The sequence below is a fragment of the Glycomyces sp. L485 genome (genome assembly GCF_022548875.1).
GTDB lineage: Bacteria > Actinomycetota > Actinomycetes > Mycobacteriales > Micromonosporaceae > Glycomyces.
This window is the reverse complement of record NZ_JAKZEW010000001.1, coordinates 112,994-169,598: the sequence shown is the minus strand read 5'-3', so window position 1 is coordinate 169,598 and position 56,605 is coordinate 112,994. Positions and strand designations below refer to the sequence as shown.

Sequence of the window (56,605 nt, the reverse complement as noted above, 5' to 3'; positions counted from 1 at the left end):
GAGGCGGTCGGCGCCTCGGCGCATCGCGGCGATCTCGGCGGCCGTGAAGCCGCGCAGCCGGTAGGAGTCGATCTGCACCTTCTTGGCGCGCACCGTGGCCTTCCAATGGCCGATGATCTGGCCGTCGAGGAGGATCGCGGAATTGAAGCGCGGGCGCTCGGGGAAGGCCGAGCGCGGGATCGAGGAGTGGATCACCCAGTCCCTGGTGTCGGTGTAGGAGCACATCATCTCGTCGAAGCCCTGCACGAAGTCGACGACGGGGAGGCCGTCCTCGCGCGGAGCGGGCGCCTCTCCTTCGAGGTAGCAGATGCGGCCGTCGATCTCGATCGACTCGAGGTCGAGGTCGCCGATCGCGGCTTTCGCGTCGGCGACCGTCAGGCTCGCCCAGCGCGTGAAGTCCTTCAGCGTCGCCGGCCCGCGCGAGGCGTAGAACCGGCGGGCGAGTTCCCGGATCGCGTCCTCCCTGCCGATCCTCCCGGCCGGGACGCGCTCGTCGAAGTTCGCGTAGGTCTGCTGCTTGCCCTTCGGCGCGCCCGAGCAGATCGCCGCGGTGAACTCGGCGTGCATGAGGATGTGGCCGAGCCGCTGCCCGGTGGCGCCTTCGATCCCGGCCGCGGCGAGCTCGGCGGCGGCCTCGTCCCGGGTCAGGTGCCTCCCGCGTGCGGTGCCTTCGGCGAGGATCTCGTCGCACCGCGCCAAGGTGGGCTCGTCTAGGCCGAGGCCGCGGGTCATCGAGCCGAGTACCCGGAGGGTTCGGTCGGCGGTGGCGGACAGCATCATGCGCAGGTCGGTGGCCGGGACGGTGTGCCAGGTGGTGCGCAGGACGTGGGTGCGGACCACCGTGCCGTCCTCGATGAGCGCGTCGACGGCACTGGCCGGGGCGAACGCGCCGTCGGCCGGGGCCGTCCGCATCGCGGGCGTGAGCTTCGACGGGTGGTACTCCTGCGACTGGACCGCGCCCAGATGCGCGAAGGCCTCCAGCGGGGAGCGCCATTTCTCGCCCCACAGCCGTTGGGAACGGGCGCGCCAGGCGGCGATCTCACCTGGTGTGAACTCCCGAGTCCGTCGGCTGGTTTTCTCCATCCGCACATGCTATAGGCGGCAACCGACATGAACCATCTGCAGATTCATTCGAGTCCGGTGGACACGGATTGCGAAATGCAGTCACACTGGATATATGTCACTGCCTCAAGCGGTTCTCAGACTGTCGACCGACGTCCTCGCCGAAATGAACGACGACGATCGACTCGCATTCGCGTACGCGCACGGCCCGGCGCTGTCGGGCTTCGGCGACGACGCCGAACTCGTGTGCGTGTGGGAGACCGATACGGTCCCGGACGAGGCCGACGACGAGGCGGTGCATTTGACCGTCGAACGGTTCGAGACGCTGCTCGCCGCCCTCATGCGCGGCGAGGGCTGGGAGCAGCCGGGCGACGAGGCGCTGCACGTGATCGCGCGCTTCGCCGAGGGCTCGCTGCTGGCCGACGACTCCGAGCTGGGGTCGCGGGCGCGCGCCGACGTGACCGAGTTCCCGCAGGCGCTCGCGGACGCGGCGAGGACCGTCGTCGAGCGCGAGGCCGAGGAGATCGCGAAACGGCTCGGCGACGCCGAGGACCCATGGGAACTGGCCGAGATCCTGACCGGCGGGCTGCACCGGGCGTATGTGGCGCTGTTCGCCGCAGGCGGGTATTTCTTCCCCGGCCGGGAGCACCGCAAGGAGTTCATCGAGCGCTACATGCTGGGCGTCGAGGTGCTGGAGGCCGAGGCGGCCTTGTGGGCTGCGGCGGAGGCGGCCCCGCGGGAGCGGCCGCAGGTGCTGCCCCAGGCGTGGCGTGCGTTTGCCGGCGAGGTGCTGGCCAACTGCTAACGAGCGGCCGGAGCGCTGCCTGGCGGCCTCGTAGAGCGCGATGGAGCCGGCCGCGGCGGCGTTCAGCGATGAGGCGGCGCCGCCGATCGGGATCCGGACCATGGTGTCCACAGTCTCCTTCCAGGCGCGTGACATGCCGTCGGCTTCGCGGCCGATGACGAGCAGTGTCGGGAGCGTCAGGTCGCATTCGGCGAGGTCGCCGCCGCCGTGTTCGTCGGTGCCGACCATGCGGACCGGCTCGCCGGCCTGCCTCGCGAGCCAGGCGGCGACGTCCTGAGGGCGGTCGACGTGGGCGACGCGGGTGGAGAACAGTGAGCCGGTGGAGGCGCGCACGGAGCGGGGATCGAACGGGTCTGCGCCGTGTCCGGTGGTGATGACGAGGTCGGACCCGAAGGCGTCGGCGGACCGGATCAAGGACCCGAGATTCCCGGGGCTGCCGGGCCGGTCGAACGCCACACCCAGGAAGTTCGGTCCGAACTCGAGGCTGCCGAGACTGAGATCGGGCAGGGAGACGACGGCCAGCAGTTCGGGCACCTCGTCGTCCTTCTCCCCGAGCTCGGCCATGAGTTCCCGCGAGACGGCGTACCGGTCGGCTCGGCACGCCTCCAGCACTCCCTGGGCCCAGGCCGACGGCTTCCGATCGGCGTCGAACAGGATCTCCAGGAACTCCCAGCCGTGCTCGAGTGCCATATCGATCGGCCGCACGCCCTGCACCAGGAATCCGCCGAGCTGGTTCCGCTTCTTCCTGTTGGCGAGCAGTGCCTCCCACTGCTGGAACCGCGCGTTCCTGGTGCTCACCCGCAACTGCTTGCCCATATGCCCCGTCTCCTTCTCCTCGTCCCGAACGCCCATTCTACGAAGCGGCCGTCGTCGCACCCGTGAAGTGACCTCCAATGACCTAGCGCACAACCGGATACCCGCTTGCAGCTTGCTTTCACGCCCGGGTAAGCTGGTGCGCGGCCTGGTCGAACGGGCCAGACAGGCGCCCCTAGCTCAACGGATAGAGCATCTGACTACGGATCAGAAGGTTGGGGGTTCGAATCCCTCGGGGCGCGCCATCATCACAGGTAGAGCCGGGTTTTTAACCCGGCTTTTCTGTTCCTCGAAACCCACCATCCCGGATATATCCCGGACGGCTAGGCTGCGAGCGCCAGCGCCTCGGCCCGCTTCGCGCTCATTGCGTCGGCGACCTCATCGAAGCGGTCGGGGAATAGGTGCCCGTAGACATCGAGGGTCACGGTGGCGCTCGCGTGCCCAAGCATCCGTGTCGGACTACAGACGTAGCCCGCATGCGACTCAAACTATTCGGGCCGGACAGCCGCCAACAGCAGCATGTCTCGGCGGACTCCGGCAATCACCTGATGGCTTCGCAGTAGTCCTTCACGGGCATATCCGGCACGCTCAGCGGTCCGTATCGAGCCGATGTTCCAAGGCTCGATGTACAGCGCGATCCGGAACAGGTCCGGCACCGTCCATCCGAAGGCGGTGAGCGCGGTAAGCGCATCGGCGGCGAACCCGCGCCCTCGGGCGGACGGCACAATCGAGTACCCGGCCGTAGCCCTGCCGTCTGCGAGTTCGCTGAGCCAAAGTCCGCATTGGCCGACCGCCACATCGGTTCCCGCCGCTGCGATTACGAAGGAGAAACCGGTGCCTTCGTCATAGCGCCGGTGTTGCCGACCTATCCACGCCAGGGCCTCCGCATCGCTGGCGTGCGAAGGAAGCGTGCCGATCGTCGGCACGTAAGCGTCGGTTGAAAGTTCCCGAGCCATCGCGGCATCGCTCTCACACGCCCGACGCAGCACAACACCGCCGTGCGCAGGCGGCGTAAGCGGCCAAGGCGGAAGCGACGGTGTCAGCATGGCTTCATTATCCACATTGCCGCACACCTCATCGACGACCCGAAGCTTCCCGCGAACTTGGAACTCACTGGCACCACCAGAGCCGCATGCAAACCGCGTCGCGGTAGAACCCCGTAGCGCGCAGCAGTCCAGCTCTGCGGCTTGAGGCATCGCGTTTCTCGGCTGGGTTTAGGCGCGTGGAATGCCGAATGGACCCAGAACGGCTCGGCGGTGACCATGACCAACACGGAATGGAACGGGAGCATCCCGGCGGCTTCACCGGGAGCGGCGAGCCGCTGTCCGCCATCCGCGTCTTCGTTGACGGCCGCGAGTGCATCACGGCTTGATCGACCCGGTGAGGGGCGGGCGCCCCGCCCCTCACCGGACTCGTCAGGCAGGCGCACCCAGGCGTCTGCGCCGGTTGTGATCGACGGTCAGGACGGCGCAGTCGTCGAGTCGCCATCCCTCGCGGACGAGCCGGAACGTCAACGTCATCGCCCGGCGGGTACGCCCGTCGCCGATGAGCGCGACGAGCTCGGCCGTGTGCTCGGTCGGACAGGACATGCGACGGATGCGCGTCTCGCTGAGACGGTTGGGGATCTGCCGTCGGACGCGACAGAACGCGGCCCAGCCCCGCGGCGTGGCGTACCGCTCCAGGTCTAGCGCCGGGCGCCTGCCCGCCAGGACGTTCAGGAACTGGCAGGAGAAGCCCGCCGCCTGTCGCGGCGAGACGCGGGGAGCTGGGACTCGTTGCTGCTCATTACAAGTCATGGCTGACTCCTAAGGATCGCGGCCGCCAGATCGCGGCCTACGACTCAGTAACTTAGACATGACCCTGGGTAATTTCAATCACGGTGCCGCCCCGGTCACCTCCGTGGGAGCGCCGAATCTGTAGACATTGGAATCCACCTGCCCGACGCCTTTTCGACCGTAGGAGACAAGTGCCGGGACGTAGAAATCCACGATTGCAGCATTCCTACAAAAATCAGAAGAATCAGCTGTCGCGTGTCGTCCCCAGTGTCGGGACCGATTTGTGGCCGTTGTGGGTGGTGACAAAGTGGTGGCCCGTCGTTAACTTGTGATTATGGATTCCCCCTCCTCATCCGGCCCGATCGCTCTCGGCGTCGATTTCGGGACCTCCCACACGGTCGCGGTACACGGCAGGGGCGGCCGCACCCGACCACTGCTGTTCGACGGATCGCCACTACTCCCGTCGGCAGTGTTCGCCGAGGAAGACGGCCGACTCGTCACCGGGCGAGACGCCCTGCGGGCGGGTGTGCTCCGCCCGGAGTGTCTCGAACCGAACCCCAAGCGCCGCATCGCCGATGAGTACACGCTGCTCGGGCGGCGGGAATATACGGTGGTCGATCTGTTCTCGGCGGTGCTGGCGCGCGTCCGCGAGGAGGCGCTGCAGGTGGTGGGCCGACTCGACCAGGTGGCGTTGACCGTCCCCGCAACCTGGGGCCCGGCGAGGCGACAGCTGCTGATCGACGCCGCCGGCGCTGCCGGTCTTCGGGTCACCGCCGTGGAAACCGAACCGGTGGCGGCGGCCGCGTACTTCACGACCGCGCTCGAACACGCGGTGCCGACCGGTTCGGCCGTCGTGATCCACGACTTCGGGGCGGGCACGTTCGACGCGAGCGTCGTGCAGCGAAGCCCGCGGGGCTTCGATGTCCTCGCGGTGGACGGTCTGGACGATCTGGGCGGGCTCGACCTCGACGCGGCGCTGGTCGAATACCTGGGCCGGCAGATGTCGGAAAAGGAGGACTGGCCTCGCCTGGTCGACCCGACCACGTCGTCGGACCGCCGCCACCGCAGGACGCTCTACGAGGAGGTGCGGGTGGCCAAGGAGCAGCTGTCGCGCCAGCAGCGGGCCGACCTGCTCGTGCCGCTGCTCGACACGAACGCGCATCTGACACGAGGCGAACTCGAGCAGGTCGTGGGACCGCTGCTGGCGCGGGCGGTCAAGGTGACCGGCGGTGCGATCAGGGAGGCGCGTCTGACTCCGGAACGGACGGCGGGGGTGTTCCTCGTCGGCGGGGCCTCGCGGATGCCGCTGGTGGCGACGATGCTGCATCGGGAGCTCGGCACACCGCCCACGGTGTTGGAACAACCAGAGCTCGTAGTCGCGGAAGGCTGCCTGCTCATAGCCGGGGAACCGCCACCGCCCGCGGTTTCGCCTGTGTCGCCTCCGACGGCGGTGACGCAGCGGCTTCCACCGGCGCCGACTCCGACGCCACCATCCGGTCCGGCTCCCCGACATCGCCGAGCCCTCACGGCACTCGCCACGGTCGCGCTGGTGCTGGGCATGGTGGCGGCAGCGTACGTCTGGTGGCCGGACGGTGAACGTCCGGGCGAGGAGCCTCCCGGACAAGCGAACACTATGGATGAATGGGCCTCAAGGTTCGTCTCGACCGGCACCGACGGCACTTTGCGGACGTGGAACCTTGAAGGGGAGGCGGTCGGCGATCCGATCCCGGCGCACGACGGCTACGTCTTCGCCGCCGCCTTCGCGGAACTCGACGGTAGTGGCGTACTCGTCTCCAGCGGCCAGGACCACACGATCCGAATCTGGGACCTCGACGAGCCGGCCGAGCCCAGAACCATCGAGGAGGCGCACACGGACTCGATCGGGTCTATCGCCGTGTTCGACCTCGACGGCAGGCCCGTGATCGTGTCGGCCGGCAACGACGATCTGGCGAGGGTGTGGGACCTGGCCAGCGGCGAACCCGTCTCGAAGTTCGAGGGCCACACCGCCGACGTGCGGTCCATCGCCGTCTCAGAGCTCGACGGTCGCCCCGTGGTGGTCACCGGTGGCAATGACGGGTTCATGCGGGTGTGGGACCCGAACACGGGAGACGAGGCCGCCCGAGCCGTCGACACCGACTCGACCATCCGCGGCATGACCACCGGCGTCCTCGAGGGGAATCAGGTGGTGATCAGCGCCGATGACGACGCCGCGCTGTTGGTCCGGGACCTGGCGAGCGGCGAGGTCGTCGGCGATCCGCTCACCGGCCACACCGCAAGAGTGCGGGTAATCGAGCTGGTCGAGACCGATGAGGGTCTGCTGGCCGTCTCGTCCGGAGACGACGGCTCGGTCCGCGTGTGGGACTTGGAGGACGGCATCGAACGCAAGGTCTTCAACGACCATTCGGACCCCGTCTATGCTTTGGAGATCGACACCAGAGGCGACGCTCCGCTGATCCTCACCGGCGACCGGAACGGACGGATCGTCGTGCGCGACTTGAACGGCGACGACAAGCTCATCGACATCGACGCTGGGCAAGGGTGGGTCCAGGCAATCGCGTTGCCGCGACCGCATCCCTTGTGACAAGGTGAGGCCGTGTCCGATGCGATCCGCCTCCCCCGCAACGTAGACGAGGCGGTGGCCGCCGAGCGGACCGGCCGTCGCCTGCGCTTCGTCCACTTGGCTCCCGGACAGCGCACTCGACGACCGCTGAGACCATCGGGTCGAACCAGGCCGAGGCGCTCTCGGCACTGTCCCAAGGGTTCAGTGTCCGCCCGAAGAGGATCGTGACCTCAGATGAACGACGGCACGTTCGACAGAAGGTGTCATGGCGTTGCGGAGAAGTAGAACAGGTTCGGTGAGTTCTCGATCTCGGGTGGGAGGCTCGTCTTCCATTTGGATTCGCCCTGGTAGTCGATGAGCTCGACTTCCGTGTCGCCTCTGGAGAGGTAGCCCCCGGCCGCCAGGGATTCGCAGGTCGCGCCCTGCTTTCCGGCGGTTTCGCCGGAGGCCAGGTCGATCACCTTGGTTCCAGTCTGCGGGCGGATCGTGAAGCCTCCTCCATAGGTCCCAAATTCGTCGTAGCCGTCGGCCAGGCACACGTACCGGCCCGACGGGTCGACCGCGACCAGGCCGGTGACCTCGGGCTCGACACCGCCGAGCTCGTCAAGCGAAATCGTCTCGAACCGCTCGCCGGTCTCGTCCACTCGGTACAGTTCGCTCACCCCGAGATCGTGGTAGATCCCTTCGACGGCACCATCGGCCTCGTACCAGCGCAGCCTGCAGCCGTCTTCGAGATCGTTCTCGGACGGCAGCCGGTCTCCCTCGGGCGAGAGCCACTCCGTCGACCCCCAGACTTCGCCCGGCATCCCGTCGCCTTGCGACGCCGCGCCCCAGACTTCCGTTCGGTGGACCAGTAGGGACTTCCCTTCCGGGGCCCATACCGGGTCCAGGCAGGCGTGGTCGACCGGGTACGGCACGGTTCCACTGATCTCGCCGGATTCCAAATCGCCGATCTGGAGCTCGGCGTTCGGGCCTCCGCCCGCGATCCACGACGCGTGCCTCTGGTCGGGAGCCACGCTCAGCGAGGCCCGGAGGACCGCGCCCACGTCGCCCTCCCGCTCCCAGACGCCGCCCAGGTCGAACACCGCCTCCACCTCGTCGGAGCCGACCTCCCAGCGCCACAGCGTATGGTCGTCGCCCACGCCGTACAGCACGCCGTGGTCGTCCTCGCCCCCGTCCTCGCCCCCGTCGTCGCCCGCCGAGCCGGCATCGCAGGCCGTGAGGCCGGCGGCCAGCAGCAGCCCGCCCGCCATGAGTCGGATTTCGCGTCGTCGCTCGGCCATGTCGTCCCCTCACTTCACCGTGAACGTTCCGGCGTTCTCGTCGGCCATGGCGTGCCTGGCGATCAGATCGAGCCAGACGCGTCCTTCCACGGCCGTGACAGTCGGTCGGACCTCTTCGGCCTGGAACCGGGTGCGCAGAAGCCGGAGCCCCTCCAGCGCCTGCGGACCCCAGTGGCCGTCGATCCTCATATCGGTCATCCCGGCTAGATCCCTCGCGGCCCACTGGATGATAGTGCAGTCTGTGCCGTAGTCGAAGTCGAGCGCGACGGCCTGTCGACCGCGATCCACGTGGATGTGGTTCCAGTGCGTCCCGTCTGGATCGTTGTGGGTGTGCAGGACCGTGCCGAAGTATTTGCGGCAGATCGCGATGACCGCGAGGTACCGGCGGCGCAGGCGGCGGCGCCGGTCCTTCCCGTGGACGGCCAGGTCGACGTACCGTCCCGGGCCCCAGGCGAACTTGGTGAAATCGATGGCCGCGCCGTAGCGGTGGTAGCCCGGCTTGCAGACTTTGGCTCCGGCCACCCCCGCCCAGCGGAACGACCAAGGGTCGTTGTCCGGAGGGAAGTACAGGCCGAGGATGTGGAGGTTCTGGACGAGTCTGCTCGCCCGGTCATGCGTTTCCCGGTGCATCGTCAAAGACGAGGTCGACGGGTGAACCCCGTACCCGTTGCCGTTGAGACCGGCTCGCTGCCTCATCTTCCACGACGTCTTGTGCAGCCAGTTGCGAGTGATGTCCGGCAGGGCGCATTTCGACGACGCGAATGCCTTGCTGCTGCTCGGAAAGCCCATCGTTGCTCCTCACTCCATTCCTTGGGCGCGGGTCTCGTCGCCGTCGGCTTCGAGCCAGGCGTCTGCGAGTCCCTGGACCGCGAGGACCTCCCCGGCGCAGCCGCACGCGGCGCCGGCCGATTCGAGGGCGCGTCCCTCGGCGGTGAAACGGGCTTCGCTCACCTTGCCGTCGCGGTCGCTGTAGACGCTGACGCTGCCTTCGGCAGTGGGTATCGCTGCCATGGGGCGTCCTGCGCCGGTCTGGGCCGCCGCCCGCTCGAAGCCGATGCCTGGACGGCCGACGTGGAGCGTCTGGGTGCCGTCGCCGTCGGCGGTGACGGCGAGAATGCGGTCGCCGACGGAGGCGAGGACGGTGCCGTAGCCCTCGCCGAGACCCACGGCAGCCGACTGGTACCGCCAAGTACGTCCGTCATCGACGCTGACGGCGAGGTGACTGCGCGAAATCACGGCGAGGTCGGGGTCCGAGCAGCCTTCGATCGCGATGGCGATGTCGTCGTTTCCTAGCAGTGCTATGGCCATGGCCGCCCCGGAACCCATCTGTTCGGGCGTCGGGAGTTCGACGAAAGCAGGCCGGGAATCCTGGACGCGGAGCAGGGCCGGGCGCGCCCGGTAGACGTCGATGTCGACGATGCCGTCAGGCAGGTAGGGGTCGGCGTCGTCCGGGTCGGCGAGGTCGCGGAGCCGCTCAGGGAGGGCGTCGAATCGGTTGTCGACGGTGACGGTCTTGACGAACTCGTCGACTGCTCCGGTGATCCAGAGCGTCTCGCCGCGGGCCGCCATCGAGTGCGGATGGAACCCTGCGGGGAGATCGATCGCGAGCCGCTCGCCGAGTGCGACCCTTCGGTCTGCGTCGACGGTGAAGTGCCGGATCTCGTAGGCATCAGAGGGATCGCCGTCGGCGGTCAACGCCAGACGTTCGGCCCCGCGGGCCGCGGCCGAGCGGATCACCGAGGCCGGTCCGGCCGCGCCCGCCCGCGGCGGAGCGGCGGTGATCCCCGCGGCGAGCACCGCCGCCGCGCCGGTCAGCGCGGTCCGTCGCGAGAAACGCGAATACTCGATAGTGGCCATGAATGCACTATGGCCAATATCGTAGAGTTAGTCCGCTGAACGGCGAACTTCATCCACTCTGGGGCACGTGCCGCGCGCTTTCCGGCTTTAAGGGGGTCCCGGCGCGGAGCCGGTGAAGACGGCCGGGCCACGACGGAACCCGCCGAGGACTCGGGCCCGGTCCCGCTTCTACCCCCTGGAGACGATGAGCTTGTCGCCCAGGTCGGCGGTGCCGACCTTGACGGTGTCGCCGTCGATGATCTTGCCTTCCAGGAGCTCCCGGGAGAGAGGGTCGCCGACGGAGGACTGGATCAGGCGGCGGAGCGGACGGGCCCCGTACACCGGGTCGAAGCCGCGGTCGGCGAGCCAGGACTTGGCCGAGTCGTTGACCGCGAGCTTGAGTCTGCGGGAGTCCATGCGCTTCTGGAGCTGGCGCAACTGCACGTCCACGATCGACTTGAGGTCGTCGTGTTCGAGGGCGTGGAAGATGACGATGTCGTCGAGCCGGTTGAGGAACTCCGGCTTGAAGTGGCCCCGGATCGCCCCCAGCACCGATTCGCGCTTCGCCTCGTCCTCCAGGGTCGGGTCCGTCAGCGACTGGGACCCGAGGTTGGAGGTCATGATGAGGATGACGTTGCGGAAGTCGACCGTGCGGCCCTGGCCGTCGGTGAGTCGCCCGTCGTCCAGCACCTGGAGCAGCGTGTCGAAGACCCTGGTGTGGGCCTTCTCGACCTCGTCGAGGAGCACGACGGAGTACGGGCGGCGGCGGACCGGTTCGGTGAGCTGGCCGCCCTCCTCGTAGCCGACGTAGCCGGGCGGGGCGCCGATGAGTCGCGCCACCGAGTGCTGCTCGGTGTACTCGCCCATGTCGATGCGGATCATCGCCCGGTCGTCGTCGAACATGAACCCCGCGAGGGCCTTCGCCAGCTCGGTCTTGCCGACGCCGGTCGGACCGGCGAAGACGAACGAGCCGGTGGGCCGGTTCGGGTCCGACAAGCCCGCGCGGGCGCGGCGAAGCGCGTCGGCGACGACGGTGACGGCCTCGGTCTGGCCGACGACACGTTCGGCGAGGGCGCTCTCGGCGTTGAGCAGCTTGTGGCTCTCCGACTCCTGGAGTCGCCCGGCGGGGATGCCGGTCCAGGCCGAGATGACCTCGGCGATCTCCTCGGCGTCGATCTCCTCCTTGAGCATCGGGGCCTGGGCCGCAGGCTGGTCGGTGTGCTCCAGTTCGGCCTCGGCGGCCGTCAGCGCCTGTTCGAGCTCGGGGATCTTGCCGTAGCGCAGTTGCGCGGCCTTCTCCAGGTCGTATTCGCGTTCGGCGCGTTCGGCCTGGGTGCGAAGGTCGTCGAGCTGCTCCTTGAGGTCGGAGACCTTCGAGATGCGCCCCTTCTCGGACTCCCATTGGCGCGACAGTGCCGAGAGGCGCTCGCGCGCGTCGGCGAGTTCGCGCTGGAGCGCCGAGAGCCGCTCGGCCGAGGCCGGGTCGTCGGTCTCGTTCTGGAGCGCGGTCTCCTCGATCTCCAGACGGCGGACGGCCCGCTCGACCTCGTCGATCGCCTCGGGCCGCGAGTCGATCTCGATGCGCAGGCGGCTGGCGGCCTCGTCGACCAGGTCGATGGCCTTGTCGGGCAGGAACCGGTCGGGGATGTACCGCGCCGAGAGCTGCGAGGCGGCCACCAGCGCGGAGTCGGTGATGCGCACGCCGTGGTGGACCTCGTAGCGCTCCTTGAGGCCGCGCAGGATCGCGACGGTGTCCTCGATAGACGGCTCGCCGACGTACACCTGCTGGAAGCGGCGTTCCAGGGCCGCGTCCTTCTCGATGTGCTCGCGGTATTCGTTGAGCGTGGTCGCGCCGATCATGTGAAGCTCGCCGCGGGCGAGCGCCGGCTTGAGCATGTTCCCGGCGTCCATCGAGCCCTCGGACTTACCGGCGCCGACCATGGTGTGGAGCTCGTCCATGAACGGGATGATCTGGCCGTCGGAGGACTTGATCTCTTCGAGGACGGACTTGAACCGCTCCTCGAACTGGCCGCGGTACTGGGCGCCGGCGATCATGCTGGCGAGATCGAGGAGGATGACCCTCCGGTCGCGCAGCGACTCGGGGACGTCCCCGGCGACGATGCGCTGGGCGAGTCCCTCGACGATGGCGGTCTTTCCGACGCCGGGCTCGCCGATGAGGACCGGGTTGTTCTTGGTGCGGCGGGACAGTACCTGGATGACGCGCCGGATCTCGGTGTCGCGCCCGATGACCGGGTCCACTTTGCCAGATCGGGCGTTCTCGGTGAGGTCGACGCCGTACTTCTGGAGGGCCTTGTAGCCCTGCTCGGGGTCGGCGCTGGAGATCTTGCGGTCGCCGCCCCGCAGAGTCGGGAAGGCGCCGATCAGCTTCTTCTCGGTGGCGCCCTGGTCGGACAGGTAGGTGCCGACCTCGCCGCCGGCCTGGACGAGGCCGGTGAGGATGTGCTCGGTGGAGACGTACTCGTCTCCGTAGTCGGTGGCGATCTTGTCGGCGGCGTTGATCGCGCGCAGCGACTCGCGGCCCATCGACGGCTCGGACACGGAGGGACCGGAGGCGGAGGGCATGTCGTCGAGGCGGCGCTCTGTCTCGGCCGAGACGGTGCCGGGCGTGACGCCGACGAGCTGAAGCAGGCCCGGGGCCGTGGAGCCGTCGACGGTGATCAGCGCGTCCAGCAGGTGCCACGGGTCGACGGTCGCGTTGCCGTGGGCGGCGGCGGAGCGGGCGGCTTGGGAGATGACTTCGCGGCTCTTGGTGGTCAAACGATTGACGTCCACGGGTCTGTCTGCCTTCCTGACGCGATACGGAGCACGGCGGCTGGAACCACCGCAGAGTTGAGTCTAACCGACTCAGGTTTCACGATCCAATCGACGGTTCCGCCCACAGCGTAAAGCCCCGGGCCGCAAGGGCTCGGGGCTTTCGTTCGGGTCCGCGCTACTTGCGGGCGCCGGTCAGGTTGAAGATGGACTTGAGTTTGGCCACCAGTCCCGGCTTCGGCGAAGTGGCGGTCTCCTCGTCGGCCTTGATCTCCTCGGCCTTCTCCGCGGGCTTCTCGATCTCATCGATCTCGGGCTCGCTCTCGGCCCTCGGCGCTTCGGCCTGGGACGGGACGGTCGGCTCGGGCTCGGCTTCGGCTACGGGCTCGGTCTTGGCCTCGGGCTCGGCTTCGGCTTCGGCTTCGGCTTCGGCTTCGGCGACAGGTTCGGACTTGGCTTCGACTTCGACTTCGACTTCGGCGACAGGCTCGGACTTGGCCTCAGACTCGGGCTCGGCTTCGGCGACGGGCTCCTCGACAGGCGTAGGCTCCGGCTCGGCCTCGGCCGCGGGTACCGGCTCCGGTTCAGGCTCGGGCTCCGCTTCCGCGACGGGCTCGGGAGCCGCCTCTTCGGCCGGCTCGGGCTCGTCGGCGGCCTCGGGAGCCTCGTCCGCGACGAGGAGTTCCTTCAGGTCGTCGAGCTTGAGCACGGGCACGCCGGACTCCTCGGCCTTCTTCACACGAGCTTCGGACGACTTCACCGTGTCATCGATGACCAGATGCGTCACCGTCTTCGTGAACTTGGCGGCGATCGCGACATCTGCATCTGCCGCGGCGATCTCGCGGGCCTCTTCGGCGTCTGGGCCAGTGCCCAAGACGATGATCCGGATCTTCGCTCCCGTCTTCGTCGGCACGGGGACCTCCCTTATTCGATGGTTTACAAGCTTGAGGGCACAACGGATAGCTTTACCAGCTGATCGTACCGGCAGCTTCGACAGCCCTCGATCGCCACGCTATTAGGTGGAGCCGTCAGCGGGGACTACAAGCCGCAAACGCTCGTCGATCTCTTCGTAATCGCGGAGCCGAGCAGAAGCCGGTACGTGAGAATAAGAACTGCAGCGGTTCGCCACTCGTGCGGTTCAGAGTCCGCCCGGCCTCGATGAAGTGGAAATGAAAGCGGATCATGCAGTCCGACATTATGTTGAACTGCATGATTACCGGTCAGATCCTCGGCGCGTGGCGGTTCAGGGCCGTTTCGATGCCGCCGACGCGATCGGAGAGCATGGTGATCGCCCCGACCGCTCTCGACATAGGATCGTCGTCCCCGCCGCCGAGGGTCTGCTCGCGGCGGAACGCCTCCTTGACCGCCTCCCAACGAGCCGCCTGCTCTTCGGTCAGACGTCCCCGGAGTTCGGCGAGTTTGAGGAGGTTCGCCTCCGCGCCCGAGGCGAGCGTCTGCGCCTCGCCGGCGTAGTGGTCGTCGATGACCGCTTCGAGCTCGTCGTCGTTCATGACCGGAACCACCCTTTCGGTGAGCCGGTTCATGTTCCGGTAGGAGCCCTGGAGCAGGAACGGCGGCTCGGTGCGGGCGGCGTTGTCCGTGGCGGCCGAGGCGATGTACGCGAGGTTGTTGCGCAGCACGGTCTGCTGGACGTGGATGAGCTTGCGCAGGACCGAGAGGATCTGGTCGAGCTCGCCGGCGGAGTAGGCATGCCGCAGGCTGTCGGGGTTCGCGGTCGGATCCTCTGCGGCGAGACGGATGAGCACCTGCACGTCGGCGCGGTCGCGCCCGGCCAACGGGGCGAGCACGGCGTTCGAGGTGAGCGCGTTCTCGATGTATGACTGGGCGAAGACCTCATCGCGTCCGGAGAGGACGTCGCCGAGGTTCCACACGTCGGCGCGGTTGGCGAGCATGTCCGGGATGCGGAAGCGCTGGCCCGCCTCGGTGTACGGGTTGCCGGCCATGCAGACGGCGAACCGCTTCCCGCGCAGGTCGTAGGTGCGGGTGCGGCCGTTCCACACGCCTTCCATCTTGCGCTGGGCGTCGCACAGCGAGATGAACTTCTGCAGCAGCTCGGGGTTGGTGTGCTGGATGTCGTCGAGGTACAGCAGGACGTTGTTGCCGCATTCGAGCGCGAAGTTGATCTTCTCGACCTCTTGGCGGGCGGTCGCGTTCGGCGCGTCGCCCGGGTCGACCGAGACGGTCTCGTGGCCGAGCGAGGGCCCGTTGACCTTGACCAGGAGCATCCCGAGCCGGTCGGCGACGTACTCCATGAGCGTCGTCTTTCCGTAGCCGGGCGGGGAGATGAGCATGAGCATGCCCGACTGGTCGGTGCGGCGGGCGTCGCCGGTTCCCGCGCCGATCTGCTTGGCGAGGTTGGAACCGATGAGCGGCAGGTAGACCTCGTCGATGAGCTGGTTGCGCACGAAGCCCGACATGACCTTCGGCTTGAACTCGTCGACGCGCAGATTCCGGCGGTGCGACTCGACGATCTCGCCGCGCCGGGACTGGTAGGCGCGGTAGCCGGGGACGGTGACGCGGCGGAAGTGCCCGGTGCGGGCGAGGAACTCGTCCAGGCGGATGGCCAGGACGCGGTTCTCGACGCGGCCGTGGGTGCCAAGCAGCCCGGTGACCTCGGTGGTGAGTTCGGCGGTGACCTCGTAGACGTCGACGCCGGCGAGGATGAGCGCGAGGGCCTCGGGCAGGTCGGCGATGTCGAAGCGCTCAGCGTCGGCGCCTTGCAGATAGGACTCGACCCAGGCGGCGGCGAGCGCCCACTGGGAGGCCGGCTCTGCCTCGATGGCGCGCAGGTCGTCGTCGAAGGCCTGCTTGGCGCCCGGGCCGATGTGGCGTTCGAAGGCGGCGACGAGGTCGCGTGCCCGGGCGGAGGAAGCGAAGCCGTCGGTTGATACGGCGAGCTCCTCGACGAGGTACTCGCCGGCGAGAGGCGAGTCGATCTCCAGGGCCACACCGGATTCGGCGAGCCAGGCGCCGAGGCGGTCGGCTGCTTCGGAGGCGAGGCGGTCGAGGGCGTCGGTCCTGCCGAAGGTCTCGCGGACGCGGTGGAGGGAGCGGGCCTGGGCGCTCCAGGCGTCCTGCAGCTCCTTCGGGGCGCCGTGGCCCCAGTACAGCTGGGCGGCGGCGCGCTCGGCGGCCCGGTAGCGGAGGTTCCCGGCGGCGGCGTGAAGGCGCAGGACTTCGGCGAGGATCGCGGCGGCGTCGGCGTCGTGTACGCCCCGCTCGTAGCCCTCGTCGTAGCGTTCGGCCGCGGCGGCCGACACGAACCGCGGCAGGTCCTCGGCGAGGAGCTTCGCGGATCCGTGCTCGGCCAGCAGAGAGGCGGCGAGGTGCTCGGCGCGGTAGACCTCGGGGTTCTCCGAGGCCAGGAACTGGCTCCAGTAGGGCTTGGTGTCGGCGAAGGCCGGGTCGTCGACGATCTGGCGGTAGTCGGTACCGGTGAGGGAGAACGCGAGCTGACCGCCGGAGGGGACGAGGGTGAGGTCGAGCGGCTGGGTGTTGACCGGGATGCGGTGCTCGCCGAAGCGGATCGCGTCGCCGTCGAACAGGTCGATCTGGTCCTGGAGGGCGCGGCCGGCCTCTGAGCGTGCGGCCTGGATGCGGCCCTCGATCTCCTCGGCGCGGACGGTGTCGTCGAGATCGCGCAGTTCGGCGACGACGCGCCGCAGACGCTCGACCATCGGGTCGGTCGCGAAGTACGTGTTGACCTCGTCCAGTGAGGACAGCGAGGCGCTGCGGCGGGCGACCGCTTCGAGGATGCGGTCGGCCGAGGCCGCGAGGGTCTCGGCGCGGCGGGCGGCCTCGTCGAGCAGGTTCTGCTTGCGCGAGGAGAACGCCTCGTAGACGTCGGTGCGCTTGTCGGCGAGCTGGGTGAGGAAGTCGTCGAAGTCGGCGAAGCGGGTCTCGAGGTTCTCGACGGTGAGCAGCAGCCGGCCGAGCTGCTCGTCGCAGGCGGAGGGCGTGTCGGCGGCGGCGAGCGCGGCGGTCACGGCCTGGCCGAGGAGGGCGTACTCGGCGGCGAACTCCGCGCGGCCCTCGCCGACCGACAGCTCCCGGCGGCGGGCGGCGAGGGCCGCGCGGGTGCGGTTGACGGCGGCCAGGACCTCGGAGACGCGCCCGAGGATCGCGGTGCGGACCGTGGCGTCGCCGATCTCCAGTGTGGAGACGACCTCGGTGAGGGTCTCAAGGCCGTGCTGGCGGGCGTCGAGGTCCTCGACCAGGGGCGTCGATTCGGCGACGGTCTCGATGCGCTCGGCTTTGTGCTCCAGTTCCCCGATCTCGGCGAAGTACGGGGCGAAGGAGTCCTCGAGTTCGAGGAAGGCGACGGCGCGGCGGCCGGTCTGGTCGAGGCACCCGGTCAGGTCGGCCTCGATCTCGCCGATGCGATCCGTGTCGATGTAGCGGACGTCGCGCAGGGTCACCAGGTGCCCTTGGGCGCCACGCAGATCGGTGAGGAGGGTGACCCAGTCCTCGGCGGACTTCGGGGCCTCGCCTCGGGCGCGGCGCAGGAGCTTGAGCGTGTCGGCGTCGGCCTGCGCCAGGGCCTTGCCCGCCTCGGCGGTCAACTCGGCGACGGTGGCGTACTCGTCGAGGACGGACTCGGCGGTGTCGCGGACGCTGCGCAGGGTCGCGTCGAGGCCGAACAGGCCCTCGTCGCCGAGCCACGGGTAGTCGTCGAGGCAGCGGGTGGCCGCGGCGATGAGGGCCTCGAACACGGCCTGTCCGGGCTGCATCTCGCGGACCATGCGCGCCACGGTGAGGGCGTCGGAGACGGCGCGGACGGCCTCGGCGTTGCCGATGCGGTGGATCGGGGTGTCGCCCGACTCGTTGGCGGCGGCGTGCGCCTCGGAGACGAACGGCGTGGCCCACACCTGCATCGGGTGGACGCGGGTGGCTTCCTCGCCGGTGAAGCGGAAGGCGACGAGGGTGCCGTCCTCGAAGATCGAGTAGCCGTGGACGCTCATCGGCGCCGCGACTTCCTTGCGGATGACGTTGTAGGGCAGCAGCAGCGAGCGGCCCTCGGCCTCGTGGTAGAAGACGAAGAGGACGTCCTCGCCGTTGGGGGAGCGGATGACTCTTTTGAAGCGCAGGTCGGCCGTGTCGTGGTCGAAGGTCTTGAGCTTGCCCTCGTTGAGGTAGTAGCCGCCGGGGAAGATGACGCCGTGGTCCTCGGGCAGGCGCCGGCAGGCGGCGCCGATGGCGTCGGCGCGCCGGACGTCGCCGGTGCGGGTGTTGTAGATGAGGTAGCGGGTCTGGGTCTCGTTGTAGGGCAGGATCTTCAACAGGATGAGCGGCCCGACCCGGGCGTATGCGATCGAGGCGTCGGCGAGGGACTGAAGGCGCTCGGCGACCGGCTCGGAGAAGACGCCCTCGCCCGAATCGGTGTTGTCCTCGACCTTGATCGTGAGTGTGCCGCCCAGGCACTCGACGAAGATCTCGTCCTCGATGGACACGTGCGGGTGGCGGCCGGTCACGTGCTGGTCGCGGGTGGTATCGGTCCACTCGAAGTCATGCGGCTCAGGCCAGGTGTTGTCGGCCTCGCCGCGGGCGTCCATGTACTCCGCGGAGCCGTCGGGGCGCAGCTGCCAGCGCAAGACGCGCTGGTCGGCGAGGTTCTCGCCGATGCGGAAGACCGCGAGCAGCCGGGTCTCGACCTGGCGCACCTGGAGCAGCTCGGTCGAGCGGTAGTAGCGGTACATCTCGGTGAAGTCGGCGATGAAGCGGGCGTCGTCGAGGACGTGCCCCGGGGCGTCGACGTCGCCGAACGAGAACTTGCCGTCCTGGCGCAGGAAGTCGTGGACGGTGAAGACCTCGCCCACATCGGTGTGCGATTTGAGGCCCATGTGGACGTTGTAGCCGAAGAGGAGGTGCCCGCCGACCTGCACCATGTCGCGGGGGACGCAGTTGTTGGCGGTGCGGATGCGGGTGGTGCCCAGCAGGCTCAGCTCGGTGCCGCCGAACGCGTCGGTGCGGGCGGCGTTGAGCGTCTCGGCCCGGTCTGTCAGCTCGGTGGCGAAGTCGGCGAGGCGCTTGGACAGGACTTCGTAGGTGCCGGCGTCGAGCGCGGTGGCGGCGGTGGCGGTCTCTTCGGCCATGACGTTTCCCCAGTGAACGAGCGGAAGGCGGCGACCGGACCGGGATCCCATGTCCCATGGGATCCCGGTCGGCGGGTCGGTGTCCTAGTTGGCGGTCATCTCGACGGCGGGGCGCTCGGCGACGCCGAGCTCCTTGGCCTTGTCGAGCAGACCGCTGAGCATGTCGCGGTCGCCGCCGCCCTGGATGAGCTTGAGCAGCGCGGCCGAGACGGTGAGGTTCCTGACGTCGTCGGTGTCCACCGCGGACAGCACGCTCTTGAGGTCCTCGGAGAACGAGGAAGAGCCGTTCGTCCACGAGGCGGCGAGGCCGGAGGCCAACTCGGAGTGCTCCATGAACCCGTCGACGGCCTTGCCGTAGCCGATCGCGCCGACGACCCGGTCGAAGAACTGGGTGTCGCCGCCGACAAGCGAGATGTCGGCCTTCGAGAGCCCGGCGGCGATGACCGCCGCCTGCTGCTCGGCGATCGAGCGCCTGGCCTCGATCTCGGCGCCGCGCAGCTCCTTCTCCATGTCGAGGCGGAGGCGGTACTCCTCGTGCGCCTGGGAGGCGGCGGAGAGGGCGTCCATCGCCTCGGCCTTCTCGGTGAGGCCGGCGGACTCGCTCATGAGCTTCTCGCGCATGACGGCCGCTTCGGCCATGCCCTGCTCGTTGGTCGCCTGCGCCTGGGCCTTGCCCTGCGAAGCGGTCGCCTCGGCCTCTGCTGCGGCGAGCGCGGCCTTGGCCTTGGCCTCGGCCAGGCCCTGCTTCTCGATCGCGGTCGCGTCGGCCTCGCGGATCTGCACCTCGGCGAGGCCCTCGGCCGCGGCGAGCGCCTGCTCGCCCTCGGCTTGGCGGATCTTGGCGCGTGCCTCCATCTCGGCGGCCTGCTGGGCGGCCTCGGCGAGGGTGATGCGCTCGCGGGCGGTGAACTTCGAGGCGGTCTCGGCGGCCTCGGCGGCCTTGATGTCCTTGACCAGGTTCTCCTGCGCCTCGGCTTCGGCGCGGATGATGACCTGCTGGCGCTCGCGCTCGGCCTCTTCGGTGGCGCGCAGGCGCTTGATGCCCTCTTCCTGCTCGGCGACGGTCTTCTCCACGGCGATGCGCTCGCGGACGACGTCGGCGATGTCGCGCTTCTCGGCTTCGAGTTCCTTGTTGGCGGCGATGCGCGCCAGTTCCTCTTCGCGCTCGCGGCCGACGACTTCGAGGATGCGGTCCTTCTCGATGCGCTCGGTCTCGACGGCGATGACGCGCTCGCGGTTCTTCTCGGCGACGGCGATCTCGCGCAGGCGGTTCTCGTGTTGGATGCCCGTGGCCTCTTCGGTCCGGATCCGCGCGGTCTCGGACTTGAGCCGCTCCTCCGCCTGGACCTTCTGGACCTCGGCGGCCTCGCGGGCGCGCAGCGTCTCGATCTCGCGCTGCTGGCGGATCTCGGCCTCTTCTTGGCGGCGCTCGAGTTCCAGGACTGCCTCGCGGGCCTCGACGTCCTGGCGCTTGATCTCCTTCTCCTCGTGGCGCCGGTGCTCGTTGGTCGTGATCGACTCGCGGGAGGTCAGCTCCGTGATCTTCCGGATGCCTTGGGCGTCGAGGATGTTCTGGGGGTCGAGCGAGGACATCGGGGTCTGCTCGAGGTAGTCGATGGCGGCGTCTTCGAGGCTGTAGCCGTTGAGGTCGGTGCCGATGACGTGGATGATCCGGTCGCGGAACTCGTCGCGGTTGGTGTACAGGCTCGTGAAGTCGAGCTGCTTGCCGACGGTCTTGAGCGCCTCGGAGAACTTCGCGTTGAACAGTTCCTGGAGCGTGTCCTGGTCGGAGGCGCGCTTGGTGCCGATCGAGTTGGCGACGTTGCGGACGTCGTCGGCGGTGGCGTTGACGCGCACGAAGAACGTGATGGAGATGTCGGCGCGGATATTGTCCTGGCAGATCAGGCCGTCTTTGCCGTCCCGGTTGATCTCGATCGTCTTGACCGAGATGTCCATGTACTCGGCCTTGTGGATGATCGGGAGGACCAGAGCCGAGGTGAAGGACACCTTGCGGTTGCGGAGCTTGGTGACGACCAGGGCCTGCCCCGGAGCGACCTTCCGGTAGAGCCGGACGATCATGAGCAGTATGCCCAGGAAGATGATCGCCCCGACCACGAGAATGGTCAGCAGCGACGCCGATTGGGATTCCATTTCGGTTCCTTAACGAGACTTCAGGGGGGACTGGGTACGGGCGTGATCAAACCCTACTGGCCGATGTCAATCGGTGGGGTTCACCGTTTTCGAGGTCGGACTGGTGGGCTCGGCAGGGCGGAGGGCGCCGGGTGCCCTCACCCGAGCTGATGGGGGCGGGTGGCCTGCAGGCCGGCGGTCTCACATCTCGAGGCTCGGCGGCATCGCCACCGGGACGACGAGGAAGACCCTGGCGACCTCATCGTAGTCGAAGATCACCAGTTTCGAATGACGTGAGAAGTGCTCGTCGTCGATGCCCTCCGGCTCGTGCGCCGAGCGGCGCACGTTGATGAGGTGGACCGTGCCGTCCTCTTCGGTCATCTCGGCCTGACCCGACTCGACGGTCACGGTGCCCGTCCTGACCACGCAGACCTTTCCGATCAGGTCGCGGTGCGCAGTGGCCGGGGCGTCGGCGAAGATCTTCGACAGCGGCCTGGACAAGAGCTTGGCGCCCAGCATGCCGACCCCGATTCCGGCGACGAGCGTGGCCGTCCCCGTGGCCGCGGTGGGGATGAATATCTCTTCGGCACTGTGCACCCAGGTGGTGCCGAGGACCGTCACTATCCAACCGAGGGTGATCCACAGGGAGAGCACCACAGTGAACGGCACAGCTCCGAAACCGAACGCCGACCAGAACGATCCGCCCGCCTCCACTTCGACGTCCGAATCGGTGCCGAAATCGACGATGTCGACGTCGAGCGCGCCCACGATGACGGTGATCCAGTACAGGACCACGACGATGAGACCGAACGAGAACACGATCGGGGGAAAGGATAGGGCTATGGTCAGGAACTCGCTCATGGGTCTTCGGATCCTTGTCCTCACGTTCGCGCGGGCGCATGCGCGAACGGTGTACGACGGGCGGGCGGCACAGTCAGGGTCAACAAGATTCGGGTCTGCATTCAGGTTAATGCACGCGGGCGGGCGGTGGAAGGTTGCTCCGAACGGACTATCCTGTGACCGGTTGTACAGCCCCCCGAGGCCGGGGGCGATCCAAGAGGAGGTCCGGTGCCCGGTTTCCGCTCCACACTGGCGAAAGCGGCCGCTGGCTGCGATATCGCCGCGGCCCGGCTCGCGGCGGCCCGCCGACGGTTGGGCGAGGCCGCCTTCCGGACTCCGGTGGACCCGGCGCTGCTGGAGGCCGAACGTCGGATATCCGACGCGGCCACCGCATCCGCCGCGCACCTGCGCACCGACGCCGAGCTGCTGCACGCCGGGCAGGTGATCCTCCATGAGGGCCGGCAGCTCCCGCTGATAGTGCCGTTCGGCGAGCGCGGGCACCTGGCGACCAGCGTCGACGCCCGAGTCGACGGCGTCGCCTCCCTGGTCAGGAGCGCGATCCTGCACACCCTCGCCCACCACGACCCGGGCAAGGTCCGAGTCGCCGGCATCGACACCGCCACGCTCGGCGCGACGTTCGCGCCGCTGCGCCCCCTGGCCGACGCGGGCGTCATCGAGGCGATCGCGACCGACGCGCGCGCCGCGGCCGACGTCATCGCCGCAGCCGAGACCCAGGTGTCCGAAAGCATCGCCGGGCACCGCACCGACCGACTGCTGCTGGCGATCGCCTCCATTGGGGAGGCGCCGAAGTCGCTCATCGAGCGGATCCACGCGTTGGCGCGTTCGGGACTCGCGCACGGGGTCACCGTGCTCGCAGCCGGGATCCCCGATCTGCCGCAGGCGACGGTGCTGCACCAGGCCGACGGCCACGTCGAGGTCACGAATCCGCCGGCGGCGCCGTTCTCACGCGACGAGCGGCTGGCCGCACCGGTGGCCTGGCCCGCGGGCGCCGACCCGACCTTCCTGGCCGGGGAGGCCGCGCGGCTGGCCGAACGGGCCAGGGCCGCGGCGACCTTGACGTTCGAGGACCTCATCCCCGACGCGCCGCTCTCACAGGACCCCGCGGACGGACTGGAGATCCTCATCGGACGCGACGCCGCCGGAGAGGTGCGGATGCGCTTCGACGACGCTACGCCGCACTGGCTCGTCGGCGGGCGCACCGGCGGCGGCAAGACGGTGTTCCTGCTCGACGTGCTCTACGGCCTGGCCTCGCGCTACTCCCCTTCGGACCTGGCGCTGTTCCTGCTCGACTTCAAGGAGGGCGTCTCCTTCACCGAGTTCATTCCGACCGACCGCGACGACACCTTCATTCCCCACGCTCGCGCGGTCGGCGTCGAGTCCGACCGGGAGTACGGGCTGGCGGTGCTCAGGGCCCTGAACGAGGAGATGACGAACCGGTCGGCGGTCATGAAGCGCTTCGGCGTGTCCTCGTTCGCGGGGCTGCGGCGCCACGAGTCGTATCCGCGGATCGTGTGCGTGGCCGACGAGTTCCAGGTGCTTCTGGCCGGGAACGACAAGGTCGCCGCCGAGGCCGTGGCGCTGCTGGAGAACCTGGCGCGCAAAGGCCGGTCGTACGGCGTGCACCTGGTGCTGGCGTCGCAGACGATCTCGGGCATCGAGGCGCTCTGGGCGAAGAAGGACTCGATCTTCGGGCAGTTCCCGATGCGCGTGGCACTGCCGGGAGCGCGGACGATCCTGGAGCCGAACAACGACGCGGCGACCAGGATCTCGTTGGGGCAGGTCGTGGTCAACACCGAGGGCGGCACCGCCGGGGCCGACCGGGTGGCGCGCTTCCCCGACACCGACGCGGAGGTGATGCTGCGCCTGCGCGAGCAGCTGCGGGCCGCGCACTCGACGCACGAGGCGCCGTGCGTGTTCTACGGCTACCGGCCCGTCCACTTCACCGAGACGCTGCCGGAGGAGCGCAGGCCGGGGCGGGTGCTGCTCGGCCGGGAGGTCTCGCTGCGGCTCGAAGCCGCGGGCGTCGACCTCGATCAGCGGCCGGGACGCCACCTGGCGGTCCTCGGCTCGGACCCGGCCGGCGGGGAGGTCTTGGAGGCTGCGGCGCAGAGCCTGGCCTTCCACGCGCCGCCGAGCCGGCAGTTGTGGACAGTGGACTACACCGGGACCGCGACTGCACAGGATGTATCCAATAGGATTTCACCCCAGGAGTTCGCGGCCAAGCTCGGCGAAGTCCCCGACGACACGACGATCCTCGCCTGGGGACTCGAAGCCGCCGCGCTCGACATGAAGGGCCAGCAGGCACTCCGCAACCTGCTGCGCACCGGACCGGCCCGCGGCGTCCACCTGCTCGCCTGGTGGCGGATCTACCGACGCTTCCTCGACGACATCGGCGGCAGCGCCGGACGCGAGGACATCGCCTGCTCGCTCGTCCTCAACCTCCCCGGAGCGGAGATATCCAGCCACTTCGGACAGCAGTTCCAGCACTGGAGCCCGCGCCCCGGACGCGCCCTGCTCATCGACCGCCACGCCGACACAGGCTCGGGACGGCTGCTCGTGCCCTTCACGAGAAAGGAACACGCGTGAGCGCGTTCGACGACTACCTCGCCCAGCTGCGCCGCCTCGACGAGACTCGCCGCAGCGCCGACGAGGCCGCCACCCTCGCCGCCTCCCGGACCGAATCGCTCGGCCAGCGGGCCGAGAGACTCGCCCAGCAGGCCACCGCACAGCGCGCCGCCGTCGACGAACTCGCCGGAACCGCCCGCGTCGCCCCCCCTCCGCGCACCACCGCCCAGCCGCTCGGCGGGGACGCGGCCACCGAGATCGGCGCCGCCGAGGCCGACTTGCGGACGGCCGCGGTGGAATTCGAGGAGGCGCGATTCCTGGCCTACCGCCCACCGTGGCTCCCGCGCTGGCGCACCGACGAGCGCAACGGTCTCCTCTATGGCCTGTTCGCCCTCGCCTCGCTGCTGGTGCAGTTCACGGTCCTGCGGATCTGGCACGGCCTGAGCCCCACCGACCAGTTCGGAGCGGAAGTCACCGTCGGCATCGCCACGCAACTGCTCTTCATCGCCATCGTCGTGTTCATTCCGCTGCTGACGTTCGGACTCGCCTGGCTCACCATCGGCGTCGCCGGGCGCCCCGCCATCGCCGACGACGAGAAGCGCCTCGAACGGAACTACCGGCTCGGCCTGGTCGTCTGCTGCTCGACCCTGATCGTCGCCGCAATGGGCTACCTCGGCTGACCGTCTGACCGCTGCCGGCACTGCCCGGCTGCTTCGAGTCCGATTCCGGCTCCGGTCCGTTCCTATGACGCGTAGCGGACGTCCAGGTCGCCGACGCTGGTGCTCACCTGGATCAGGTAGTCGGCCTCTGCGGCGCGGTCGGTGGCGATGTCGATGTTCTGCTCGCCGATGCTGGACTCGAACCGCACCTCGTAGGTGGTGCCGTCGTCGGGCACCACGATGGTCACATTGCCGACGCTCGTGGTGACGGTGACGTCGCCCAGCACTTCCGCGAAGCGCAAAGAGACGTCGCCGACGCTGTTCTCGACGACCGTCTCGGTCGTGCGCAGGCGCTCCGCTTCGATCGTGCCGGCGCTCGAAAGCAGGCGCATCTCGCCGTCGAGACCGTCGGCGCGGATGTCGGCGAGATCGGTGCGCACATCGGCGGCGGTGCCGCTGGGCAGACTCATCCAGTACTCCACCGAGCACAGGTCGACGCCGAAGTCGATCGGGAAGCCCGTGTCGCATTCGGCGTCGACCGCGAAAGAGTCGTCGTCGACCCACTCCTCGGTGATGGCCGGCGCGTCCCCCCGCCAAGTCGATTCGCGGTGCACCCCGAACCCACCGTCGTCGTCCGAGGTCAGGTTCACCGCACCCATCGACACATCGACGTCCACGTTGGCGACGGCCCGCTGGAAGTCCTCGGAGTGGAACTCCATCTTCTCCGGTGACGGGAGCGTCCACAGCAGCAGACCCGCTGTGGCCGCCCCCGTCAGGAGCACCACGCCGGTGAGGATGCCGCCGAGGATCCACCAGGCCTTGTGGCGCGAGCGCGGAGGATCGGGGGTAGTGGGAGTGGAGGCTCTCGTATCGATCATGGTCAGTCCTTCGCATTCCCCTGCAGGAACTTCAGAATGGCGAGTACGCGACGGTTGCCGCTCTCGGTCGGCGGGAGACCGAGCTTCGAGAAGATGCTGTTGATGTGCTTGCTGACAGCGCCTTCGCTGAGCACGAGGACGTCGGCGATGCCGCTGTTCGAACGGCCCTCGGCCATGTGCGACAAGACCTCCCGTTCCCGCCTGGTGAGCCGGTCCAGTTCGTCCCCGTCTCGGCGGACCAGCAGCTGGGACACGACCTCGGGGTCGAGCGCGGTCCCGCCGCCGGCCACCCGGCGCAGCGAGTCGAGGAACTCCTCGACGTCGGCGACACGGTCCTTCAGCAGGTAGCCGATGCCTCGCATCTGCCCGGTCAGCAGTTCGACGGCGTAACGCTCCTCGACGTACTGGGAAAGCAGGAGCACGGCCAGATCCGGGAACCGGCGGCGCAGCACCAGCGCTGCGCGGACCCCCTCGTCGCTCTGGTCGGGCGGCATCCGCACATCGGCGACCACCAGGTCGGGGCAGTCGCCCTCCACCGACCGGAGCAACTGCTCGGCGTCGCCCACGGTGTCGACGACCTCGATGCCGCCGATCTCCATCAACCGGGCGAGGCCCTCCCGCAGCAGGACCGAGTCCTCGGCGATCACGACGCGCATGGCAACTCCACTTCAACGGTGGTCGGACCCCCTGCGGGGCTGGTCAATCTGAACGTCCCGTCGACGGACCTGACCCGGTCGGCCAGTCCGCGCAGGCCGGTGCCGCGATCAGGGTCGGCGCCACCGGCCCCGTCGTCGGTGATCGCCAGCCGCAGCAGGTCGTCACTCAGCGCGACCTCGACGGACGCGTGCTCGGCGGAGGCGTGCCTGGCCGCGTTCGTCAAAGCCTCGGAGACGACGAAGTAGGCCACCGCCTCCAGATCCCGGGCCACCCGTCGGTCCATGTCGACGCGCAGTCGCACCGGCACCGGCGATCGCGCCGCCACCGCCGACAGTGCCGCGTCGAGCCCCCGGTCCTCCAGCACCGCCGGGTGCAGGCCCCGGACGAGGTCCCGCAGCTCCCCCAAGGCCTGCTTGGCCTCCTCATGGGCCTGCTCGATGGCGCGCGTGGCGGGCTCGGAGGCGTCGGTGAGCGTGGCCCGGGCGATGCCGAGGTTCATGGCCAGCGAGGTGAGCCGCTGCTGCGCGCCGTCGTGGAGGTCGCGCTCGATGCGGCGACGCTCGGCATCGGCGGCGTCGACTGTGGAGTCTCGACTGGCCGCCAGGTCGCTGACCCGCAGCGCCAGCTCCTCGTTGCGGGTGGTGCCCAGCAGCCGCCGCGCCATCGCCGCGTCCAGCCCGGCCAGGCCGCGGGTCGCCCAGGGAGCGACCAGCAGCATCGCCAGTCCGACCCCGCTGACCGCCCAAGGATGGCCGGGGCCGCCGGGACCGGCCCCGATCCAGTACAGCGGCGCCGGCACCATTGCCGCGCCGAGGGCCCAGGGCGCGACCGCGACGACTGCCGAGACGGGGCCGTAAACGGAGGCGACGAGGTGGTACGAGAGCTGACGCCACGTCTTCGGACCGCGAAGGTAGGCGACGAGGGCGCGGGGGGCGAACGTCAGCGGCCTCGAAGGGGCGTTCGGCCACCGCAGACGCAGGAAGGCGGTGTGGCGGGAGCGTTGGAGATCCGCGAGCACCGCACTGGAGGGGAACACCGCGATGAGGGCGGCGATCGTGACGATGACCGTCGGGATGCCGGCGGCGGCCGTGCTCACCAGGATGAGGATCGCGACTCCGCCGGTGACGCCGACGATGGAGCCGGTCACCAGGTGCATGAGCGCGAGCCAGGTGGGCGCTGCCCACAGTGCTCCCACGGCGGCGAGGGGGACGCCGTGCCATCGGCCGGACGTCGCTGTGCGTTCCATGCTGTGAACACTATTGGCGGCTCCGGACCTGCGCATTGCCGCGGGCCGCCGACTTCACGGTGGAGTTGTCTCTACCTTCGCCGCAACAGATAGACCAGGCCGGCCGCGGGAAGGACGAGCGGCACGAACCCGTACCCCGAGCCGAAGTGGGACCACACCGACGCCTCGGGGAACCACTCCGGCACCGCGAAGCTCAGCGCGCCCACGCCGACGACGCCGACCAGTTCGACGCTCACCGCCGCGAGCGCGACCCCGGCGGCCCCGCGCACGATCGCCACCGCGGCCACCAGGTAGATCAACGCGGCGATCGCACTGAGGCCGTAACTGACAGGGGCCTGGTCGAACTTCGTCGACAGCTGGTAGCCCGCCCGCACCCCGGCGGAGACGGCGAATACGACGTAGAGCAGGACGATGAGCCGGCCGAACCCGGCCGACAGGGCCCGCTTCGCGGGCGGGGCTTCAGGCGACGACATCGATCTGGAACTCCCAAATCTGGTGGATCCGCAGCATCAGCGCGGCCACGATCAGGCCGGAGGCGGCGACCGTGCCGATGCCCCAGCGACTGCGGTCGATCGAGCCCCAGAACAGGGCTGCGACCGGCACCAGCAGCGTGGTGACGAGATAAGAGAAGAACAGCGCCTTGCCGCTCCCGGAGGCGCCGGGGACGAGGACGATCGAGGTGACCAGCTGCGCGAGCAGGAGCACCTCCAGGACGCCGACGCCCACGACGTTCGCGGGGCCGACCTCCTTGGACCGCGCGGTGTCGACGAAGAACCACGCGGCCAGCGCCAGCGCGGCGGCCTGCACCGTGAGGTAGAGCCATTCGATCACGCCCCAAACGCTAGCCCAGCCGGGATCGGCCTCCGCGGCTAGACTTCGGGGCATGGCTGACCTCACGCACGTCGACTCCACGGGCGCTGCCCGCATGGTCGACGTCTCGGACAAGGACGTCTCCAACCGCATCGCCTGGGCGACCGGGCGGCTTCGCACGACGCCGGAGGTGGTGGCGGCGCTGCGCGAGAACTCCCTGGCGAAGGGGGACGCGCTGGCGACGGCCCGGATCGCCGGAATCATGGGGGCCAAGCGCACGTCGGACCTGGTGCCGCTGTGCCACCCGATCGCGATCACCGGCGTGAAGGTCGAGCTGGCCGTGACCGACGACGGCGTCGACATCGCCGCGCGCGTCAAGACCGCCGACCGCACCGGGGTCGAGATGGAAGCGTTGACGGCGGTGTCGGTGGCGGGGCTTACCTTGGTGGACATGGTCAAGGCGCTGGACCCGGCCGCGCGGATCACCGACGTCCAAGTCGAGGAGAAGGTAGGAGGGAAGACGGGCGAATGGCACCGATAAGCGCTGTCGTCGTGGTGGCCTCGAACAGGGCCGCCGACGGCGTCTACGAAGACACTTCCGGGCCGGTCCTGGTCGATGAACTCGCTTCACGCGGCTTCAACGTGGCCGGGCCGGTCGTGGTCCACGACGGCGACGAGGTCGAGCAGGCCCTGCGCGACGCGGTCGACGACGGGTACGACCTGGTCATCACCTCCGGCGGCACCGGTTTGACCTCCAAGGACCTCACTCCCGAGATGACGCGCCGCGTCATCGACCGCGAGGTCCCCGGCATCGCCGAGGCGATCCGTGCCGCGGGCGCGGCGAAGACTCCGCTCGCGGCCCTGTCGCGCGGCCTCGCCGGGGCGAAGGGCAAGACGCTCATCGTCAACATCGCCGGGTCGACCGGCGCCGCCAAGGACGCGCTCGAGGTGCTCAGTAGCGAGCTGATCGATCACGCCGTGTCGCAGCTGCACGACGGCGACCACGGGAGGTCGGACTGATGCCGATCAGCTGGGCCGAGGCCCGCGAGACCGCTTGGCGGGCCGGGTACGAGGCCCGCGGGGCCGCCGAGGTTCTGCCGTTCGACGCGGCGGCCGGCTCGGGGCTGGCCGCCCCGCTCACGGCCGCCTCCGATCTCCCGGCGTTCCCGACCTCCGCAGTGGACGCCTGGGCGGTCGCCGGGGAGGGTCCGTGGCGCATCACCGGGGCGGAGGTGCTGGCCGGTTCGGTCCCGGCGCCCATGGGGCCGGGTGAGGCCGTCAAGATCGCCACCGGCGCGCAGGTCCCCGCGGGAACCGAGGGTCTCATCCGGATCGAGAACGCCGAGGTGTCGGGCGGGGCCGTCACCGGATCGCCCGCACGCGAATGGCGCGAGCCCGGCGAGGAGGCCAAGGCCGGGGAGGAGCTGCTGCCGGGCGGCGCCAGGATCACGCCGCCGGTCATCGGCCTCGCCGCCGCGGCAGGGCACTCGGCTCTGCCGGCCCACCCGCGCCCGCAGGCGCGGATCGTCGTCTTCGGCGACGAGCTGCTGACCGGCGGCGTCTCCCGTGAGGGGCGTGTCCGCGACTCGCTGGGCCCGATGATCCCCCACATGCTCGACGCCGCGGGCGCTCGCTTCACCGTCGGCGCTATCGGGCCGGTCGCCGACACTCTCGACGAGCACGTCGCCGCGCTGCGAGTCTCCACCGCCGACGCGGACCTCACCTGCACGACCGGGGGGACCATGGTCGGCCCGGTCGACCATCTCCACGCCTCGCTGAAGGAGATCGGCGCGAGCTACGTGGTCAACACCGTGTCGGTGCGCCCGGGGTTCCCGATGCTGTTGGCGCGCACCGATGAGGGCCGCTTCATCGCCGGGCTGCCCGGCAACCCGCAGTCGGCGGTGATCGCCGTGGTGACGCTCGTGGCACCGCTGCTGGCGGGGCTGCGCGGGCTGCCGCTGCCGGAGCTCGGCCTGGTCACGCTCGCCGAGCACGTCCCGGGGCGGGGCGAGGCGACGCATCTGGCACTGGTGGACCGGGGCGGGAACCGGCTCGGCCATCACGGCTCGGCGATGCTGCGCGGTCTGGCGAGTGCCGCGGGCTTCGCAGTCGTCGCGCCGGGCAGCGAGGCCGGGGCCGGGCAGACGGTGCCGCTCGCTACGGTGCCCGGGGTGACGGCATGATCAGGGCGCGGATCAGTGAGGCGACCATCGAGGTCGCCGAGCACGAACGGGCCGTCTCAGTCGACGTCGCCGGAGCGGTGGTGACCTTCTCGGGGAACGTCAGGGACCACGACCACGGCCGCGGTGTCAAGGCCCTCGGCTACGAGGGGCACCCGTCGGCCGAGCCGATTCTTCGCGAGATCGCCGAGGAGATCGTGTCCCGTCCCGGTGTCCACGGCGTCGCCGTGTCGCACCGGGTCGGGGATCTCGCGATCGGGGACGCGGCGCTGGTCGCCGCCGTCTCGGCCGAGCACCGGCGCGAGGCCTTCGAGGCCTGCGCGGACCTGGTCGACGAGGTGAAGTCGCGGCTGCCGATCTGGAAGCACCAGTTCTTCACCGACGGCGGCGACGAATGGGTCAACTGTCCGTAGGAGTCTTCCGGCCGAGAAGTTTCACCAGCAGCACGCCGCCGACTACGACGACGAGGGCGGCGAGCAGGATCATCGCCAGCGCGGCGCCGGTGTTCGACTCGTCTTCTTCGGCGGCCGTCTCGGTGGGCGCTTCCTCGGCGCCGGTCGTGGCCGGGGCCTCGGCCGTCGGATCCTGAGGCCCTGCGCCCTCGGCGAGCAGCTCGTCGGGGACGGATTCGACGGTGAAGACCAGCGAGTCGTCGACGCGGTGGCCGTCCTCGGAGATCACGCGGAACGCCACGGTGTACTCGCCGGGTGCGGTGTACAGCATCGGCTGTGTGAAGGTGTCGCCGTCGAACGTCGGCTCGTCGACTTCGAGGACCTGGCCGGCCGGGTCGGTGACGGCGATCTCGGTGGAGGGCCCGTCGAGGAGCTCGGAGAAGGTGGCCGAGACCGAAGCCGGGGCGGTGTCCAGGGTCGAGCCGTCTTCGGGGTCGGTGCCGACCAGGGCGGCGTGCGCTGACGCCGACGAGGCGGTCGCGACGGCCAGGGCCGCGCCGCAGCCTGCGGCGAGGAGGGTCTTCACGGCGAGTCTGAGAGAACCTTGCGACATGAGGCCATGGTGTCACAGCCGCCGCGGTTCCCGATTGCGCGACGAGTCACACGCCGTCGCAGGTCACAGGCATGCGGTTACAATACGTGCGCGAAACATCCATTGAATTGCGCACTTGGTGCGGATAGTCCGCCTAACCCGCGTGTTGACGATCGCCGGAAGTTGTGATGTGCTTACGTCCATGGTTGAACCGATCCGATGGGGAATCCTGGCGACCGGCAACATTGCATCGACCTATGTAGAAGATCTTGCCCTGCTCGACGACTGCCGGGTCACCGCTGTGGCCTCCAGATCGGCCGAGCGTGCTGCCGCTTTTGCCAAGAAGTACGACATTCCCCATGCTTGGGATTCCGTCCAAGCGCTTGCCCAAGACCCTGACGTGGACATCGTCTACGTCGCCACTCCCCATTCCCACCATTACATTCCGACCATCCAACTGCTCGAGGCCGGGAAGCACGTGCTGTGCGAGAAGGCGTTCGCCTACAACGCCGGCCAGGCCAAGACCATGTTCAACGTCGCCCGCGAGCACCAGCGGTTCCTCATGGAGGCCATGTGGACCCGCTGCAATCCCGCGATCCGCGAGATGCGTCGCGCGATCAAGGAGGGCATGATCGGCGAGGTCATCGCCGTTCACGGCAACTTCGCGCTGCACGGTGACTTCGGCCCGAAGCACCGCCTGCGCAACCCGGATCTCGCCGGGGGCGCACTGCTCGACCTCGGCGTCTATCCGATCACGCTGGCCCACTTGGCGCTCGGGGTGCCTGAGAGCATCCACGCGGAATCGATCATGACGCCCGAGAGCGTCGACTCGTACACGGCGTTGACCCTGCGGTACCCGAATGCGATCGCCCAGCTGTCGTGCTCGTTCATCGGCGGGGCGTCGAACGCGGTCACCATCTCGGGCTCCGAGGGCCGCATCGAGCTGTACGACTACGCCTACAGGCCCAGCGGCTACACGCTGATCCGGTACGGCGAGGCGCCCCGGGACTTCGAGGCTCCGTACGTCGGCCACGGTTACGTCCACGAGGCGCTCGAGGTCCACAGGGCATTGCGCCAGGGGCGTCTCGAGTCCACACTGGTCCCGCCTTCGAGCACCATCGAGGTGATGGAGATCATGGACGAGGTGCGGGGGCAGATCGGCCTGCACTACCCGGGTGAGACCCGCCCGCTCTAGTTCTCGACCTTCTCTTGGAGCCGCTCGCGTTTCGCGACGATCGCCGCGTGCTTCTCGCGAAGCCAGGCGGCCCGCTGCTCGGCGCTCGCGGTCGAGGTGGACGGCGCGGCTTCCACTTGGACACCGCGCCGTCCGGCCTCGCCGCGGATGATCTGGTCGAGGCCGGGCAGGAGCGCCATCACCGGACCGGTGAAGAAGCCGGTCTCGGCTTCTCTGGTGCGGATCCAGCCTTTGTACTCGATCTCGCAGACGACCTGGCGGCTTCCGGCCTCGGGGTCCTTGATGGCCAGTTCGGAGACCAGTGCCCACAGTGTGAAGACCGCCTCGGTGGCCTTCTCGGCGGCCCAGGAGCGGCCGGGAACCGGCGGCAGCACCGTCGAGATCCTGTCGATGAAGTTGTCGGTGCTGAGCTTCTCGACGATCCCGTCGAGCGTGCGGGTGCGGATCGCCTGCACCTTGCCCCACTTGGCGGTGTCGCCGTCGAAACCGACCTCTTCGGGTCCGATGTCGATGGTGCCGAACCGGTCGAGCTGGCGCAGCAGCACTCCGGTGCCGGTGGGCGGCTTCGACCCGGCGGTGACCAGCTTGGACAGACTCCACTGCCACGGCTCGACGACGGGGTCGGCCGGCAGCGGGAGCCGCTTCAGCAGCTCCTCGACGTCGCCCTCGGAGATGGAGGTCTTCAGTTCCCCGGCGAAGCCCGTCGCGGCATCGACCTTGCCGCGGGCCAGACCGGTCGCGGCGTCGCGCTTCTCGCGGGCGGTCTCGACGCCGACGTCGACGACCGTCCTGCCCGCGTCCTGAGCGCGCTGCTTGATCTGGTCCAGGCGGTCCTTCATTCCCATGCAGGAAAGATACCCACGCGCCGCAAGCGCGCGTGGGGACCTCACCTCAGTCGCGGTCGAGGTTGTCCCTCGCGCGGTCGCGCAGATGCTCGGGCATGTCGCGGGTGACCATCCCCATGACGTCGATCCGGTCGCCGACGAGCGCCTGCGCCATGTCGGCCATCTTCATGGCGTGGGTGGCGACGGCCTCGTCGATGGTCGAGCGGATGATGCCGCCGAGAGCATGGCGGTGGCGCATGGCCATCTCGTCGATGCCGATCTCGGCGACGCGGCCGTCCTCATCGAGCCTGACTCGGACCAGGCCGTCCTCGGAGTAGGCCTCGACGGCCTCGGCGCCCATCTCGGCGCGCAAGTCCTCGTACTTCTGGAGGGTCTGCTCCGCGTCGCGCTGCATCTGCTGAAGCTTCGCGAGCATCTCCTCCGGGTCGGGACGCTGGTTGCGGTCGCTCATCACCGTTCCTCCTCGAGTTCCTCGCGCGTGGGCATGCCTCCGCCGAAGACGTCGGAGGGAAGCGTCATGCCGGTCTCGCGGCCGATCGCCTCACTCAGCTCGCGGTCGACAGCACTGTTCGCGGCCTTGATCGTCTCGACGATCATCTCGCCGAGCTCGACGCCGCTCATCTTGAACGCGTTGTGCCGCAAGTCCAAGTCCTTGATCTGACCACCCGGGCCGGCGACCACTCGGACGGCCGCGTTGTCTGAAACGGCCTCGGCCTCGGCCTCCGCCACCAATCGCTGGATCGCAGCCGCGTCGGGCATATTTCCTTGCTGGTCCATGCCTTGTACCGTAACCGATGCGTGCTATACGAGCACGACCGCGAAACCCGCGGGGACACGGCTGCGCGCTGATGCTTTAGCCACGGTGCCGCCGTTCCTCGCCGTCCATGCGGCGCAGCTACGGGCGGTCCTTCGCCGGTGTCTCGCACGTCGTCGCCGACCGAGAACTCGAGTCACGAGATTCCCATCGACCTCCGCGATTTCGGAGGCATTCTCGTGATGTCATCTACAACTTACGCTGGATGCGATTGCGGAGCTCTACAGCAGATCCACCTTGGAAGACGATCCGATCGCAGTTCTCCTTGTAGGCAGACTCGAAATAGACAGCGCCGGGATCTGAGAATCACCGCCACTTCACTCGACCAATGCGCTGGAAGTACGTCCGGGCCGGAGCCTCCCAGCCCGGACATCTGAATCGCTAGGCATAGGGGTCTTCGTCTTCGTTGCCGATACCCCAGACGTCATCGTCTTCGACGAGCCAGGTGTCCTTGCCGTCTTGGTTCTCTCCGGCTCCGCCCATGCCGCGGCCGCCACCGCCCATCATGCCGCCCATGCCGCCACCGCGGCCGCCGCCACCACGACCGGCGCCACCAGCTCCGGCTCCGGCACCCTTCATGCCGCCAGCGCCGCGACCACCGGCTCCAGCGCCGGCTCCCCGGCCGGCGCCACCGGCGCCCATCATGCCGCCCACGCCACCGGGGCCGGCTCCAGGACCACCGGCACCTCCGCCGAGGCCGCCTCCAGCGCCGCCTGGGCTGCCGCCGGCACCGCCGAGTCCCGAACCGCTGCTGAAACTGCCACCACTGGCGAGACCACCGGAGACGTCGTCAGGATCGGAGATTCCAGAACTCCAAGGATTATCGGAGCCGATGCCGCCTGTGCCTCCCACGCCGCTCGAGCCGGGTGGGTTGAGCGACGAACCATCAGGGGGCGTCGGGGTGTCAACACCGGCCGGCGGGGAGTACCCGCCGGCGTCCCCGAGCCCGGCCCCGCTCCCAGACGGGACACTCGGGGTGGGCGGATCGCTCACGCCGCCGTAGCCGCCGTCGTCAGGCATCGAACCGCCGTCGGACAGGGCCGGCTGGCGGGGCTCGGTCGGGTCCTCGTAGCGGGACAGGCTGCGGTCCATGTCGTTGGAACGGCCGACGATGTCGTCGTTGTTCTCCTGCGACGCCTGCTGGTAGTCGTCACGAACCTGGCTCTGGAACTCGTCGGTTTCAGTCAGGATCTCGCTGCGTGCCTGCTGCCGAAGAGCTTCGTCGCTCGGCGTGAGGTAGTAACTTTGTGGGTTGTTTGCGTGCAGCTGCTGCTGTTCCTGGTGGTACTCGACCAGATCCTGGTAGCGCGCGTCGATCGCGCTGTTGACCTCGTTGAGGTACGAGGGGTCGACGCCGACCATGTAAATCGCGTCCTCCGGATTGATCTTCCGGCAAGTGCCCTCGTCCCACCACGGAGGACGGCAGTGGACCTCGTCCTCGCAGAACCAGTTGTCCTCGGTGTAGAACTGCGGCGACGGGAACGGGACCTGTCCGTCGTAGCCGCCTTGGAGGGAGAAGATGTTCTCCTGCTCCGAATTGAGCAGAGTCATGACTCCATCGACGTCATCCAGGATGCCCTCAGCGAGACCGATGGTGTCGGTGATGGATTCGGCGAAAGCGTCAAAGTCATCACCGACCCACTCCAGTGAAAGTTCCTCAGCCTTGGACTTGAGCTCGTCAGGGAAGTCCTGCCAAGCTGTGTAGACCTTGAGGTCCCATTCTACACCGATTCTGTCCAGCGCATGGTCGCTGCATCCGGACGGACGCATCGCCTCGACGATCGTGCTGAAGTGTTCTTCCTTGGGAGCCGCGAGTCTGTCGATGTTCTTCGGCCGAATATGGCCGGACTCCGCGAAGTCCTCGACGGGGACCGCCGACATCAGTTTCTCCCAGTACTGTTGAGCCGGGTGGTCGCCAAGGGAGCAACCATCCTCATCGCACTGGTTTCCAGAAACGGACTGCTCGACGTTCTGGATCGCGGTCTCATCGATGGAGAGGTGCGAATCCCATGTCTGACTGTACGTCTCCTGCTGGTAATCACCAGGTCCGGCATCGAAGTCGTGTGATTCGCCGGAGTCACTCATTCTTAACACCCGCTTCCTGAAGGGCGTCCTCTACCAGCTTGTGTTCCTGGGGAAAGTACGAATTGATGAGGTAGTCCGTGACTTCATCGTTGGTCCAGGAGTAGGAGGGGTCGCCTTCATCGTGTGCCGGATCAGGACCTATCTCGACATACACCCAGAGGATGTAAGCACCGTCTCTGGCCAGAAGCTCCCAAGCGTCACCCGTGTCGTCCTCGTCGCGCAGGTAGACTCCCTCATCCCAGGCGCCCGGAAGCTCGGATTCAGTCGCGTTTCCGAGACTGTCCTTTCGGACCTGCACGCGATCAGCGAAATCTGTCGCCGCCGTCTCGGCGTCCTCCCAAGGGACGACCGCTACCAATAGCATGCCGTCGCCTGTGCGCTCGTGCCCACGATCATTGGTCCACTTGGTGTAGTTGATCAGCGTCTGACACATCACTGCCGGCTGATCCAAGCCAACCCCATAGGGAGAGTTGATCTTGCCATCACCGCGGTACTCCGCGTAGTCGAACCATTCGGCGAGTTCGTCGAAGTCGAATGTCTCGCACGGCTCCTCCCAATCACGGAGGACATAGGCCGCGTTGGCAGTAGAGCTGCCGTCGTCGCCTTCGTTCCCGGCGTCCAGCGGCGGGCCGTCACCGGTTGCGCCTCCACTGCAGGCGGTGGCGGCGATCAGGAGCGCGCCCATCGAGGCGGCCATACCTGTGAGCTTGTGCTTCATCTCGTGAATCGTCCTTTCGGAACTGCGGAACGCGATCAGACCGCGTAGTAGCCGCCGCCTTGGTACATGTTGTCAGTATTGAGGTTCGAAGACCCGGTGTCGCCGACCTGGTCTTCGCGATCGCTCATCTCCTGAACGTTCGCCTCCTCCGAATACCCGTGGTCTTCCAGCGACTTGTTCAGCGCGTCGATGAGGGCGTAGAAGGTCTGTCGAAGCGCTTGGACGTTGTTCCAGATCGTTTGATGCGATTGCTTGTACGTGGGAATCGCCGTCTGCTTCGCCGAATCTGTCAGTCCGAACGCCGGAGCATACTTCAGTTCGCCGTTCTTCATGGTCTCAATCGGACCGCCGTCGCCCTCCAGCTCGTCGAGCTTGCCAATGAGGTAGTCGCGAAAGCTCACTACAGAGTCGGGGTCGAACTTGCGCTCTGCCACGGGGATCCTCCGAGGTATGGCGGGTCATGGGTGATAGGTCAGATTCAGGTTAGCAGGGGCCCGCAAACACTGCAGGCCTGAAGGGGCGCACCCGAGAGTGTGCTGAAACCGCTGGCCACAGGGTCTTTCGACGGCCCTCCGGGCCGGGGTCCACAGCGCCATTTGGGCACCGCGAGGCCGTGGTGCACCGGTAGTGTCAGGGGTGGATCACGCTGGCTCGCAGATCGGATGCCATATTCAATGAAGCCGACAGGCGCTGGTTTCACGTCCATCGACGATATCGACCCGATGCCTCGGGCCGCTTACCGTGATGGGTCCGGCCGGTGGTTCGCTGGCTCGGAGCGGTTCTCGGTGCGGTACGAGCCGGCCAAGGTGTACCGGGACGGAGCGTCGGTGGCCGTCGAACCCGGAGCCGGCCTCGGCATGCTGGATGTCTTCGTGTGCACCAACGGTTCGGCCACCGGGGCCGGGGTGCTGTTGGTCGATGGCGACGTCGTCGGGGCCGGGGACGGCCGCTACCAGGTGGAACTGGCGCCCGGAGAGCATCGACTGGAGGTCCAGGGCTCCGAGGCGGCTACTTGGGCGTTCTCGGTCGCGGCAGGCGAGCGGGTGTACTTCACCAGCGCCCATGCGGTGGCGATTCCGCAGCAGCCCGGATTCCGGGTGTGGCTGTACCAAGTGGAAGACGATTCGTGTTTCTTTCCGGCGGTCACCCGGAAGGCGGCCCGGAGCGCGAGCCTCGGATGCCTGCTGACGGTCGCCGGGCTGATCGCCGTGATGGTCGCGGCGGTATGGGCCGCCTCCACCGGAAGCCGGGACGCCGAGACCGTCGCGGCGCTGGCGGTGGTGCTGAGCGCGGTCGGTCTGGTGACGGGAGTCGCCATGGGAGTTCGGACCGCGCAGCGGATGCAGCGGGACCTGGAGGCGAGCCGGGTGGGGACTTGGCGGCGAGCGGACTCGGCAACGTGCCTGAGAGGGGAGGCCGTCGCGTTCCCCTCGACGCACGACCTGCACCTGTGGCCCGCCGAGGAGAGCGGCGTCTCCCTTGTGTTCGACCTGCTGCTGTACCGGGTCGCACGGGCATCCGACGGCGTCGCCTATTCCGGGAGCGGGGCGTCGCTCGCGCTCGCGCATGCCGGGGAAGTGCGACTGCGGATCGACGGTGTCGAAGTCCCTTGTGATTGGTCGGTCTGGTTCTACCCGCTGACCACCGGGATCCACGTGTTCAGGGTCGAGTACGGGCCCGACGCCGAGGGCGACGCCGCGGTCCACGAGTTCACGCTCGATGTCGGCGAGACCGCCACGGTTCATGTCCCCGTACGGGCCTTCCGGGTCTTCGACGAGTCGACCGGGCTGCTCTCCCGGTTGACGCCCCGGATCTCGCACTACGCGGAGGATCAGGCGTAGACCCCGTCCTCGGGGAGCCTGCCCGTGGACGACCACCCGGTCGTCCGCTTCGCCGCCGTCGTCGATCGTCGTCGAACCTCCTGATCACGCCAGGCGGAGACGACTGTGCCGTTTGGCTACTCTGGGCGGCGATCAATCGGAAGGGGGCGCGATGCCGCAGCGGTGGCTGGAAACGATCGAGCGGACGCCTCGGGTGGTGTTCGTCGTCCTGGTCGGCGCCTACCTCATCTTTCTGGCGGTAACACTGTGGGCTCTCAAGGGGAACCTCCGCGAGGCCCGCTCCCCGCGGCTGCGCTGCTACACCGCCGAATGCGCCGCGACGCACCGCGAACCGGTAGGCGTGCTCCGGTCCGGCGTCGACGTGCCGGGGCCGCGGGCCGTCGACCACCTGGCGATCCGCCTCTCGCTCAAGGCCTTCGCCGTCCTGTTCGTTCTCGGGGCGGTCGCGGCGGCCGTCCTGTGGGGGTCGGTGCGGGAGGCGACGTCCGCGGCGCCGATGCCGTTCGCTCTGGTCGCCTACCTGTGGTGGACGCTGCCGCTCGGGCTCGGCTCGCTCGGCGTGTGGGCGGTGATGTCGGGCGCCGACCGCAGGGCGCTCAACCGGCTTCGCTGACCGTGGCCTCGCCGAAGGAGCACCGCCAGCCGTGCAGGTACCGCTCGGTGGGGTCCGGCACGGCGTAGACGTCGACTCGCAGGGCCAGCGCGGTCGTGCGCCCAGGCTCGACGCGGAAGGCGATCCGCCGCGACTCGGCGGGCGCTTCAGGTCCGACCACGGGCATCGGCGACGACGGAGTGGCGGCCTCAACGACGTGGTCGCCCACAGGCAGTTCGATCCACATGCGAGTCCAGGCGGCGGCGACGTGCCGGCCGTCGATCGCGATCCTCGGCGGCGGCACGGCGAACCGGTGCCGGATCGGGACCGCCTCCCCGGTGTCGGCCAGGTGCCGGTCGTGCGGGGCTGCGAGGCCGCGGACGCCTTCGGGCAGTTGCCGTGCCAGCGCCTCCAGTTCGAGGTCGTCCTTGGCGAAGCGCGCGTCGATCAGCACCGCGCCCGTGCCGGGGCTCGGCTCCGGCGACGCGCCGTGCGCGTCCACGACCGTGACCGGCGCGGCCGTCCCGCGATAGGGGCGGTACTCGGTGGGCGGGAACGGCGGCGTCCGGTTCGACCGCAGGTGCTTCCACAGTGCCGTCGCGCCACCTACGGCCAGCAGCAGCGCCGCGACGGCGGTGGCGATCGGCACGACCCAGAGTCGCTGGTCCTCGTCCGCGAAATCGCGGTAGGCGAAAGCCGCGGCGACCGCGACCGCCGCCATCACCGCGATGAGCGCGGCGTTCTCCCGCCGGTCCCTGGCGTGGGCGAGACCGAGCTGACGCAAGTGCAGTCGCCCGCGCGGCCCCAGTGCGCAGCCGTCGTACGGCCCGGGCTGCGGGGCGGCCCGGTCGCGGCGGTGCGCCTGTCCGAGCACGCCGACGTAGTCGAGCTTCACGGTGCGGCCGGGTTCGACCCGCACCATGTGATGGGCCCTGGAGTGCAGGCTCTGGACCTCCACCAGGTGCGTGCCCTCGCGCAGGCGGAGCTTGGTCCTGCCCCAACCGGAGGCCACCGGTTCGCCGTCGACGACCACGACCGGGACCAGGCTCGTCCGCAGTCGGTTGAGGGTCGCCATGAGTTCGCCGGTCCGACGCCGGTCGGTCTGGCGGGCCCGTCGCACGAGCCTGCCGTCCTCACCGAACCGGCAGTACCCGACGCGCAGGTCCAGCGCTCCGGTGCCTGGAGCGTCGGGCTCGGGGAACGGGCAGCCGTCGAATCTGGTCAGTCCCCACCCTCGCGCTGGGGAGCGGAATCGCGGACCCGGATCCGACACGGCGGCGCCTCAGTCGGTCCACTTGATGTCGCCGGGGTCCCCCACCGCATCGGGCCCGTTCGCGAGCAGCCGGTCCCCTCCGGCACTGACCAGGCCGAAGCCGCCGTTGCCCTGGCTCTGGACGCCGTGGCGGGCCGCGGCGCCGCCGGTCACCGAGGCGTGCCTGCCGCCGGGTGTCATGGTGAGGGCCCGCTCGGCGTAGGTGCCCAGGCCGATGAGCAAGTCGGTGAGACCTGACCCTGCGATGTCGACCGGGGAGACCGGGTTCCCGGCGCCCTTCTGGAATCCGAACGTGAACGCCGTCATGGCACCGGTCATGGCGGCGCATCCGGTCGAGATCGACTTGAGCACTGCCTCGAAGCTCTTCACCGAGGCGCACAGCGATGTCGCCACGGTCAGGCAGCCGGCCCGGATCGACTCGGCGCCGACGGCGGTGGCCACGCCTGCGTAGGCGGCGACGTAGGCGACGAGGAAGGCTTCCATGACGACCGCGCAGGCCAGCAGGAACACCCAGTAGACGGCGAGGCAGAAGCCGAGCGCGATGAGCTGGACGCCGATGAGCGTGGCGGTGACCGCGAGCTCGCCGAGCTGGAGTCCGACGTTGCGGGAGGCGCCCTTGAACGCCTCGGCGTCCTCGCCCTTCCAGTTGTCGTCGTCGACCCGATCGGTCTGGGCTCCCAGCTCTTCGAGCGCCTCCCAGTTCTTCTCGGCGAACTTGATCCAGGAGCCCCCGGCCTTGACCATGTCGCCGGGGTTGCACTGGTTCATGTAGATGCTGGTGGCGAGCGCCTGGACCGACAGCCCGAACGTCAGGGCGGGCGGGGCGATCGCGATGGCGCAGCTCTTGATGATCTCCTCGCAGGGCCCCGACATGGACTCGCCCATGTCGTAGAAGGTGTCTCCCGTCGACATGCGGTTCCCTACTCTCCGCCGAACGCTTGGGCCACGGCCGCGTCGCACGCCTCGTAGTCGCTCGCGCAGTCTTCGAGGGCGCCGTGCATGTCGCGGAAGCACTCGGCTGCACCGGCCATCGACTCGGCCACGGTCGAAACCGCCGCGGTGTACGCGGCGGCCATCGGGAGGGTGACGGCCGTGTAGAGGCCGCGGTCGGCGTCCCTGAGATCGGGGAGGATCTCGGCGGCCTCCTCCAGGATGGGAACGACCTGGTTCTCGATGTCGACGCCGAGCTGTCTCACGAATTCGGTGTCGCAGACGGTACCCACTACTTGCCTGCCTTTCGTCGCAGTGATTCGGTTCTCCGGACGGCCTCGTCCATCATCCGGGCGGTGGTCTGACCGGCCTTCTCGCCTTCCTCCGGTGCAGTGTCCATGGTCTCGACAACCTCTTCGGGCAGTTCGGGGCCGAGCCGCTCGCGGGATTTCTCCTCCAGTGCGGCACGGGCCTTGGCGAGCAGCGAGGTGAGGGTCTCGCCGAGCCCTTCGACGCCTCGCCGCCGCGCGGCCGGGCCGATCCAGACCGCCGCGATGAGTCGGGCGGAGCTGGTCGTGACGCCGACGTCGCCCTCCTCGGTGGTGGCGGTGGCCTCGAGGATCTCGGCGGGCGCGACGGTGTCCGCGCCCGCCACGCTCTGCCGCATGGTGTCTAGGGTGGAGCCGAGCGCGGCGGCGAGCGTCGCGTCGAGGTCGGGGTTGCGCGGCAGCGCGTTGGCCGGGGCCTCGATGCCGAGCCGTCGGCGCATCATCTCGGAGACGGCCTCGAAGCCGCCTGTGGCCAGCGCCCGGTGCATGTCGGCCACGGCGTCGGCGCCGGACTCGATGGTCTTGCGGCTTTCGGAGGCGGGCTCTGGCAGGCGCGAGGCGGTCTCGACGATGACGCGTGCGAGCTCGCTCGGGGGCCGGCGGAATCCGGCGGCGGAAGGCTCGACGGCGATCGACCCGTCCTGGGCGGTCCGAACGGTCACGTACTCGTCGATGTCCGTCAGGGTTCGCTCAGAGGCCGGGTCCACCATCGCTCCTCGTTCGTCGCTCGGGCAGTGGGTCTGACGATAGCCGAATCCGTTCCGGACTTAGCGTGTGAGGACATCGGGCGGATAGCCTGGCCGGAGTGACCTCAGGAGGTTCCATTGCCGCACGAACGCCGCAGCGACGCGGGACCGGGCACGGCGCTGCTCCGGATCCACGCGGTCCTGGAGCACGAGTCGGCCGGCCCGGACGCTGGTCGCCGAGGCCGGAGGTCGAGGCCCGACCCGGTTCCGGTCGGCTCGCAGCCGCTTCCGGGCGACCGCGATCGGGGCTTCGCCGAAGAGTTGGAGGGATTCGCGCGCTGGCTCAAGTGGGAGTGGCGTGCTCTGCTGCGGGCCTTGGGCCGCGGCGAGCGGGAGGAGACGAACCGTTGGACGGCCCCCTGGATCGCCCCTCCTCGCGTCACGGTCGAGGACGGGGAGCTCCCGGCGATCTGGGGCGAGAACGAGTATGAGCTGCCCGCGGGGAGCTATCTCGTGGAGATCGCGGTCCCCGGGCCGCCGGGGCACCTGGACCGGGGCACGGCGGTCGGTCTGCGAAGCGACGCGACGCTGTTGTACGAGCTCGATCTCGAGGCCAGCACCACGACGACGATCGAGGCGCATGCCCGGTTGCGGACGCGTATGAACGAGGACGGCACCGCGCTGACGGAGTACTCCGGCCGGATCCGGGCCGTCCGCGGCCCTTGGAGTGACTCGGGTTGACACGGGTCGATGCCGGGTTGCGGCGACTCCCTATCATTCACTGCAAGCCCGATTCACGTGACGCTTCGTCGCGACCACCGAGGCTGATGCCAATGTCCGTCCCAAGCTGAACTCCGACGGCCCGGGCTTCGAGGAACGGTCCGGCCGCAGCCGGAGGTCGGCACATCGAGGAGCCCCCGAATGAGCTCGATCGACATCGACGCAGCGCAACTCAGAGCGGCAGCCACCTCCCTTCGCGGAGTGTCGGCGGAGGCCGCCTCGCTCGCGGATTATGCCCAGGAGGCCGACCCCGACTGGTGGACGTGGGGACTGGGAGGCCTCGCATTCGCCGCCGCCTACTTCTACATCGCCGAAAGCCATGTCCACCCTGCGTTCAAGGAGGCGGTGGACGCCATCGAGGGCCTGGCCGCGAGCCTCGAGAAGTGCGCCGACGACCACGAGGGCAATGACGAAGAGATCGCCGGCGACCTCGCCAGGATCGCCGACGAGCTCGAGACAGGAGGGGCCTGATGTCCGACCAGGAGACGAACTCCGACAACCTCGACTGGGACGAGAACGCCCCGAACCAGAAGCCGACCGTCGCGGAGGACGGCGCATGGGGCGGTGACTGGAAGAACTACTACGACGCTGTCACCGGCGGGGGCTCGCGCAACGCCAGCTTCGACAAGGAAACCGCCATCGTCCCTCCGGAGATATCAACGGGGTTCATCCCCAACGATGCGGACACGGAGTACACCAACACCCACCAGCGCTTCGGCATGTTCGGCGGCCTGCCGGCGCACATCCGGACCGACGGTGACACGGTCGACAACTCCCAGCGAGTGAGCGGCCGGTACCCGAACGGGGGCGACATCCGCTATGAGGGCGGACCGCAGAGCAGCGCCACGGGCATGAACATGCTCCAGAGTGCCGCGGCACCGCTCACTCTGGGCCAGAACACCATCCAGAACATCGGCAAGATCGACAGCCTGAACGACTGGGACGGCTGGACGGGCCTCGCCACCGGCTTGGCCGGGGACCTGGCGGCGGTCGGCAACATGGTCGATGAGTACAACGCGTTCGTCGAGCACATCACCAACCCGAAGTTCGACCCGGTGCAGTGGCTGGCCGGCACGCTCATCGACTTCCTCATCCAGGCGTTCCAGCCGCTGGAGGACCTGGTGGGCCTGGTGTCGGGCAACGAGACCCGCATGAAGGACTCGGCCTCGATGTGGAACACGGTCGCGACCGGCGCCAAGCAGGTCGGCGAGCACATCCAGCAGTCCGGGGTGGACGCCCTGTCGGACTGGGTCGGCCACGACGGCGACGCCGCTCGCACCCGCGTCGACGAGATGGGGGCGTCCGTGCAGGGCATGGGCTTCCTGGCCGAGGGCATGGAGGCGCTGCTGCTGCAGATGGCCGACATCGCGAAGCTGCTGCGTCAGGACATCGTGGATCTCATCGCCAAGGGTGTCTCGTGGATGCTCACCCGTCTGCTGCCGCAGGCCGCGGCGGCGGTGGCGACGTTCGGCGCGTGGGCGGCCAGCATGGTCGCCCAGGGCATCGCGAAGGTCGCGTCGCTGGTGCTGAAGGCGCTCAGCTCGATTTCGAGGGTGGTCAGCACCGCCTCGGAGGCTGCGCAGGTGGTGAACAAGATCCTCCAGGGCATCCAGAATCTCAAGCCGGTGCTCAGCTTCTTCTCCAGTAACAAGAACCTGATCAACCTGGCGGGCGGAGTCGCGGAGCAGGCCTGGTCGTAGTGGGCCTGAATCTCCGCTGGCTGCGGGCGCTCGGTCGGGAGGGCGCCGCTCCGTACGAGTTCGCGAAGCATCCGCTCGGGAGCCCGGCCTCGGTATTCGCGGACGAGTTGTACTCGGTCGACCTCCGCGCCGTCTCCCGTTCCCGCAAGATGCCGGGCCGGGGCGAGGGCGTCCTGGTGCTGGAGTCGGATCTGCGCGGGGGGATCGTCGAGACGGATGCCGATGCCGTGCGGCCGTTCGCTCCGGTGGTGCTCGTCGACGGCGAACCGGTCGTGACCGGTTTCGGGCGCGGCCACATCGGCCTCGATCCGGGCCGCCACCTGGTGCAGGTGCAGTGCGGCGCCTCGGGCGCGTACTGGCCGGTGGACATCGGGCCAGGACGGTTCACTCGCCTGACCTCGTTCGTGTCCCAGCGCCTGGACGAGGAGCCGCCGCTCGGGTTCATTCGGCAGTTCGTGCTGGCCCCCGCCCGCTCGATACCTCCCCGTTTGGGCCGCCGGCCCACCAAGGCGCTCACCGCGGTCGGAGGCTTCGCCGGGTTCGCCGCGGGCGCCTTGGCCGCGTCCGCCGCCGGAATGTCGCTGCCCGACGCGACCTTCCTCAGGCTCCTGTTCTTCCTCGTGTTCCTCGTGCCCGCGACGGTCGGGGCGGTGCTCGGTCACCGACTGGGGCTGCTGCTGGAGAAGGTGTGGAACACGGCCGCCGAGGCCCGCCTGGCGCTTCGCCTCCCGGTCGGCGAGCACCGCGTGGCACCGTGCCCGGGCGGCACGTGGCGCCCGGTCGATCCGCGGGACGAGTCGACCCCCGCGGTCGAGCGCGGCACGGGGGTGCTGCGGCTCGCCATCGCGTATGCGCAGGCGCCCGCGCCGGCCGTCGAAGCGCCCGGTCGGGTGTACGACGAGGAGGCGGTGCGGGCCTCGGCCCGCAGGCGTCGGCAGTTCGGCGAGGAGTACCCGCCGCAGGTGCGGCCGTGGGTCGGCGCTCCGCGCGTGAGAGTGGACGGCGAGGCCGTACCGGCGATCTGGGGCGTCAACGAGTACCGTCTCGGCTCCGGCCGGCATCGGGTCGAGGTCGAGCTCCCGCCGCCGCCGGAGGTGCTGGTGAGTGCGGAGACCGAAGTGGATCTGCCTGCGAGGGCGCTCAGCCGCGAGGTGACGCTGAGCGAGGCGGCGCCGGTCGCGATCGAGGCGATGGCCGTCATCGAGATGGTCCCTGGGCACGACGGCTGGGAGCTCGAACGCTACGCGGCCCGCATGCGGTGACGGCGAAGCCGAGTCGTCTCCGGATGTTCACGGAGATTTCGCGAAGTCCCCTCCTCGCTCAGTGGGCGGACTCGGTGCTCGTCTCGGCGTTGCCGTTCTCCAAAGGCCAGACGGTGGCCTCAACCGAGCCGACGAGTTCGAGCGGCCCGACCAGGGACGCGGTGCGGGCGACGGTGAAGTCGTCGAGGGCGAGCAGGCTGATGCCGCCGCGGCTCTGCGCCACGGCCGCGTAGTAGGCGCCGGTGCCGCGGTCCTGGAAGACCCAGCCGGGCCTGGTGTCGGTGGGAATGGTCGGGACGCCGGTGCGCTGCGAGGTGCGCAGGCCCGTGGTGGCGGCCGTGTCCGGCGCGAACGGCGGCGCGGGTTGCCGGGGTTCGGGCGTGTGCGGGGTGCCGTTCGCGTCGGCGGGGAACTCGGTGCCGTCGGGGACCTGATAGCGGGTGGGGTCGCCCGAGACCGGGATCGGCGGAGGCGTCACGGGCTGGTCGGGTACTGCGATGAGTGCGCGGACCTCGACCTTCCCGGCGTAGAGGTTGACGCCGACGACCCCGATTCCCAAGGCGAGCAGGTCGACGCCGACGGCGAGGAGCACCCGCAGGTTGGGGTCGAGTCCGGTGCCGATGCGCGTCAAGGAGAACAGGCCCGCGGCGAGGGCGAAGACGACGAGGCCGAGCATGGCCCCTGCCAGGGCCACGGGCCGGCTCGCGCGAGGGCGCGGCGCCGAGGGCCACTTCTCGGCGGCCCGCACGCCCCCCAAGGCCACCGCCGAGAGCGCGGCCAGTGCGAGGCCTGCGACGGCGAAGGCGATCGCCGCGACGGTGAGCCGTCCGGCGATGTCATCGAGGTTGTCCATGGTGGCTGCTCCGTGCCTCGGCGTGATCGTTCTTGCGTGGTCGTCGATGTGGCCAGCGGTGAGTGTGCGTGCGTGTCACCTCGTCATCAGCAATGCTAATTCACGGCTCGCGGATTTCGCCGCGACTGGCCACCAGGCCTTATTCTGCGTTCTCCCACCGACACCGAGCGTAGGACATCGACGAGCCCGACTTCAGTGTCGTATTCCCGACACGGGGTGACCGGTGGTGGGGCGTTGAAACAGTTGCGCGATCACGGTTCACTTGTGAGTGCCGGAATTGACAGTCGCGCATCGAGCCGACGACGATGCGCTCCGTCAGGTGCCCGGCATATGATGAACACAGACCCCGTGACGGGTTGGGAGACAAGATTCATGAGTGAAAGTTGCGTTACTTGAGGCCAAAGTGACCTCAGCGACGAGATGGGATTGACGATGATTCAAGAGACACTCTGGACAGTGGCAGAGCAGGTCCAGGCTCAAGACGCCGAGATTAACACCCAGGGCATCATCAGTTTCTTCCTGAGCCGGATCGCCCCGATCCTGCTCGCCATCCTCGGACTCATCTTCATCGCCCGCGCCAACAAGGGCGAGGTCAGCCGCGTGCTGACCTCCTCGACCATCGCCATCCTCGGCATCGCCTTCATCGCAGGAGCAGTCGTCCTCGTCGCCGTCGGCGGCGGGCTCGTCGACGTGCTCTTCAGCGAAGGCGAATAGCCGACTCCCCAGCCCGGTTGGAGGACGCCCATGCGCTTGCGCACCGACGACGACATCTACCGCGCCAGGCTGCTCTACCTCGGCCCGCCCGGCTACACGCTGCCCGTCCACCTGCCGTACGCCCAATACGGCGTCTTCGCGGCCCTCCTCGCGCTGTTCATGTTCGTCCGCTGGCTCTTCACCCGCGAGGTCGAGCTCTTCCCCTCAATCGAGATCTCCCTCGCCCTCGTGGCCACTTCGCTGATCTTCCGCTATGTGGACGCCGACCGCCCCGCCGCCACAGTGGTCCGCACGCTGCTCACCGACTGGAAGCACACCCGTGACGCGGGCGCCGAGACGCGAATCCCGGCGTATTCCACCCGATCGATCAGGCTGCGTCCCACACTCGTGGAGACCGTCCGACAAGAGGAGCGCCTATGAGCGGCGAGGATCGCCGACAGCCCGTCGCCAAGTTCTCCGCCCCCCGCCCACCGGCCCCGGTGCGCGAACGCGAACGCGCGGGAGACCTCGACGACGACGCCACCGCCCTCGCGGACGCGGTGTTCCGAGCCGAGCCCGTCACAGGCCAGGGCAAGGCCGAGCCGCCGAGCCCGCAGCAGTCGCCGCCCGAGTCGACTCGACACACGTCTCCACCTGCGCCGACCTCGCCGCGGTCCACAGGTTCTCCACAGGGTTATCCACAGGAACGGCCGAGTTATCCACAGGGTCGTCCACAGCGTTACCCACAGGCCCCGACCAGCGGGAATCCACAGGGTCATCCACAGAACGCAGGGAGTTATCCACAGAGAGCCACAAGTTATCCACAGGGCACTGACCAGCGACGCGGAAGTGTTTCCACAGGTCAGTCCCGAGCGCCCAAAGCGGGCCATCCGGACTCGCGGCACGCGCCCTCGCGCGAGCTCGTCCCCTTCAAGGAGACCCACAAAGAGGCCGTCGTCAAGACGACCGACAGCAAGCCCGGCCGCGTCCCCAAACCGGTCAAGAAAGACAAGGAGCGCCAACCGCTCCGCGAACTCTCGCTGACCGAGATCGCCGGGCACGCCACCTTCACGCCCACCACCGTCACCGCCTGGTACGCACTGACGGGCGTGCGCTGGTCCTTCCGCCCCGACCTGGAGCGCGAGGCCCTCATCACCGCCATCGCCGAGCAGTACGCCGGCCTCGCCGGGATGCGGATCCACCTGCGGCGCACCACCCAGCCGTTCCCGGCCGACCAGTGGGCCCGCGCCGTCGACCAGAACACCGCCCACCCGCTGCGCACCGTCCCCGGCGGCACCAGCTGGTCCGAGCACCTCGTCGCCGCGCAGCGCCACCTGCACTCGCTCTCCCACGCCGAGGGCCAGACCTACCTCGGCATCACCTTCGCGCGCCGCTCCATGTTCGACAACCTGGGCGAACGCGTCGGCCGCGTATTCGGGCGCGGCACCAAACTGTCCGAACGCGAGCGCATCGAGAAACGCAGCCTCCAGTTCGACGAGGTCCTCGGATCCTTCGGCGTCAGGGCCCGCCGCGTCACCACAGCCGAACTCGAATGGCTCATCTTCCGGTCAGTGGCGCTCGGCATGGAACCGCCTCGCCTGCTTTCCGGCTCCAACAGCGAATGGGAGACCGGCGACGTCCTCGCCCTCTCCGAGGCCATCGAGCGCTACCGCAGTCCCTACGGCTCCACCGTCAAGCTCATCAACCGACTCACCGGCGAGGAGAAGCACACCGCAGTGCTCACCGTCGGCCGCATGGAGGAACTCGAGATCCCCCAGCGGCACGAGCCGTGGCTGCACTTCCACGAGCGCTGCCCCTGGCCGCTGGAGATCTCCAGCCGCGTCGACGTCCTCGGCGCCGGCGAGGCCTTCCGCGACCTCGACCACCGGCTGCGGATGATCCGCAGCCAGCAGCGCGACTACGACGACCACGCCATGGACGCCCCGCCCGAGCTCCAGCGACTCGCCGAGCGCGCGCTCAACGTCGGCGACGAGATGACCACAGGCCTGCCCATCGACGCCGCGCGCGCACACGGCTGGCACCGCATCGCCGTCACCGCCGACACCAAGGAAGAGTGCCTCGAGCGCGCCCGCGTGCTCATGCAGATGTACCAGCGCGAGATGCGCATCAGCCTCCAGCACCCGAAGAACCAGGACTGGCTCGCACGCGAGTTCATCCCCGGCGAGCCCGTAGCCTCGACCGGCTACGTCCGCAGAATGCCCGTCAAGCTCTTCGCCGCCGCACTCCCCCAAGCCGCCTCCACCGTGGGCGACCAGCGCGGCGACCTCATCGGACGAACCGCCGGGACCTGCCGCAGGCCGGTCTTCCTCGACCTGCACTTCGCCACCGAGGTCCGCGAGCGGTCCGGCCTGAGCGTCTTCGTCGCCGAACCCGGCGGCGGCAAGTCCACGCTCATGGGCGCCCTCGGCTACCTGGCCGCCAGGCGCGGCGTCCAGGTGACGCTCCTGGACCCGTCCGGCCCACTCGCGCGCCTGTGCGAGATGCCGGAGCTCAAGCCGTACTCGCGGGTCCTCAACCTCACCGGCTCCGAATACGGCACGCTCGCTCCGTACGCACTGATCCCGTCGCCTCGGCGCGAGCACTACGACGACAGCCCCGAGGGCCAGCGCGACTACGACATCGCCGTCTCCAACGCCCGGTCGGAGCGCCGCATGCTCGTGCAGGACATCTGCGCGATGCTGCTGCCCCCGCAGGTCCAGCGGGAGGCCGCGACGGCCCGATTGCTGCGCCACGCCGCCCGTCACGTCCCCGCCGAGGAGGACGCCTCGCTCGAGGACATCGTCGCGAGCCTCCAGGACTCCGAGGACCACGTCTCCGGCGACGGCGCCGAGCTGGCGGCGCTTCTGCTCGACACCGCCGAGATGCCGCTGGCCAAGCTGTTCTTCGGCAACGCCGACAAGGGCGTCCTCGAAGACGACACCGCGCTGACCGTCATCACCATGTCCGGTCTTCGCCTGCCGGATCTGGGGATCGAGCGCGAATACTGGAGCGCCGAGGAGGCCCTGGCCCTCCCGATGCTCCACACCGCGCACCGCCTCGCCGTCCGGCGCGCCTACGGCGGCGACATGAACCGCCGCAAGCTCGTCGGCCTCGACGAGGCCCACTTCATGGAAGGCTGGAAGTCCGGGCGCAGCTTCCTGGTGCGCCTCGCCCGCGACTCCCGCAAGTGGAACCTGTCCGCCCTCGTGGCCAGCCAGAACCCCAAGGACATCCTGGGGCTCGACGTGCAGAACCTGGTCAGCACCGTCTTCGTCGGCCGGATCGCCGAGGACACCGACGTCGCCGAGGACGCCCTCAAGCTGCTGCGCGTGCCCACCGGCGTCGGCTACGAAGGCGTGCTCGCGTCGCTGAGCGAAGTCGACGCCACCGAGACGAAGCGGCTCCCGTACCGCGAGTTCGTGATGCGCGACGTCGACGGCCGCGTGCAGCGCATCAGGGCCGACTTCGGCTGGGTTCGCGGCCTGCTCGACTACCTGAACACCACGCCAGGGGAGGACAAGTAGTGACCGACCCCTCCAGTCCCGCGGCCCGCCACACGGGCCGGTTCGCCCGCTTCCTCCTGATATTGGTGGCCGCGTGCGGTGCGCTCGTCCTCGCGCCGGGCGGCGCGAACGCCCAGGACAGCAGCGGATGCTCGGACTGGGAGTGGCACAACGAATGGGAGCAGTGCCTCGACAAGATCTCCGACTCCCCCGAGGTCGAATGCAGCGAGGCGCCGACCCCGTCCAGCCCGGACTCCGGCATGGCCGGCTGGTTCGCCGAACCGAGCCTGCCGGACAAGGGCGAAGGCATCGGCCAGTACAGCCGCTACGGCTACGCCGGATACCAGCTGCCCATGTACGCCTCGAAGGAGCTGAGCGTCGGCGGCCAATGCATCGACTCGCTGAGTCTGCCCGACGGGGCCGACACGGCGAACGCCTTGGCGAACATGGAGTTCAACACCTCGACGGCCGTCATCGGCGCCTCCAACTCGATGCGCCAGGCCGCCTGGGACCCGCAGCGGCTGTGGGGCTGGTCGAACGAGTTCATGGAGACCGGCAGCGAAGCCGTGTACAGCCAGGTCTTCACGATCTTCGGCGCGGTGACGGTCGGCGTCGTCGGCCTGTACCTGCTATGGCGCAGCCGGCAGGCCGACATGAACAACGCGGTGACCACGACGGCCTGGGCGGTGCTGATCCTGGTGCTGGTGACGGCGGTGGCGCGCTGGCCGGTGCAGGCGGCGAGCTGGGCCGACGAGGGCATGTCCGCCGGTCTGAACCTGAGTCAGGGTCTGATTCAGGACGAGGCGGCAGAGGGCTGCATCAGCATGCCTGGCTTGAGCAACAGCGAGTACCGCGAGACCCGTCGGGCGAACCCGGACGCGGACTGCATCGACACGCGGAGCGCGGCGGTGAAGGCCTCGGACATGTCGACCGGCGACGTCCTGTACCAGAACTGGCTGCGCGCCATGCTCGGCCAGGGCGAAGAGGTCACCTTCAACCAGGTGAACGGCGAGGATCTCGAGGACGACGACGGCAATCCGCAGATCCGCAGCTCGAACACCGCCTACAAGTTCGGCCCGGCACTGTATGCGGCGCAGGCGATGTCGTGGACCGAGAATGAACAGTCCGAGCAATCGACCGGCGAGCGCGCGGACATCATCGAGGAGAAGCGGGAGAACTGGCGGAAGCTGGCCACGCTGATCCAGCAGGAGGACCCGGAGGCCTACGAGCACCTGACGGGCGGCCGAGCGTGGGAACGGACCGGTTCCGGCCTTCTCGCGCTCCTGACCTCGCTGTTCTTCTCGCTGTTCGACCTCACGGCGTCGGTGCTCATCATCCTGGGCTTCATGATCGTGCGCTTCGCGGTCATCGCGCTTCCGATCATCGGGACGGTCGCGATCCTGCGGCCGGCCGGCGGGCCGTTCAAGCGGCTCGTCAACATCGTGCTCGCGGCGGTCATCAACGTCATCGTGTTCGCGGTGGCGGCGGTGATCTACCTGTTCGCCGCGGACCGAATACTCGGGGCGAACCTGCCGAGCTGGATGCAGGTCATGCTCATCGGCCTGGTCGGAGTGGCGGCGTGGCTGCTGCTGCGGCCGTTCCGACGGCTTTCGAGCTTCCAGGGCGCGGGCGGACCCACCGACGCGCTCTTCGGCCGCACCATCGACAAGGAGCGACGCAAGGAGACCGAGATCGAGCGGCGCCGCGAGACCGTCCGCCAGGGCGAGACCCGGCCGGAGTCGAGATCCGATGTCGGCCAAGTCAGACAGACGGATCGAAGTGAGGGCCGGGCGGCTCCCCCCGAGCAGCAGCCCGGTCAGCAGCCGAGCGGCGCATCGTCCTCGGCAGGCGGGGGCGTGTACACCCCGCCAAGGAGGGACTAGTCATGCGCACGGCGTTGCGGATCATCTTCTCCCGATACGGCATCGTCGTGATCATCGTGCTGCTCGTGGTCGGGGCGCTCGCCTTGACCCAGGGGCGCGAGGACTTTCCGCTGAGTTCGGGCGGATCGGACGACGGGTCCTCCGCCTCCGACTCTCCGTCGCAGGAGCTCACGGTCGACGACGGCATCACCGTTCCCGAATGCGAGGGAGACGAGTGCGATGGGGACGACTCGCCGCTCCATGATCCCTATGAGGACGAGGGGCTTCCCGACGAGGCCGTGGAAAAGGCTCTCGAATTCGCCGAGGCGTGGATCGGCGGGGAGGGCAAGGACGCCAACTCCTGGTTCCAGAGCATGCAGCCGTACTTGACCGAGAAGGCCGCCGAGTTGATGCGAGGCGTCGACCCCTCGGGAGTGCCCGCCGCCGAGATCACCGGTGAGGCCGAGACCGACGGCGGTGAAGTCCTCATCCCGATGGACACCGGCACGCTGATCCTCACGATGATCGAGGGCGACAACTCGTGGGCCTCGCAGGCGTGGCTGGTGTCGGCGATCGACTGGGAGGCCGCATGACGACGCTGGAGTCTCCGAGGCGCCCACGCTGGTGGCGGCGCTGGATGTGGGGCGTCGCGCTGGTGTCGGTGTGCTGCCTCGGCGCGGCCGGCGTGGTGATCCAGTTGCTCGCCGACCAGTCGGACGATGACAACGGCGGCAACCAGATGATGCTGGCCGGCTGCGGCAACAACGTGATGGTGGATCCCGACGCGGACCTGCCGTCCGTCGGTGTCTGGAGCGAGGATCAGGTCTACAACGCGGCGATCATCGTCTCGGTCGGCCAGGAATTGGAGATCCCGGCGCGCGGCTGGATCGTCGCCGTGGCCACGGCGATGCAGGAATCGCGACTGACGAACCTGGGACACCTCGGCGACCGGAACGACCACGACTCCCTCGGCCTCTTCCAGCAGCGGCCGTCCTCGGGCTGGGGGACGCCCGAGCAGATCCAGGATCCGGTCTACGCAGCGACCAAGTTCTACGAGAAGCTCAAGACGATCGACGGCTGGGAGGGCATGGCGCTTACCGAGGCCGCTCAGCGCGTGCAGATCTCGGCGTATCCGTTCGCGTATGCGAAGCACGAGCCCGATGCCACGGACATCGTGAACACGCTGACAGGGGGCGGCGGCAGGTCCTCGGCGGTGAACGTGAGCCTCGGCGAATGCGCGGGGCCGGGCGAACTTTCGGCGGCGGGCTGGATCATCCCCGTGCAGGGACCGATCTGGTCCGGTTTCCGGACGGCGGCACGCCCGACCCACCAGGGCGTCGACATCGGCGCGCCCCGGGACACACCGGTCGTGGCGGCTTCCAGCGGGACGGTCATCACCTCGGAGTGCAATGCCTTCGGACCGGACGGAAGCCCCTATTCGTGCGATGTGGACGGATCGCCGTCGGTCGCCGGATGCGGCTGGTACATCAATATCCTGCACGCTGGCGATTACCTGACCCGCTACTGCCACTTCAGTTCTCGACCTTTGGTCAAGGAGGGAGACGTAGTCCGGGCGGGCCAGATCCTCGGATACGTCGGCTCTTCAGGCCGCTCTTCGGGGCCGCACCTGCACTACGAGGTGCACCTGAACGGAGACCGGTCCTCCGAGGGCGCGGTCGACCCGGTCGCGTTCATGAGCAATGTCGGCGCTCCATTGGAGTGAAATCGTCGAGTGTAGGTTCTCATCAGGACTATCGGTGCCGCATTGCCAAATCGGTAGAGGTGGCGGTTCCGCCAGGCTGTTGAGATTGCCGTCGTCTTCCCGCGCGGAAACCGCTATGAGCAGATGCGGCCCACCGAACCCGGCGAACAGGCCTGGCTTACCTCAAGCAGCCCGAGATCCGTCGCCTGCTCGTTCGGAATGCCGAACCCATCCCCAAACGGAGACTGGCCCGCTAGCGCTCAGCCCGGCACGACCCTGACTGAAAACGGTCCTTCCCGATCCATATGCCAGAACCAACTCTTCGCGCCCGCGGCCTGCGGACCGGTCATCAAGTAATCGACCAGCGGATCCACTTGCGGCCCACTCCCGAACGCGCGCACACGCTCAACTGCCATCTCCCGAGAGAGGAACTCCGCCACCATAATCTGATCGTCCGGGTCCCGCGGCGCCAGCTCACCGTCGAACTCGAGCACTTCATGGGTCAATACCAGCGCGGTGCCCGGATGCCGATGCGTCCGATGCTGCGTGACGAACGCCAAGGGACCCACGTCGCGAACCCGCAGACCGGTCTCTTCGGCGACTTCACGGACAAGCGCATCGATCACCAACTCCCCCGACTCCACCTGGCCGCCCGGCAGACCCCACCGTTCGGGACCTCCTGCGTCACCGCGCTCCTGGACCAGCAGGACCCGACCTTCGGACCAGATCACAGCCGCTGTCAGCAAAAGCACCGGACCCGGGGTACTGACCACAATGTCCTCCTTACGCGCACAAACTCGACGACGACCAGGACTCACGACCTTACCGACAAGCCAAGATCTGCGAAGAAGCGGCGATCGCACCGTAGGAGTGTGCGACCACGTGGCCAGGCTTACGGGTCGTTGGACTTGTCGATGCGGCCTGCAACGGCCATGCTTCATGGCCGGAGCGGC

General features: G+C 68.8%; 49 protein-coding genes, 1 tRNA gene and 3 pseudogenes (1 of these 53 only partly in view). 22 read left to right on the top strand and 31 right to left on the bottom strand.

Annotated features, from left to right (window positions below; genetic code table 11):
- Together L0U85_RS00815 and L0U85_RS20995 are read right to left on the bottom strand one after the other, a co-directional pair.
- Nucleotides 1-1,083 carry the 5' portion of a winged helix DNA-binding domain-containing protein gene (locus L0U85_RS00815; RefSeq protein WP_241375708.1) on the bottom strand. Its footprint begins 51 nt before the window's first position, so the window shows 1,083 of its 1,134 coding nt (coding positions 1-1,083); it begins with the start codon at nt 1,081-1,083; the stop codon falls past the left edge of the window.
- Nucleotides 1,084-1,876: 793 nt separating this feature from the next.
- Nucleotides 1,877-2,683 (bottom strand): annotated as a pseudogene (locus L0U85_RS20995) (TrmH family RNA methyltransferase); the annotation flags it as partial.
- Between the two features lie 166 nt (nt 2,684-2,849).
- On the opposite strand from L0U85_RS20995, the gene L0U85_RS00805 reads away from it, so the two are divergent.
- Nucleotides 2,850-2,925: transfer RNA gene (locus L0U85_RS00805), tRNA-Arg, on the top strand.
- 78 nt (nt 2,926-3,003) lie between these two features.
- Here L0U85_RS00805 and L0U85_RS20360 read toward each other — a convergent pair.
- Both L0U85_RS20360 and L0U85_RS00800 read right to left on the bottom strand, forming a co-directional pair.
- Nucleotides 3,004-3,129, bottom strand: a pseudogene (locus tag L0U85_RS20360) (hypothetical protein); the annotation flags it as partial.
- 39 nt (nt 3,130-3,168) lie between these two features.
- Nucleotides 3,169-3,741 carry a GNAT family protein gene (locus L0U85_RS00800; RefSeq protein ID WP_241375706.1) on the bottom strand — a complete coding sequence of 191 codons (573 nt, stop codon included), beginning with the start codon at nt 3,739-3,741 and terminating at the stop codon, nt 3,169-3,171.
- Nucleotides 3,742-3,867: 126 nt separating this feature from the next.
- On the opposite strand from L0U85_RS00800, the pseudogene L0U85_RS20990 reads away from it, so the two are divergent.
- Nucleotides 3,868-3,969, top strand: a pseudogene (locus L0U85_RS20990) (hypothetical protein); the annotation flags it as partial.
- 126 nt (nt 3,970-4,095) lie between these two features.
- On the opposite strand, the gene L0U85_RS00795 reads toward L0U85_RS20990, so the two are convergent.
- A complete protein-coding gene (locus tag L0U85_RS00795) occupies nt 4,096-4,476 on the bottom strand; it encodes an Rv3235 family protein (RefSeq protein WP_241375705.1) in 381 nt (126 codons plus the stop codon).
- 313 nt (nt 4,477-4,789) lie between these two features.
- Between L0U85_RS00795 and L0U85_RS00790 the strand changes: the two genes are divergently transcribed.
- The gene (locus tag L0U85_RS00790) at nt 4,790-7,036 is read left to right on the top strand and encodes an Hsp70 family protein (protein ID WP_241375704.1); all 2,247 of its coding nucleotides are present in this window, start codon (nt 4,790-4,792) and stop codon (nt 7,034-7,036) included.
- Between the two features lie 242 nt (nt 7,037-7,278).
- On the opposite strand, the gene L0U85_RS00785 is transcribed toward L0U85_RS00790, so the two are convergent.
- From L0U85_RS00785 to L0U85_RS00750, 8 genes are all read right to left on the bottom strand, one after another.
- Nucleotides 7,279-8,298 carry a hypothetical protein gene (locus L0U85_RS00785; RefSeq protein ID WP_241375703.1) on the bottom strand — a complete coding sequence of 340 codons (1,020 nt, stop codon included), beginning with the start codon at nt 8,296-8,298 and terminating at the stop codon, nt 7,279-7,281.
- Nucleotides 8,299-8,307: 9 nt separating this feature from the next.
- Nucleotides 8,308-9,087, bottom strand: coding sequence for a hypothetical protein (locus L0U85_RS00780; RefSeq protein ID WP_241375702.1), 780 nt, complete (start codon nt 9,085-9,087; stop codon nt 8,308-8,310).
- 9 nt (nt 9,088-9,096) lie between these two features.
- Nucleotides 9,097-10,155, bottom strand: a complete 1,059-nt coding sequence (locus L0U85_RS00775) for a hypothetical protein (protein ID WP_241375701.1) — start codon at nt 10,153-10,155, stop codon at nt 9,097-9,099.
- A 168-nt stretch (nt 10,156-10,323) separates the two neighbouring features.
- Nucleotides 10,324-12,927, bottom strand: coding sequence for an ATP-dependent chaperone ClpB (gene clpB, locus L0U85_RS00770; protein WP_241375700.1), 2,604 nt, complete (start codon nt 12,925-12,927; stop codon nt 10,324-10,326).
- Between the two features lie 157 nt (nt 12,928-13,084).
- Entirely contained in the window at nt 13,085-13,819 is a 735-nt protein-coding gene (locus tag L0U85_RS00765; RefSeq protein ID WP_241375699.1) for a hypothetical protein, read from the bottom strand.
- Between the two features lie 307 nt (nt 13,820-14,126).
- On the bottom strand, nt 14,127-19,019 hold the full coding sequence (locus L0U85_RS00760) for a DNA repair ATPase (RefSeq protein ID WP_241375698.1): 4,893 nt from the start codon (nt 19,017-19,019) through the stop codon (nt 14,127-14,129).
- A gap of 84 nt (nt 19,020-19,103) precedes the next feature.
- Entirely contained in the window at nt 19,104-21,170 is a 2,067-nt protein-coding gene (locus L0U85_RS00755) for an SPFH domain-containing protein (protein ID WP_241375697.1), read from the bottom strand.
- A 180-nt stretch (nt 21,171-21,350) separates the two neighbouring features.
- Nucleotides 21,351-22,010, bottom strand: coding sequence for an OB-fold-containig protein (locus L0U85_RS00750; RefSeq protein ID WP_241375696.1), 660 nt, complete (start codon nt 22,008-22,010; stop codon nt 21,351-21,353).
- A 207-nt stretch (nt 22,011-22,217) separates the two neighbouring features.
- On the opposite strand from L0U85_RS00750, the gene L0U85_RS20985 reads away from it, so the two are divergent.
- Complete coding sequence (locus L0U85_RS20985; protein ID WP_241375695.1) at nt 22,218-24,596, top strand: FtsK/SpoIIIE domain-containing protein; 2,379 nt, start codon at nt 22,218-22,220, stop codon at nt 24,594-24,596.
- Nucleotides 24,593-25,255, top strand: a complete 663-nt coding sequence (locus tag L0U85_RS00740; RefSeq protein ID WP_241375694.1) for a hypothetical protein — start codon at nt 24,593-24,595, stop codon at nt 25,253-25,255. Before L0U85_RS20985 ends, L0U85_RS00740 begins: the two co-directional genes overlap by 4 nt.
- A 62-nt stretch (nt 25,256-25,317) precedes the next feature.
- On the opposite strand, the gene L0U85_RS00735 is transcribed toward L0U85_RS00740, so the two are convergent.
- The 5 genes from L0U85_RS00735 to L0U85_RS00715 form a co-directional block, all read right to left on the bottom strand.
- Nucleotides 25,318-26,112, bottom strand: a complete 795-nt coding sequence (locus tag L0U85_RS00735) for a DUF4097 family beta strand repeat-containing protein (RefSeq protein ID WP_241375693.1) — start codon at nt 26,110-26,112, stop codon at nt 25,318-25,320.
- 2 nt (nt 26,113-26,114) lie between these two features.
- On the bottom strand, nt 26,115-26,768 hold the full coding sequence (locus L0U85_RS00730; protein WP_241375692.1) for a response regulator transcription factor: 654 nt from the start codon (nt 26,766-26,768) through the stop codon (nt 26,115-26,117).
- Nucleotides 26,756-28,015 (bottom strand): sensor histidine kinase, encoded by a 1,260-nt coding sequence (locus tag L0U85_RS00725; protein ID WP_241375691.1) that lies wholly within the window; start codon nt 28,013-28,015, stop codon nt 26,756-26,758. Before L0U85_RS00725 ends, L0U85_RS00730 begins: the two co-directional genes overlap by 13 nt.
- Nucleotides 28,016-28,086: 71 nt before the next feature.
- Nucleotides 28,087-28,488 carry a hypothetical protein gene (locus L0U85_RS00720; protein WP_241375690.1) on the bottom strand — a complete coding sequence of 134 codons (402 nt, stop codon included), beginning with the start codon at nt 28,486-28,488 and terminating at the stop codon, nt 28,087-28,089.
- Nucleotides 28,475-28,846: a hypothetical protein gene (locus L0U85_RS00715; protein ID WP_241375689.1), complete on the bottom strand. Its 372-nt coding sequence runs from the start codon at nt 28,844-28,846 to the stop codon at nt 28,475-28,477. Before L0U85_RS00715 ends, L0U85_RS00720 begins: the two co-directional genes overlap by 14 nt.
- Nucleotides 28,847-28,898: 52 nt before the next feature.
- On the opposite strand from L0U85_RS00715, the gene moaC reads away from it, so the two are divergent.
- Genes moaC through L0U85_RS00695 form a run of 4 tightly spaced genes read left to right on the top strand, consistent with a single transcriptional unit; the run spans nt 28,899 to nt 31,418 of the window.
- The gene (gene moaC, locus L0U85_RS00710; RefSeq protein ID WP_241375688.1) at nt 28,899-29,366 is read left to right on the top strand and encodes a cyclic pyranopterin monophosphate synthase MoaC; all 468 of its coding nucleotides are present in this window, start codon (nt 28,899-28,901) and stop codon (nt 29,364-29,366) included.
- A complete protein-coding gene (locus L0U85_RS00705) occupies nt 29,354-29,845 on the top strand; it encodes a MogA/MoaB family molybdenum cofactor biosynthesis protein (protein WP_241375687.1) in 492 nt (163 codons plus the stop codon). The genes moaC and L0U85_RS00705 overlap by 13 nt, the downstream gene beginning before the upstream one ends.
- Complete coding sequence (locus L0U85_RS00700) at nt 29,845-31,008, top strand: molybdopterin molybdotransferase MoeA (protein WP_241375686.1); 1,164 nt, start codon at nt 29,845-29,847, stop codon at nt 31,006-31,008. The genes L0U85_RS00705 and L0U85_RS00700 overlap by 1 nt, the downstream gene beginning before the upstream one ends.
- Nucleotides 31,005-31,418: a molybdenum cofactor biosynthesis protein MoaE gene (locus L0U85_RS00695; protein ID WP_241375685.1), complete on the top strand. Its 414-nt coding sequence runs from the start codon at nt 31,005-31,007 to the stop codon at nt 31,416-31,418. The genes L0U85_RS00700 and L0U85_RS00695 overlap by 4 nt, the downstream gene beginning before the upstream one ends.
- Here the strand turns inward: L0U85_RS00695 and L0U85_RS00690 are convergent.
- Nucleotides 31,405-32,010 carry a copper resistance CopC family protein gene (locus tag L0U85_RS00690; protein ID WP_241375684.1) on the bottom strand — a complete coding sequence of 202 codons (606 nt, stop codon included), beginning with the start codon at nt 32,008-32,010 and terminating at the stop codon, nt 31,405-31,407. The genes L0U85_RS00695 and L0U85_RS00690 overlap by 14 nt on opposite strands.
- Nucleotides 32,011-32,191: 181 nt before the next feature.
- Between L0U85_RS00690 and L0U85_RS00685 the strand changes: the two genes are divergently transcribed.
- Nucleotides 32,192-33,184, top strand: coding sequence for a Gfo/Idh/MocA family oxidoreductase (locus L0U85_RS00685; protein ID WP_241375683.1), 993 nt, complete (start codon nt 32,192-32,194; stop codon nt 33,182-33,184).
- Here L0U85_RS00685 and L0U85_RS00680 read toward each other — a convergent pair.
- The 6 genes from L0U85_RS00680 to L0U85_RS00655 form a co-directional block, all read right to left on the bottom strand.
- A complete protein-coding gene (locus L0U85_RS00680; RefSeq protein ID WP_241375682.1) occupies nt 33,181-34,029 on the bottom strand; it encodes a hypothetical protein in 849 nt (282 codons plus the stop codon). The genes L0U85_RS00685 and L0U85_RS00680 overlap by 4 nt on opposite strands.
- A 46-nt stretch (nt 34,030-34,075) precedes the next feature.
- Nucleotides 34,076-34,480: a YbaB/EbfC family nucleoid-associated protein gene (locus tag L0U85_RS00675; protein ID WP_241375681.1), complete on the bottom strand. Its 405-nt coding sequence runs from the start codon at nt 34,478-34,480 to the stop codon at nt 34,076-34,078.
- Nucleotides 34,480-34,806, bottom strand: a complete 327-nt coding sequence (locus tag L0U85_RS00670; protein ID WP_241375680.1) for a YbaB/EbfC family nucleoid-associated protein — start codon at nt 34,804-34,806, stop codon at nt 34,480-34,482. The genes L0U85_RS00675 and L0U85_RS00670 overlap by 1 nt, the downstream gene beginning before the upstream one ends.
- Before the next feature lie 418 nt (nt 34,807-35,224).
- Nucleotides 35,225-36,928 carry a hypothetical protein gene (locus tag L0U85_RS00665; RefSeq protein ID WP_241375679.1) on the bottom strand — a complete coding sequence of 568 codons (1,704 nt, stop codon included), beginning with the start codon at nt 36,926-36,928 and terminating at the stop codon, nt 35,225-35,227.
- Nucleotides 36,921-37,646 (bottom strand): hypothetical protein, encoded by a 726-nt coding sequence (locus L0U85_RS00660; RefSeq protein WP_241375678.1) that lies wholly within the window; start codon nt 37,644-37,646, stop codon nt 36,921-36,923. Before L0U85_RS00660 ends, L0U85_RS00665 begins: the two co-directional genes overlap by 8 nt.
- Nucleotides 37,647-37,681: 35 nt before the next feature.
- Nucleotides 37,682-38,080 (bottom strand): hypothetical protein, encoded by a 399-nt coding sequence (locus L0U85_RS00655; protein ID WP_241375677.1) that lies wholly within the window; start codon nt 38,078-38,080, stop codon nt 37,682-37,684.
- A gap of 351 nt (nt 38,081-38,431) precedes the next feature.
- Between L0U85_RS00655 and L0U85_RS00650 the strand changes: the two genes are divergently transcribed.
- Both L0U85_RS00650 and L0U85_RS00645 read left to right on the top strand, forming a co-directional pair.
- Nucleotides 38,432-39,487: a hypothetical protein gene (locus L0U85_RS00650; protein ID WP_241375676.1), complete on the top strand. Its 1,056-nt coding sequence runs from the start codon at nt 38,432-38,434 to the stop codon at nt 39,485-39,487.
- A gap of 151 nt (nt 39,488-39,638) precedes the next feature.
- Entirely contained in the window at nt 39,639-40,100 is a 462-nt protein-coding gene (locus L0U85_RS00645; protein WP_241375675.1) for a hypothetical protein, read from the top strand.
- Here L0U85_RS00645 and L0U85_RS00640 read toward each other — a convergent pair.
- Genes L0U85_RS00640 through L0U85_RS00625 form a run of 4 tightly spaced genes read right to left on the bottom strand, consistent with a single transcriptional unit; the run spans nt 40,084 to nt 43,318 of the window.
- Nucleotides 40,084-41,352: a hypothetical protein gene (locus L0U85_RS00640; protein ID WP_241375674.1), complete on the bottom strand. Its 1,269-nt coding sequence runs from the start codon at nt 41,350-41,352 to the stop codon at nt 40,084-40,086. The genes L0U85_RS00645 and L0U85_RS00640 overlap by 17 nt on opposite strands.
- A 9-nt stretch (nt 41,353-41,361) precedes the next feature.
- Nucleotides 41,362-42,264, bottom strand: a complete 903-nt coding sequence (locus L0U85_RS00635) for a hypothetical protein (RefSeq protein WP_241375673.1) — start codon at nt 42,262-42,264, stop codon at nt 41,362-41,364.
- A gap of 8 nt (nt 42,265-42,272) precedes the next feature.
- Nucleotides 42,273-42,548: a hypothetical protein gene (locus L0U85_RS00630; protein WP_241375672.1), complete on the bottom strand. Its 276-nt coding sequence runs from the start codon at nt 42,546-42,548 to the stop codon at nt 42,273-42,275.
- A gap of 26 nt (nt 42,549-42,574) precedes the next feature.
- The gene (locus tag L0U85_RS00625; RefSeq protein WP_241375671.1) at nt 42,575-43,318 is read right to left on the bottom strand and encodes a hypothetical protein; all 744 of its coding nucleotides are present in this window, start codon (nt 43,316-43,318) and stop codon (nt 42,575-42,577) included.
- Nucleotides 43,319-43,435: 117 nt separating this feature from the next.
- On the opposite strand from L0U85_RS00625, the gene L0U85_RS00620 reads away from it, so the two are divergent.
- The 4 genes from L0U85_RS00620 (at nt 43,436) to L0U85_RS00605 (ending at nt 47,039) form a co-directional block, all read left to right on the top strand.
- A complete protein-coding gene (locus tag L0U85_RS00620) occupies nt 43,436-44,038 on the top strand; it encodes a hypothetical protein (protein WP_241375670.1) in 603 nt (200 codons plus the stop codon).
- A gap of 180 nt (nt 44,039-44,218) precedes the next feature.
- Complete coding sequence (locus L0U85_RS00615) at nt 44,219-44,548, top strand: type VII secretion target (protein ID WP_241375669.1); 330 nt, start codon at nt 44,219-44,221, stop codon at nt 44,546-44,548.
- On the top strand, nt 44,548-45,777 hold the full coding sequence (locus L0U85_RS00610; RefSeq protein WP_241375668.1) for a hypothetical protein: 1,230 nt from the start codon (nt 44,548-44,550) through the stop codon (nt 45,775-45,777). The genes L0U85_RS00615 and L0U85_RS00610 overlap by 1 nt, the downstream gene beginning before the upstream one ends.
- On the top strand, nt 45,777-47,039 hold the full coding sequence (locus tag L0U85_RS00605; RefSeq protein WP_241375667.1) for a hypothetical protein: 1,263 nt from the start codon (nt 45,777-45,779) through the stop codon (nt 47,037-47,039). Before L0U85_RS00610 ends, L0U85_RS00605 begins: the two co-directional genes overlap by 1 nt.
- A gap of 58 nt (nt 47,040-47,097) precedes the next feature.
- Here L0U85_RS00605 and L0U85_RS00600 read toward each other — a convergent pair whose 3' ends face one another.
- Complete coding sequence (locus L0U85_RS00600; RefSeq protein WP_241375666.1) at nt 47,098-47,892, bottom strand: hypothetical protein; 795 nt, start codon at nt 47,890-47,892, stop codon at nt 47,098-47,100.
- 456 nt (nt 47,893-48,348) lie between these two features.
- Here L0U85_RS00600 and L0U85_RS00595 point away from each other — a divergent pair, with 456 nt between their 5' ends.
- From L0U85_RS00595 to L0U85_RS00570, 6 genes are read left to right on the top strand one after another with little or no spacing between them, the layout of a single operon-like run.
- On the top strand, nt 48,349-48,606 hold the full coding sequence (locus L0U85_RS00595; protein WP_241375665.1) for a hypothetical protein: 258 nt from the start codon (nt 48,349-48,351) through the stop codon (nt 48,604-48,606).
- Between the two features lie 30 nt (nt 48,607-48,636).
- The gene (locus L0U85_RS00590; RefSeq protein ID WP_241375664.1) at nt 48,637-49,026 is read left to right on the top strand and encodes a hypothetical protein; all 390 of its coding nucleotides are present in this window, start codon (nt 48,637-48,639) and stop codon (nt 49,024-49,026) included.
- The gene (locus L0U85_RS00585) at nt 49,023-52,109 is read left to right on the top strand and encodes an ATP-binding protein (protein ID WP_241375663.1); all 3,087 of its coding nucleotides are present in this window, start codon (nt 49,023-49,025) and stop codon (nt 52,107-52,109) included. The genes L0U85_RS00590 and L0U85_RS00585 overlap by 4 nt, the downstream gene beginning before the upstream one ends.
- A complete protein-coding gene (locus L0U85_RS00580) occupies nt 52,109-53,971 on the top strand; it encodes a hypothetical protein (RefSeq protein ID WP_241375662.1) in 1,863 nt (620 codons plus the stop codon). Before L0U85_RS00585 ends, L0U85_RS00580 begins: the two co-directional genes overlap by 1 nt.
- A gap of 2 nt (nt 53,972-53,973) precedes the next feature.
- The gene (locus tag L0U85_RS00575) at nt 53,974-54,543 is read left to right on the top strand and encodes a hypothetical protein (RefSeq protein WP_241375661.1); all 570 of its coding nucleotides are present in this window, start codon (nt 53,974-53,976) and stop codon (nt 54,541-54,543) included.
- Nucleotides 54,540-55,673, top strand: coding sequence for a M23 family metallopeptidase (locus L0U85_RS00570; RefSeq protein WP_241375660.1), 1,134 nt, complete (start codon nt 54,540-54,542; stop codon nt 55,671-55,673). The genes L0U85_RS00575 and L0U85_RS00570 overlap by 4 nt, the downstream gene beginning before the upstream one ends.
- A gap of 239 nt (nt 55,674-55,912) precedes the next feature.
- On the opposite strand, the gene L0U85_RS00565 is transcribed toward L0U85_RS00570, so the two are convergent.
- Entirely contained in the window at nt 55,913-56,425 is a 513-nt protein-coding gene (locus tag L0U85_RS00565) for an NUDIX hydrolase (protein WP_241375659.1), read from the bottom strand.
- Nucleotides 56,426-56,605 lie beyond the last annotated feature (180 nt).

Bases quoted from the DNA above. Each gene is read 5' to 3' on its own strand.
- L0U85_RS00795 (WP_241375705.1), bottom strand. From the start codon at position 4,476: ATGACTTGTAATGAGCAGCAACGAGTCCCAGCTCCCCGCGTCTCGCCG.
- L0U85_RS00790 (WP_241375704.1), top strand. From the start codon at position 4,790: ATGGATTCCCCCTCCTCATCCGGCCCGATCGCTCTCGGCGTCGATTTC.
- L0U85_RS00785 (WP_241375703.1), bottom strand. From the start codon at position 8,298: ATGGCCGAGCGACGACGCGAAATCCGACTCATGGCGGGCGGGCTGCTG.
- L0U85_RS00780 (WP_241375702.1), bottom strand. From the start codon at position 9,087: ATGGGCTTTCCGAGCAGCAGCAAGGCATTCGCGTCGTCGAAATGCGCC.
- L0U85_RS00775 (WP_241375701.1), bottom strand. From the start codon at position 10,155: ATGGCCACTATCGAGTATTCGCGTTTCTCGCGACGGACCGCGCTGACC.
- L0U85_RS00760 (WP_241375698.1), bottom strand. From the start codon at position 19,019: ATGGCCGAAGAGACCGCCACCGCCGCCACCGCGCTCGACGCCGGCACC.
- L0U85_RS00755 (WP_241375697.1), bottom strand. From the start codon at position 21,170: ATGGAATCCCAATCGGCGTCGCTGCTGACCATTCTCGTGGTCGGGGCG.
- L0U85_RS00750 (WP_241375696.1), bottom strand. From the start codon at position 22,010: ATGAGCGAGTTCCTGACCATAGCCCTATCCTTTCCCCCGATCGTGTTC.
- L0U85_RS00735 (WP_241375693.1), bottom strand. From the start codon at position 26,112: ATGATCGATACGAGAGCCTCCACTCCCACTACCCCCGATCCTCCGCGC.
- L0U85_RS00730 (WP_241375692.1), bottom strand. From the start codon at position 26,768: ATGCGCGTCGTGATCGCCGAGGACTCGGTCCTGCTGCGGGAGGGCCTC.
- L0U85_RS00725 (WP_241375691.1), bottom strand. From the start codon at position 28,015: ATGGAACGCACAGCGACGTCCGGCCGATGGCACGGCGTCCCCCTCGCC.
- L0U85_RS00720 (WP_241375690.1), bottom strand. From the start codon at position 28,488: ATGTCGTCGCCTGAAGCCCCGCCCGCGAAGCGGGCCCTGTCGGCCGGG.
- moaC (WP_241375688.1), top strand. From the start codon at position 28,899: ATGGCTGACCTCACGCACGTCGACTCCACGGGCGCTGCCCGCATGGTC.
- L0U85_RS00705 (WP_241375687.1), top strand. From the start codon at position 29,354: ATGGCACCGATAAGCGCTGTCGTCGTGGTGGCCTCGAACAGGGCCGCC.
- L0U85_RS00700 (WP_241375686.1), top strand. From the start codon at position 29,845: ATGCCGATCAGCTGGGCCGAGGCCCGCGAGACCGCTTGGCGGGCCGGG.
- L0U85_RS00695 (WP_241375685.1), top strand. From the start codon at position 31,005: ATGATCAGGGCGCGGATCAGTGAGGCGACCATCGAGGTCGCCGAGCAC.
- L0U85_RS00690 (WP_241375684.1), bottom strand. From the start codon at position 32,010: ATGTCGCAAGGTTCTCTCAGACTCGCCGTGAAGACCCTCCTCGCCGCA.
- L0U85_RS00685 (WP_241375683.1), top strand. From the start codon at position 32,192: ATGGTTGAACCGATCCGATGGGGAATCCTGGCGACCGGCAACATTGCA.
- L0U85_RS00680 (WP_241375682.1), bottom strand. From the start codon at position 34,029: ATGGGAATGAAGGACCGCCTGGACCAGATCAAGCAGCGCGCTCAGGAC.
- L0U85_RS00675 (WP_241375681.1), bottom strand. From the start codon at position 34,480: ATGAGCGACCGCAACCAGCGTCCCGACCCGGAGGAGATGCTCGCGAAG.
- L0U85_RS00670 (WP_241375680.1), bottom strand. From the start codon at position 34,806: ATGGACCAGCAAGGAAATATGCCCGACGCGGCTGCGATCCAGCGATTG.
- L0U85_RS00665 (WP_241375679.1), bottom strand. From the start codon at position 36,928: ATGAGTGACTCCGGCGAATCACACGACTTCGATGCCGGACCTGGTGAT.
- L0U85_RS00660 (WP_241375678.1), bottom strand. From the start codon at position 37,646: ATGAAGCACAAGCTCACAGGTATGGCCGCCTCGATGGGCGCGCTCCTG.
- L0U85_RS00645 (WP_241375675.1), top strand. From the start codon at position 39,639: ATGCCGCAGCGGTGGCTGGAAACGATCGAGCGGACGCCTCGGGTGGTG.
- L0U85_RS00635 (WP_241375673.1), bottom strand. From the start codon at position 42,264: ATGTCGACGGGAGACACCTTCTACGACATGGGCGAGTCCATGTCGGGG.
- L0U85_RS00615 (WP_241375669.1), top strand. From the start codon at position 44,219: ATGAGCTCGATCGACATCGACGCAGCGCAACTCAGAGCGGCAGCCACC.
- L0U85_RS00610 (WP_241375668.1), top strand. From the start codon at position 44,548: ATGTCCGACCAGGAGACGAACTCCGACAACCTCGACTGGGACGAGAAC.
- L0U85_RS00600 (WP_241375666.1), bottom strand. From the start codon at position 47,892: ATGGACAACCTCGATGACATCGCCGGACGGCTCACCGTCGCGGCGATC.
- L0U85_RS00590 (WP_241375664.1), top strand. From the start codon at position 48,637: ATGCGCTTGCGCACCGACGACGACATCTACCGCGCCAGGCTGCTCTAC.
- L0U85_RS00585 (WP_241375663.1), top strand. From the start codon at position 49,023: ATGAGCGGCGAGGATCGCCGACAGCCCGTCGCCAAGTTCTCCGCCCCC.
- L0U85_RS00575 (WP_241375661.1), top strand. From the start codon at position 53,974: ATGCGCACGGCGTTGCGGATCATCTTCTCCCGATACGGCATCGTCGTG.
- L0U85_RS00570 (WP_241375660.1), top strand. From the start codon at position 54,540: ATGACGACGCTGGAGTCTCCGAGGCGCCCACGCTGGTGGCGGCGCTGG.